The sequence below is a fragment of the Pseudomonas sp. CFBP13528 genome (assembly GCF_005233615.1).
Classification (GTDB): Bacteria; Pseudomonadota; Gammaproteobacteria; order Pseudomonadales; family Pseudomonadaceae; genus Aquipseudomonas; species Aquipseudomonas fluorescens_AM.
The window spans coordinates 169,344-224,159 of record NZ_QGAJ01000002.1 but is presented as its reverse complement, the minus strand read 5'-3'; the positions used below and the strand labels follow the sequence as shown (position 1 = coordinate 224,159).

59 protein-coding genes (2 of these 59 running past the window's edge) are annotated in these 54,816 nt (G+C 60.4%); 21 read left to right on the top strand and 38 right to left on the bottom strand.

Going from position 1 to position 54,816, the window contains the following annotated elements:
• On the bottom strand, positions 1-401 hold the 5' portion of the coding sequence (locus tag PspCFBP13528_RS04595) for a WbuC family cupin fold metalloprotein (protein ID WP_065951624.1). It extends 67 nt beyond the left edge of the window; 401 of the gene's 468 nt are visible here — the first part of the coding sequence; it begins with the start codon at positions 399-401; its stop codon lies beyond the left edge, outside the window.
• A 3-nt stretch (positions 402-404) separates the two neighbouring features.
• On the bottom strand, positions 405-962 hold the full coding sequence (locus tag PspCFBP13528_RS04590) for a hypoxanthine-guanine phosphoribosyltransferase (RefSeq protein WP_065885799.1): 558 nt from the start codon (positions 960-962) through the stop codon (positions 405-407).
• A 163-nt stretch (positions 963-1,125) separates the two neighbouring features.
• Here PspCFBP13528_RS04590 and upp point away from each other — a divergent pair, with 163 nt between their 5' ends.
• Positions 1,126-1,764 (top strand): uracil phosphoribosyltransferase, encoded by a 639-nt coding sequence (upp, locus tag PspCFBP13528_RS04585; RefSeq protein WP_003188608.1) that lies wholly within the window; start codon positions 1,126-1,128, stop codon positions 1,762-1,764.
• 2 nt (positions 1,765-1,766) lie between these two features.
• Entirely contained in the window at positions 1,767-3,041 is a 1,275-nt protein-coding gene (locus PspCFBP13528_RS04580; protein ID WP_065885798.1) for a uracil-xanthine permease family protein, read from the top strand.
• 126 nt (positions 3,042-3,167) lie between these two features.
• Here the strand turns inward: PspCFBP13528_RS04580 and hisC are convergent, their stop codons facing one another.
• The 10 genes from hisC to PspCFBP13528_RS04530 form a co-directional block, all read right to left on the bottom strand.
• Positions 3,168-4,220, bottom strand: coding sequence for a histidinol-phosphate transaminase (hisC, locus tag PspCFBP13528_RS04575; protein WP_065951623.1), 1,053 nt, complete (start codon positions 4,218-4,220; stop codon positions 3,168-3,170).
• 3 nt (positions 4,221-4,223) lie between these two features.
• On the bottom strand, positions 4,224-5,543 hold the full coding sequence (gene hisD / locus PspCFBP13528_RS04570) for a histidinol dehydrogenase (protein WP_065951622.1): 1,320 nt from the start codon (positions 5,541-5,543) through the stop codon (positions 4,224-4,226).
• Positions 5,544-5,670: 127 nt separating this feature from the next.
• Positions 5,671-6,306 carry an ATP phosphoribosyltransferase gene (gene hisG, locus PspCFBP13528_RS04565; protein WP_003188599.1) on the bottom strand — a complete coding sequence of 212 codons (636 nt, stop codon included), beginning with the start codon at positions 6,304-6,306 and terminating at the stop codon, positions 5,671-5,673.
• Positions 6,307-6,519: 213 nt separating this feature from the next.
• The gene (gene murA / locus PspCFBP13528_RS04560; protein ID WP_065951621.1) at positions 6,520-7,785 is read right to left on the bottom strand and encodes a UDP-N-acetylglucosamine 1-carboxyvinyltransferase; all 1,266 of its coding nucleotides are present in this window, start codon (positions 7,783-7,785) and stop codon (positions 6,520-6,522) included.
• 23 nt (positions 7,786-7,808) lie between these two features.
• Complete coding sequence (locus PspCFBP13528_RS04555) at positions 7,809-8,048, bottom strand: BolA family protein (protein WP_003188597.1); 240 nt, start codon at positions 8,046-8,048, stop codon at positions 7,809-7,811.
• 114 nt (positions 8,049-8,162) lie between these two features.
• Positions 8,163-8,468 carry an STAS domain-containing protein gene (locus PspCFBP13528_RS04550; RefSeq protein ID WP_065951620.1) on the bottom strand — a complete coding sequence of 102 codons (306 nt, stop codon included), beginning with the start codon at positions 8,466-8,468 and terminating at the stop codon, positions 8,163-8,165.
• Positions 8,465-9,112 carry an ABC transporter substrate-binding protein gene (locus PspCFBP13528_RS04545; protein WP_065885793.1) on the bottom strand — a complete coding sequence of 216 codons (648 nt, stop codon included), beginning with the start codon at positions 9,110-9,112 and terminating at the stop codon, positions 8,465-8,467. Before PspCFBP13528_RS04545 ends, PspCFBP13528_RS04550 begins: the two co-directional genes overlap by 4 nt.
• An 11-nt stretch (positions 9,113-9,123) precedes the next feature.
• Complete coding sequence (gene mlaD / locus PspCFBP13528_RS04540) at positions 9,124-9,591, bottom strand: outer membrane lipid asymmetry maintenance protein MlaD (protein ID WP_065885792.1); 468 nt, start codon at positions 9,589-9,591, stop codon at positions 9,124-9,126.
• A complete protein-coding gene (mlaE, locus tag PspCFBP13528_RS04535) occupies positions 9,591-10,388 on the bottom strand; it encodes a lipid asymmetry maintenance ABC transporter permease subunit MlaE (protein ID WP_057724578.1) in 798 nt (265 codons plus the stop codon). The genes mlaD and mlaE overlap by 1 nt, the downstream gene beginning before the upstream one ends.
• Complete coding sequence (locus PspCFBP13528_RS04530) at positions 10,388-11,197, bottom strand: ATP-binding cassette domain-containing protein (protein WP_057724577.1); 810 nt, start codon at positions 11,195-11,197, stop codon at positions 10,388-10,390. Before PspCFBP13528_RS04530 ends, mlaE begins: the two co-directional genes overlap by 1 nt.
• A gap of 310 nt (positions 11,198-11,507) precedes the next feature.
• On the opposite strand from PspCFBP13528_RS04530, the gene PspCFBP13528_RS04525 reads away from it, so the two are divergent.
• The 10 genes from PspCFBP13528_RS04525 to PspCFBP13528_RS04480 all read left to right on the top strand — a co-directional run bounded on the left by PspCFBP13528_RS04525 (position 11,508) and on the right by PspCFBP13528_RS04480 (position 18,515).
• A complete protein-coding gene (locus PspCFBP13528_RS04525; RefSeq protein ID WP_065951619.1) occupies positions 11,508-12,482 on the top strand; it encodes a KpsF/GutQ family sugar-phosphate isomerase in 975 nt (324 codons plus the stop codon).
• On the top strand, positions 12,483-13,007 hold the full coding sequence (locus PspCFBP13528_RS04520; protein ID WP_005784847.1) for an HAD family hydrolase: 525 nt from the start codon (positions 12,483-12,485) through the stop codon (positions 13,005-13,007).
• Between the two features lie 8 nt (positions 13,008-13,015).
• A complete protein-coding gene (gene lptC / locus PspCFBP13528_RS04515) occupies positions 13,016-13,588 on the top strand; it encodes an LPS export ABC transporter periplasmic protein LptC (RefSeq protein ID WP_065885790.1) in 573 nt (190 codons plus the stop codon).
• Positions 13,575-14,108, top strand: a complete 534-nt coding sequence (lptA, locus tag PspCFBP13528_RS04510; RefSeq protein ID WP_057701587.1) for a lipopolysaccharide transport periplasmic protein LptA — start codon at positions 13,575-13,577, stop codon at positions 14,106-14,108. Before lptC ends, lptA begins: the two co-directional genes overlap by 14 nt.
• Positions 14,108-14,833, top strand: a complete 726-nt coding sequence (gene lptB, locus PspCFBP13528_RS04505; RefSeq protein WP_003171806.1) for an LPS export ABC transporter ATP-binding protein — start codon at positions 14,108-14,110, stop codon at positions 14,831-14,833. The genes lptA and lptB overlap by 1 nt, the downstream gene beginning before the upstream one ends.
• Positions 14,834-15,017: 184 nt before the next feature.
• Positions 15,018-16,511 carry an RNA polymerase factor sigma-54 gene (locus PspCFBP13528_RS04500; RefSeq protein WP_057724573.1) on the top strand — a complete coding sequence of 498 codons (1,494 nt, stop codon included), beginning with the start codon at positions 15,018-15,020 and terminating at the stop codon, positions 16,509-16,511.
• Positions 16,512-16,586: 75 nt separating this feature from the next.
• Entirely contained in the window at positions 16,587-16,892 is a 306-nt protein-coding gene (gene raiA / locus PspCFBP13528_RS04495) for a ribosome-associated translation inhibitor RaiA (RefSeq protein ID WP_057724572.1), read from the top strand.
• Between the two features lie 9 nt (positions 16,893-16,901).
• Positions 16,902-17,366 carry a PTS IIA-like nitrogen regulatory protein PtsN gene (gene ptsN / locus PspCFBP13528_RS04490; protein ID WP_057724571.1) on the top strand — a complete coding sequence of 155 codons (465 nt, stop codon included), beginning with the start codon at positions 16,902-16,904 and terminating at the stop codon, positions 17,364-17,366.
• A gap of 2 nt (positions 17,367-17,368) precedes the next feature.
• Positions 17,369-18,226 carry an RNase adapter RapZ gene (gene rapZ / locus PspCFBP13528_RS04485; RefSeq protein ID WP_065951618.1) on the top strand — a complete coding sequence of 286 codons (858 nt, stop codon included), beginning with the start codon at positions 17,369-17,371 and terminating at the stop codon, positions 18,224-18,226.
• A 16-nt stretch (positions 18,227-18,242) separates the two neighbouring features.
• Complete coding sequence (locus tag PspCFBP13528_RS04480; RefSeq protein WP_065951617.1) at positions 18,243-18,515, top strand: HPr family phosphocarrier protein; 273 nt, start codon at positions 18,243-18,245, stop codon at positions 18,513-18,515.
• A gap of 37 nt (positions 18,516-18,552) precedes the next feature.
• Here PspCFBP13528_RS04480 and PspCFBP13528_RS04475 read toward each other — a convergent pair whose 3' ends face one another.
• From PspCFBP13528_RS04475 to pmbA, 6 genes are all read right to left on the bottom strand, one after another.
• Positions 18,553-19,446 carry a ZIP family metal transporter gene (locus PspCFBP13528_RS04475; RefSeq protein WP_101218238.1) on the bottom strand — a complete coding sequence of 298 codons (894 nt, stop codon included), beginning with the start codon at positions 19,444-19,446 and terminating at the stop codon, positions 18,553-18,555.
• Between the two features lie 32 nt (positions 19,447-19,478).
• On the bottom strand, positions 19,479-20,090 hold the full coding sequence (locus tag PspCFBP13528_RS04470; protein WP_101218237.1) for a superoxide dismutase: 612 nt from the start codon (positions 20,088-20,090) through the stop codon (positions 19,479-19,481).
• Position 20,091: 1 nt separating this feature from the next.
• Positions 20,092-20,520 (bottom strand): hypothetical protein, encoded by a 429-nt coding sequence (locus PspCFBP13528_RS04465; protein ID WP_065951614.1) that lies wholly within the window; start codon positions 20,518-20,520, stop codon positions 20,092-20,094.
• Positions 20,521-20,547: 27 nt separating this feature from the next.
• Positions 20,548-21,924, bottom strand: coding sequence for a class II fumarate hydratase (locus PspCFBP13528_RS04460; protein ID WP_101218236.1), 1,377 nt, complete (start codon positions 21,922-21,924; stop codon positions 20,548-20,550).
• Complete coding sequence (locus PspCFBP13528_RS04455) at positions 21,917-22,312, bottom strand: FagA protein (RefSeq protein WP_065951612.1); 396 nt, start codon at positions 22,310-22,312, stop codon at positions 21,917-21,919. The genes PspCFBP13528_RS04460 and PspCFBP13528_RS04455 overlap by 8 nt, the downstream gene beginning before the upstream one ends.
• 145 nt (positions 22,313-22,457) lie before the next feature.
• Positions 22,458-23,804, bottom strand: coding sequence for a metalloprotease PmbA (gene pmbA, locus PspCFBP13528_RS04450; protein WP_137199708.1), 1,347 nt, complete (start codon positions 23,802-23,804; stop codon positions 22,458-22,460).
• Positions 23,805-23,912: 108 nt separating this feature from the next.
• On the opposite strand from pmbA, the gene yjgA reads away from it, so the two are divergent.
• A complete protein-coding gene (gene yjgA / locus PspCFBP13528_RS04445; RefSeq protein WP_065885777.1) occupies positions 23,913-24,434 on the top strand; it encodes a ribosome biogenesis factor YjgA in 522 nt (173 codons plus the stop codon).
• A gap of 45 nt (positions 24,435-24,479) precedes the next feature.
• Here the strand turns inward: yjgA and tldD are convergent, their stop codons facing one another.
• From tldD to mreB, 8 genes are all read right to left on the bottom strand, one after another.
• Complete coding sequence (tldD, locus tag PspCFBP13528_RS04440) at positions 24,480-25,922, bottom strand: metalloprotease TldD (RefSeq protein ID WP_065892647.1); 1,443 nt, start codon at positions 25,920-25,922, stop codon at positions 24,480-24,482.
• Positions 25,923-25,938: 16 nt separating this feature from the next.
• The gene (locus tag PspCFBP13528_RS04435; protein WP_065951610.1) at positions 25,939-26,787 is read right to left on the bottom strand and encodes a carbon-nitrogen hydrolase family protein; all 849 of its coding nucleotides are present in this window, start codon (positions 26,785-26,787) and stop codon (positions 25,939-25,941) included.
• A gap of 48 nt (positions 26,788-26,835) precedes the next feature.
• Positions 26,836-30,651 carry a YhdP family protein gene (locus PspCFBP13528_RS04430; protein ID WP_137199707.1) on the bottom strand — a complete coding sequence of 1,272 codons (3,816 nt, stop codon included), beginning with the start codon at positions 30,649-30,651 and terminating at the stop codon, positions 26,836-26,838.
• A gap of 76 nt (positions 30,652-30,727) precedes the next feature.
• Complete coding sequence (rng, locus tag PspCFBP13528_RS04425; protein ID WP_065885774.1) at positions 30,728-32,185, bottom strand: ribonuclease G; 1,458 nt, start codon at positions 32,183-32,185, stop codon at positions 30,728-30,730.
• Positions 32,186-32,256: 71 nt separating this feature from the next.
• On the bottom strand, positions 32,257-32,853 hold the full coding sequence (locus PspCFBP13528_RS04420) for a Maf family protein (protein ID WP_137199706.1): 597 nt from the start codon (positions 32,851-32,853) through the stop codon (positions 32,257-32,259).
• A 50-nt stretch (positions 32,854-32,903) separates the two neighbouring features.
• Entirely contained in the window at positions 32,904-33,392 is a 489-nt protein-coding gene (gene mreD, locus PspCFBP13528_RS04415; RefSeq protein WP_043048570.1) for a rod shape-determining protein MreD, read from the bottom strand.
• Entirely contained in the window at positions 33,392-34,486 is a 1,095-nt protein-coding gene (gene mreC / locus PspCFBP13528_RS04410; protein WP_083217996.1) for a rod shape-determining protein MreC, read from the bottom strand. The genes mreD and mreC overlap by 1 nt, the downstream gene beginning before the upstream one ends.
• 139 nt (positions 34,487-34,625) lie before the next feature.
• Complete coding sequence (mreB, locus tag PspCFBP13528_RS04405; protein ID WP_002555108.1) at positions 34,626-35,663, bottom strand: rod shape-determining protein MreB; 1,038 nt, start codon at positions 35,661-35,663, stop codon at positions 34,626-34,628.
• Between the two features lie 210 nt (positions 35,664-35,873).
• Between mreB and gatC the strand changes: the two genes are divergently transcribed.
• The 6 genes from gatC to PspCFBP13528_RS04375 all read left to right on the top strand — a co-directional run bounded on the left by gatC (position 35,874) and on the right by PspCFBP13528_RS04375 (position 41,101).
• On the top strand, positions 35,874-36,161 hold the full coding sequence (gene gatC, locus PspCFBP13528_RS04400) for an Asp-tRNA(Asn)/Glu-tRNA(Gln) amidotransferase subunit GatC (protein ID WP_003188556.1): 288 nt from the start codon (positions 35,874-35,876) through the stop codon (positions 36,159-36,161).
• A gap of 16 nt (positions 36,162-36,177) precedes the next feature.
• Positions 36,178-37,629, top strand: a complete 1,452-nt coding sequence (gatA, locus tag PspCFBP13528_RS04395) for an Asp-tRNA(Asn)/Glu-tRNA(Gln) amidotransferase subunit GatA (RefSeq protein ID WP_137199705.1) — start codon at positions 36,178-36,180, stop codon at positions 37,627-37,629.
• A 10-nt stretch (positions 37,630-37,639) separates the two neighbouring features.
• Positions 37,640-39,085, top strand: coding sequence for an Asp-tRNA(Asn)/Glu-tRNA(Gln) amidotransferase subunit GatB (gene gatB, locus PspCFBP13528_RS04390; protein WP_065951605.1), 1,446 nt, complete (start codon positions 37,640-37,642; stop codon positions 39,083-39,085).
• Between the two features lie 158 nt (positions 39,086-39,243).
• Positions 39,244-39,615 (top strand): septal ring lytic transglycosylase RlpA family protein, encoded by a 372-nt coding sequence (locus tag PspCFBP13528_RS04385; protein ID WP_065951604.1) that lies wholly within the window; start codon positions 39,244-39,246, stop codon positions 39,613-39,615.
• 26 nt (positions 39,616-39,641) lie between these two features.
• On the top strand, positions 39,642-40,721 hold the full coding sequence (locus PspCFBP13528_RS04380) for a calcium/sodium antiporter (RefSeq protein WP_101218232.1): 1,080 nt from the start codon (positions 39,642-39,644) through the stop codon (positions 40,719-40,721).
• The gene (locus PspCFBP13528_RS04375) at positions 40,718-41,101 is read left to right on the top strand and encodes a carboxymuconolactone decarboxylase family protein (protein WP_137199704.1); all 384 of its coding nucleotides are present in this window, start codon (positions 40,718-40,720) and stop codon (positions 41,099-41,101) included. Before PspCFBP13528_RS04380 ends, PspCFBP13528_RS04375 begins: the two co-directional genes overlap by 4 nt.
• Positions 41,102-41,104: 3 nt before the next feature.
• Here the strand turns inward: PspCFBP13528_RS04375 and PspCFBP13528_RS04370 are convergent, their stop codons facing one another.
• The 5 genes from PspCFBP13528_RS04370 to kdgD form a co-directional block, all read right to left on the bottom strand.
• Positions 41,105-42,046: an AEC family transporter gene (locus PspCFBP13528_RS04370; RefSeq protein WP_065951601.1), complete on the bottom strand. Its 942-nt coding sequence runs from the start codon at positions 42,044-42,046 to the stop codon at positions 41,105-41,107.
• 172 nt (positions 42,047-42,218) lie between these two features.
• Positions 42,219-43,772 (bottom strand): galactarate dehydratase, encoded by a 1,554-nt coding sequence (gene garD / locus PspCFBP13528_RS04365; RefSeq protein ID WP_137199703.1) that lies wholly within the window; start codon positions 43,770-43,772, stop codon positions 42,219-42,221.
• A 10-nt stretch (positions 43,773-43,782) separates the two neighbouring features.
• Positions 43,783-45,147, bottom strand: a complete 1,365-nt coding sequence (locus PspCFBP13528_RS04360) for an MFS transporter (protein WP_101218229.1) — start codon at positions 45,145-45,147, stop codon at positions 43,783-43,785.
• 177 nt (positions 45,148-45,324) lie between these two features.
• Positions 45,325-46,770: an aldehyde dehydrogenase family protein gene (locus tag PspCFBP13528_RS04355; protein ID WP_065951598.1), complete on the bottom strand. Its 1,446-nt coding sequence runs from the start codon at positions 46,768-46,770 to the stop codon at positions 45,325-45,327.
• Between the two features lie 54 nt (positions 46,771-46,824).
• On the bottom strand, positions 46,825-47,736 hold the full coding sequence (gene kdgD, locus PspCFBP13528_RS04350) for a 5-dehydro-4-deoxyglucarate dehydratase (protein WP_065951597.1): 912 nt from the start codon (positions 47,734-47,736) through the stop codon (positions 46,825-46,827).
• Between the two features lie 235 nt (positions 47,737-47,971).
• On the opposite strand from kdgD, the gene PspCFBP13528_RS04345 reads away from it, so the two are divergent.
• Both PspCFBP13528_RS04345 and PspCFBP13528_RS04340 read left to right on the top strand, forming a co-directional pair.
• The gene (locus PspCFBP13528_RS04345) at positions 47,972-49,129 is read left to right on the top strand and encodes a phospholipase (protein WP_137199702.1); all 1,158 of its coding nucleotides are present in this window, start codon (positions 47,972-47,974) and stop codon (positions 49,127-49,129) included.
• Between the two features lie 163 nt (positions 49,130-49,292).
• Entirely contained in the window at positions 49,293-49,481 is a 189-nt protein-coding gene (locus PspCFBP13528_RS04340) for a hypothetical protein (RefSeq protein WP_137199701.1), read from the top strand.
• A gap of 11 nt (positions 49,482-49,492) precedes the next feature.
• On the opposite strand, the gene PspCFBP13528_RS04335 is transcribed toward PspCFBP13528_RS04340, so the two are convergent.
• The 7 genes from PspCFBP13528_RS04335 to rpsI all read right to left on the bottom strand — a co-directional run.
• On the bottom strand, positions 49,493-50,242 hold the full coding sequence (locus PspCFBP13528_RS04335) for a FadR/GntR family transcriptional regulator (RefSeq protein WP_065951594.1): 750 nt from the start codon (positions 50,240-50,242) through the stop codon (positions 49,493-49,495).
• Positions 50,243-50,400: 158 nt separating this feature from the next.
• Entirely contained in the window at positions 50,401-50,820 is a 420-nt protein-coding gene (locus tag PspCFBP13528_RS04330; RefSeq protein WP_065883679.1) for a ClpXP protease specificity-enhancing factor, read from the bottom strand.
• Positions 50,821-50,837: 17 nt separating this feature from the next.
• A complete protein-coding gene (locus tag PspCFBP13528_RS04325; protein WP_010213164.1) occupies positions 50,838-51,455 on the bottom strand; it encodes a glutathione S-transferase N-terminal domain-containing protein in 618 nt (205 codons plus the stop codon).
• Between the two features lie 147 nt (positions 51,456-51,602).
• A complete protein-coding gene (locus tag PspCFBP13528_RS04320) occupies positions 51,603-52,382 on the bottom strand; it encodes a cytochrome c1 (protein WP_065951593.1) in 780 nt (259 codons plus the stop codon).
• On the bottom strand, positions 52,382-53,593 hold the full coding sequence (locus PspCFBP13528_RS04315) for a cytochrome bc complex cytochrome b subunit (protein ID WP_003188526.1): 1,212 nt from the start codon (positions 53,591-53,593) through the stop codon (positions 52,382-52,384). The genes PspCFBP13528_RS04320 and PspCFBP13528_RS04315 overlap by 1 nt, the downstream gene beginning before the upstream one ends.
• The gene (petA, locus tag PspCFBP13528_RS04310; protein ID WP_034095877.1) at positions 53,593-54,186 is read right to left on the bottom strand and encodes a ubiquinol-cytochrome c reductase iron-sulfur subunit; all 594 of its coding nucleotides are present in this window, start codon (positions 54,184-54,186) and stop codon (positions 53,593-53,595) included. The genes PspCFBP13528_RS04315 and petA overlap by 1 nt, the downstream gene beginning before the upstream one ends.
• 266 nt (positions 54,187-54,452) lie before the next feature.
• On the bottom strand, positions 54,453-54,816 hold the 3' portion of the coding sequence (gene rpsI / locus PspCFBP13528_RS04305; RefSeq protein WP_002555064.1) for a 30S ribosomal protein S9. Its footprint extends 29 nt past the window's final position; 364 of the gene's 393 nt are visible here — the last part of the coding sequence; its start codon lies beyond the right edge, outside the window; the stop codon is at positions 54,453-54,455.

The following is a 54,816-nucleotide window of genomic DNA, read 5'->3' as shown; positions in this document are numbered from 1 at the left end:
CAGGCGGCCTGCTCACCCTCACCCACCGGCCGATAAGGTCCGGCCTTGCATTCGAACATCACCGTATCGGGCTCCAGCACTGCCAGGCCATGGAATACACCCGGCGGCAGGTCGACGCCGGCGCACTCACCACCCGCCTGCATGACGCGCTTGGCGATGACTTCGCCGGTTTCGCTGAATATCAGCAAACCCAGCCGGCCCTTGAGCACCAGCAAGGTTTCCGCCTTGTCCGCGCTCAGGTGCCGATGAGGCGGCACGTAGGTACTCGGTTGCAGGGCCACGGCGAGACGATGACACGGTTCTTCCATCTGGTGGAAGTTATGATGGTGCCGGCCACGGGGGCTGTCGCCCGCTTTCTCGGCCAACTCTGCAAATAAGGTCTGATCAAGAAAACGGGCCATCGATTACATTCCTTTAACGGCGTAGATGCCATTGGCGTTACGCCAGTAGCCCTTGTAGTCCATGCCATAACCGAAGATATAGCGGTCGATGCACGGCAACCCGACGAAATCGGCTTTCAGCTCGGGGCGCGCCTTGCGATCGTGGTCTTTGTCGATCAGCACGGCGGTGTGCACTTTACGCGCGCCGGCATGTTTGCAGAAGTCGATGATCGCGCCCAGGGTATGCCCTTCGTCGAGAATGTCATCAATGATCAGCACGTCACGGTCGATAAACGAAACTTCCGGCTTGGCCTTCCAGAACAGATCGCCGCCACTGGTTTCGTTGCGATAGCGGGTGGCATGCAGGTAAGACGCTTCCAACGGGAATTGCAGATGGGTGAGCAATTTGCCGGCGAAGATCAGGCCACCGTTCATCACGCAGAAAACTACTGGGTTGGTGTCGGCCATTTCGCGGGTGATGTGCGCGCCAACCTTGGCGATCGCTGCTTCGACTTGCGCTTCGGTGTACAGGCAGTCAGCCTCGTGCATGATTTGACGGATATGCTCGAGATCAGCGGACATGGCGCTCTCCAAGGGGTGCTGTGGCAAGAAAAGCGGGCGAAGGTACGCTTCTCGTGCGCTCCAATCAAGCCTTTATGGACTAACGTACTTGATGTCTATAGGACAACACCCTCGGATAGATTAATCTAGGCCGGTTTTTTTGCCCGCCGCCGGAGCCTTTCCCATGCCCACTCGCGAGATCCGCCACCCGCTGATCCGACACAAACTCGGCCTTATGCGCCGTGCCGACATCAGCACGAAGAATTTCCGTGAGCTTGCTCAGGAAGTCGGAGCGCTGCTCACTTACGAAGCCACCAAGGATTTGCCCCTGGAGACCTACGAGATCCCCGGTTGGGCCGGTCCCGTACAAGTGGAGAAAATCGCCGGTAAGAAAATTACCGTGGTGCCGATCCTGCGCGCCGGTATCGGCATGCTCGAAGGCGTGCTCAGCCTGATCCCGGGCGCCAAGGTCAGCGCCGTGGGCGTGGCCCGCAATGAAGAAACCCTGCAGGCCCACACCTACCTGGAAAAACTCGTCCCGGAAATCAACGAGCGCCTGGCCATGATCATCGACCCGATGCTTGCCACCGGCAGCTCCATGGTCGCCACCATCGACCTGCTGAAAAAAGCCGGCTGCCGCGACATCCGCGCCATGGTGCTGGTTGCCGCCCCCGAAGGTATCGCCGCCGTCGAGAAAGCGCACCCTGACGTGCAGATCTACACCGCCTCCATCGACGAACGCCTGAATGAACACGGCTACATCATCCCAGGCCTGGGCGATGCCGGTGACAAGATTTTCGGCACCAAGCAGAAGGACGCGTGAGCATGCAGGATGAATTCAACGACCCGCTTTGGCGCCAGATCCTGTCTGGCGCACAGATGCTCTTCGTAGCATTTGGCGCGCTGGTGTTGATGCCGCTGATCACAGGTCTTGATCCAAACGTCGCACTGTTCACCGCAGGCCTGGGCACGTTGTTGTTCCAGGTGGTGACAGGGCGGCAGGTGCCGGTGTTCCTGGCATCGAGCTTTGCGTTCATCACCCCGATCATTCTCGCCAAGGGCCAGTTCGGCCTCGCGGCGACCATGGGCGGGGTGATGGCGGCGGGTTTCGTCTATACCTTCCTGGGCCTTGCCGTGAAGGTCAAAGGCACCGGTTTCATCGACCGACTGCTGCCGCCGGTAGTGATAGGCCCGGTGATCATTTCCATCGGCCTGGCCATGGCGCCGATTGCCGCCAATATGGCCATGGGCAAGTCCGGCGACGGCGCCGAGTTGATCCACTACCAGACGGCCATGCTGATCTCGATGCCCGCACTGCTGACCACCTTGATCGTGGCGGTGTTCGGCAAGGGCATTTTCCGCCTGGTGCCGATCATCTCCGGCGTGCTGGTGGGTTTTGCCATGTCGTTCTACTTCGGCGTGGTCGACACGGCGAAGATCGCCGCCGCACCGTGGTTCGCCCTGCCCCACTTCACCGCGCCGGAGTTCAACTGGCAGGCGATCCTGTTTATCGTCCCGGTGGCCCTGGCACCTGCGATCGAACATATCGGTGGCGTGATTGCGGTAGGCAGCGTGACCGGTCGCGACTACCTGAAGAAGCCCGGCCTGCACCGCACCTTGCTGGGTGACGGGATTGCCACGACAGCCGCCGGCCTGTTTGGCGGCCCGCCCAATACCACCTACGCCGAAGTGACGGGCGCGGTGATGCTGACCAAGAACTACAACCCGAAAATCATGACCTGGGCTGCGGTGTTCGCGATCAGCCTGGCGTTCATCGGCAAGTTCGGCGCGCTGCTGCAAAGCATCCCGGTGCCGGTGATGGGCGGGATTCTGTGCCTGCTGTTCGGCTCGATTGCGGCGGTGGGGATGAATACGCTGATCCGCCACAGGATCGACCTGGGTGAAGCGCGCAATCTGGTGATTGTGTCGGTGACCCTGGTGTTCGGGATTGGCGGTGTACTGGTAGGCACCGGCACCGGCCCGGACGACTTCGGCCTCAAGGGCATCGCCCTGTGTGCGGTGGTGGCGATTGGTTTGAACCTGCTGCTGCCGGGCAACGATGGCTGGAAGAACAAGAAGCCTGACGAGCCGCTGCTCTAACTAACACCCTGGAACCCAATGTGGGAGGGGGCTTGCCCCCGATGGCAGTGTGGCAGTCAATACATCTGTTGACTGACACTCCGCTATCGGGGGCAAGCCCCCTCCCACATTGTATTGCGGCGTCTGTCAGAGCTCGCCCAGGCCATCAACCAGCGCCTGGTTCTGCTCCGGCGTGCCGATGCTGATCCGCAGGAACTGGGCAATCCGCTCCTGCTTGAAGTGCCGCACGATCACGCCTTGTTCACGCAACTTGGCCGCCAGGCCGGCAGCGTCATGTCGTGGGTGACGAGCGAAGATAAAGTTGGCGGCGGACGGCAGCACTTCGAAGCCTTTATCTTCCAGTTGTGCGACCACTTTGTTGCGGCTGTCGATCACCCATTGGCACGTCTTCTCGAAGTACTCACGGTCCTCGAACGCCGCCGCCGCGCCTACAATCGCTAACCGATCCAGCGGATAAGAGTTGAAGCTGTTCTTGACCCGCTCAAGCGCCTCGATGAGGTCCGGGTGACCCACGGCCAGGCCCACCCGCAAACCGGCCAGTGAGCGCGATTTGGACAGGGTCTGTGTTACCAGCAGGTTGGGGTAACGGTCCACCAGGCTGATGGCCGTCTCGCCGCCGAAGTCAATATAGGCTTCATCGACCACCACCACCGAGTCCGGGCTGGCCTTGAGGATCTGCTCCACGGCGTCCAGCGCCAGCACGCAGCCGGTCGGCGCGTTCGGGTTGGGGAAAATGATCCCGCCGTTGGGCCGCGCATAGTCGGCCGCGCGAATCTGGAACTGCTCATCCAATGGCACCGCGTCGAACGTGATGCCATACAGGCCGCAATACACCGGATAGAAGCTGTAGCTGATATCCGGGAACAGCAGCGGCAGCTCGTGCTGGAACAAGCCGTGAAAGATGTGCGCCAGGACTTCGTCGGAACCGTTGCCGAGGAACACCTTGCCCGCATCGATCCCGTAATGGCTGGCTACGGCCTGCTTGAGCAGGTCGCTGTTAGGGTCCGGGTACAGACGCAAGTTGTCGTTCAACTCGGCCTGCATCGCCGCCAGTGCCTTGGGCGATGGGCCGTAGGGGTTTTCGTTGGTGTTGAGCTTGACCAGCTTGGTCAGCTTCGGCTGTTCGCCGGGCACGTAAGGCACGAGATCCTTGACGAAAGGGCTCCAGAATTTACTCATGCCTCATTTCCCCTCTTCAAGAATGCGGTATTCAGCGCTGCGCGCGTGGGCGCTCAGTGACTCGCCACGGGCCAGCACCGACGCGGTCTTGCCCAATTCGGACGCGCCCTGGGGCGAACAGAAGATGATCGACGACCGCTTCTGGAAGTCATACACCCCCAGCGGCGACGAAAAGCGCGCGGTGCCGGAGGTCGGCAATACGTGGTTCGGGCCTGCGCAGTAGTCGCCCAGGGCTTCACTGGTGTGGCGCCCCATGAAGATCGCCCCGGCGTGACGAATCAACGGCAGCCAGGCTTGTGGGTCTGCGACGGACAGCTCAAGGTGTTCCGGCGCGATACGGTTGGCCACGTCGATGGCTTGCTCCATGTCGCTCACCAGAATCAGTGCGCCACGCCCGTTGATCGATTTTTCGATGATCTCGGCGCGCTCCATGGTCGGTAACAGCTTGTCGATGCTGGCGGCAACCTGGTCGAGGAAGTCGGCGTCCGGGCTGACCAGGATCGCCTGGGCGTCTTCGTCGTGCTCGGCCTGGGAGAACAGGTCCATGGCGATCCAGTCCGGGTCGGTCTGGCCGTCACACACCACGAGGATTTCCGAAGGCCCGGCGATCATGTCGATACCGACCTGGCCGAATACATGGCGCTTGGCGGTGGCGACGTAGATATTGCCCGGCCCCACCACCTTGTCGACCTTTGGCACGCTTTCAGTGCCATAGGCCAGGGCAGCCACTGCCTGGGCGCCGCCGATGGTGAACACCCGGTCGACACCGGCGATGCAGGCGGCGGCCAATACCAGTTCGTTGAGTTCGCCACGCGGGGTCGGCACCACCATGACCACTTCGGTCACGCCCGCCACTTTGGCCGGGATCGCGTTCATCAACACCGACGACGGGTACGAGGCTTTGCCGCCCGGCACATACAGGCCGGCGCGGTCCAGCGGCGTGACCTTCTGGCCCAGCACGGTGCCGTCGGCCTCGGTGTAGCTCCAGGAATCCTGCTTCTGTTTTTCGTGATAGCTGCGCACCCGCGCCGCCGCCACTTCCAGCGCTTCACGCTGGGGCGCGGTGATACGCGTCAGCGCCAGTTCCAGGCGTTCACGGGGCAGGATCAAGTCAGCCATGGACTTGACGTCCAGGCCGTCAAACTGACGGGTGAAATCCACCAGTGCCGCATCGCCGCGCTCGCGCACGGCTTTGATGATGTCGAGCACCCGCTGGTTGACCGAGTCGTCGGACACGCTTTCCCAGCTCAGCAGATGATCCAGATGATGGGCGAAATCCGGGTCGGCAGCGTTGAGTCGGGCAATTGCAGTGGACGTGGTCATAGCGAGGGCCTCAATGGATTGGCAAAAAACTCAGGCGCCCTAAACTACCGTTCGCTCCGCTTGGGCACCTGAGAATTCTGGCTATGAGGCGGATAGACGGGCGCAGCTTTTCAGCTACGCAGGTGAGTCAACCGCGGTGTCGAGACTCCACTGCCTTGCGCAGGGTGTCGATCAACGCCTGGATACGGGCGTGCTGCATCTTCATCGATGCTTTGTTGACGATCAGGCGCGAGCTGATGTCGGCAATGAAATCCTGGGGTTCGAGACCGTTGGCACGCAGGGTGTTGCCGGTGTCGACCACGTCAATGATCTTGTCGGCCAGGCCGATCAGCGGCGCCAGCTCCATCGAGCCGTAGAGCTTGATGATATCGACTTGACGACCTTGTTCGGCGTAGTAGCGTTTGGCGACATTGACGAACTTGGTCGCCACTCGCAAGCGGCCCTTGGGTTCGACGTCGCCGACACGGCCGGCGGTCATCAGCTTGCACAGCGCGATACGCAGGTCCAATGGCTCGTAGAGGCCCTGGCCACCGTATTCCATCAGCACGTCCTTGCCGGCGACACCCAGGTCGGCGGCGCCATGTTCAACATAGGTCGGCACGTCGGTAGCCCGCACGATCAGCAGGCGCACATCGTCCTGGGTCGTGGGGATGATCAGCTTGCGGCTCTTGTCCGGATTCTCGGTCGGCACGATGCCCGCTTCAGCCAGCAGCGGCAACGTGTCGTCAAGGATGCGGCCCTTGGACAGTGCGATGGTCAACATGGGAAATGTCAGTCCTTCATCAGGCTATTGCTGTCCGGTCGCAAACGGCGCCAGACACAGATCGAGGCCGTTACAGCCTCGATTTGAAACAAACCAGTGTGTGTAGGAGCGAGCTTGCTCGCGAAGAACGTCAACGATAACGCGTTCACTCAGAGTCAACGCGGTGTACATGAGTTTTTCGCGAGCAAGCTCGCTCCTACAATGCAGCGGGGACTAGCCCGGTACGCGGCGGATTTTAGCGCCGAGCATCTGCAGTTTTTCTTCGATGCACTCGTAGCCGCGGTCTATGTGGTAGATGCGGTCGATCAGGGTGTCGCCGTCAGCGCACAGTGCCGAAATCACCAGGCTGGCCGAGGCACGCAGGTCGGTGGCCATCACTGGCGCGCCCTTGAGCTTGTCGATGCCGGTGACGATGGCGGTGTTGCCCTCGACCTGGATCTTGGCGCCCATGCGGTGCAGTTCGTACACATGCATGAAGCGGTTTTCGAAGATGGTCTCGATCACGGCACCGGTGCCTTCAGCGATCGCGTTCAAGGAAATGAACTGCGCCTGCATGTCGGTCGGGAATGCCGGGTAAGGGGCTGTACGCACATTGACGGCTTTTGGCCGCTTGCCGTGCATGTTCAGCTCGATCCAGTCTTCACCGGTGGTGATTTCAGCGCCGGCTTCCTTGAGTTTTTCCAGGACGGCTTCAAGGATGGTCGGATCGGTGTCCTTGACCTTCACGCGGCCACCGGTGACGGCAGCGGCAACCAGGTACGTGCCGGTCTCGATGCGGTCGGGCATGACTTTGTAGGTGGCGGTGTGCAGACGCTCTACACCGTCAATAGTGATGGTGTCGGTGCCAGCGCCGGAAACCTTCGCGCCCATGGCGTTGAGGAAGTTGGCCAGGTCGACCACTTCCGGCTCGCGCGCGGCGTTTTGCAGGACGCTGCGGCCATTGGCCAGGGCAGCGGCCATCATGATGTTCTCGGTACCGGTCACGCTGACGGTATCAAAGAAGAAGTTCGCGCCACGCAGCCCGCCTTCCGGCGCCTTGGCCTTGATGTAGCCGCCTTCGACGTCGATGATCGCGCCCATGGCTTCCAGGCCACGGATGTGCAGGTCAACCGGACGCGAGCCAATGGCGCAACCGCCAGGCAGGGCCACTTCAGCTTCACCGAAACGAGCGACCATCGGGCCGAGTACCAGAATCGACGCACGCATGGTTTTCACCAGCTCGTACGGGGCGATCAGGGTCTTGATGGTGCGAGGGTCGATTTCGACGGACAATTTCTCGTCGATCACAGGCTCGATGCCCATGCGGCCGAACAGCTCGATCATGGTGGTGATGTCGTGCAGGTGCGGCAGGTTGGCCACAGTCACAGGGCCGTCGCACAGCAGGGTCGCCGCCAGGATCGGCAAGGCGGAGTTTTTTGCCCCGGAAATGCGGATCTCGCCATCGAGGCGGGCACCGCCGGTAATAATCAATTTATCCATAAGAATCTCGACGCCTTGGGGGCTCAGGTGCGCTCGGCCCAGGCCGCGCGGCTGAAAAATTTCATAGTGACCGCATGGATGCTGCCATCGGTGATCCATGGGTTCAAATGGGCATAGATCTGCTGCTGACGCTTGACCGGGCTCAATGCCGCCAGTTCATCGCTAATCACGTTCAGCTGGAAATTGCAGCCTTCGCCTTCAACTTCAACAGTCGTTTCCGGCAGCTTTCCTTCAAGGAAGCTCTTAACTTCTAGGGCCTGCATGCTCAACCTCTATCGGCGCCCAGTGCGCACGGGTCGCACATCATACAAAAAAGCCCCGCGCCTGCGAACCCCGCATAGCAGGACTCTGACGGGGGGCTTTGCGATAAATGTGTATTAAGGGTGTGCCAACAGTTCGGTCAGACCGGAAACCTCGGCAATCTCGCGCATGTCTTCAGGCAACGCACGGATACTGAGTGGCTTTTTTGCCGCTTCGGCATCACGCATAAAGCACAGCAGCAACGACAGACCGACGCTGCTGGACTTGGTCACCGCCGAGCAATCGACCACCAGCGCGGGCGCGCTGCTGGCGTTGATCAGAGCCTGGCCCTGCTTGCGCAGGTCAGGCCCGGTGCGGTAATCGAGCACGCCGCTGAGCAACAGCTCGCCGGCGTTGCCGATACGAACAGCCGACTCGGTCATTGCGCTGGCTTCCCGGCTTCCTTATCGGAAGTTTCCTTGGCCTTGGCGACTTCACCGGCCCAACCATCGATGGTCTTGTCCAGGTTGTTGCCGTTGCGCTGCATCGCGTCGGCGAACTGATCACGGAACAGTTTGCCGATATTGATGCCATTGATGATCACGTTGCGCAGTTTCCACTCGCCGTTGACCTTCTCCAGCGTGTACTGCACAGGGTACACGGCGCCATTGTTGCCCTTGACGCTCATGTTGACGCTGGTGCGGTCACCCGACTCATCACCGGCCGGAGCCACGGTAATGCCCTGGTTGTTGTATTCAAGCAAGGCGTTGCCGTAGAACTGGAACAGCCCGCGCTTGAAGTTTTCCTGGAAACGCTGCATCTGCGCAGGCGTGGCCTTGCGCGAATACTTGACGGTCATGATGCTGCGAGAGATGCCTTCGGCATCCACCACCGGACCGACAATGCTGTTGAGCGCGTTGTAGAACAGGCTCGGGTCCTGCTTGTACTTTTCCTTGTTGGCCGACAGGTCAGCCAGCATTTTGTTGGTGGTGTCCTGCACCAGTTCGTGGGCAGAACCGGCTGCGTTGGCCATCAACGGCAGCGCTGCAAGCAGCACCAGAAGGCCGCGTCGCAAGGTAGAGATCATGAACAGATTCCTCATTTGGCGTCTTTATTGACGGTGTTGAGCAGGAATTTACCGATCAAGTCTTCAAGTACCAACGACGACTGTGTGTCGTGGATTGTCGAACCATCCTTGAGCAGGGCTGTTTCCCCGCCAACGCTGAGACCGATGTACTTCTCGCCCAGCAGACCTGCAGTGAGGATGGATGCGGTGGAGTCCGTCGGCAGATTATCGACCTTCTTGTCCACTTGCATCGTCACTCGCCCGGTGAAGCTGTCGCGATCCAGATCGATTGCCGTGACCTTGCCGACGGTTACGCCAGCCATGGTCACTTTAGCTCTGACCGTCAAACCGGCGATATTGTCGAAGTACGCATAAAGTTTATAAGTGTCGGCGGTGGGGCTGGCCGACAGGCCACTGACCCGCAGGGCCAGCAACAGTAAAGCCAGGATGCCAGCCAGCAAGAAAAGGCCGACACCGATTTCCACAGTGCGGTTTTGCATCAGAAATCTCCAAACATCAAGGCAGTCAAAATGAAGTCAAGGCCCAGTACCGCCAGCGAGGCGTACACAACGGTCTTGGTGGTGGCGCGACTGATCCCTTCTGAAGTGGGTTCACAGTCATAGCCTTGGAATACGGCGATCCAGGTCACTACAAAGGCGAAGACGATGCTCTTTATGATGCCGTTGAGCACGTCGCCCGTGAAGGTCACGCTGTTTTGCATGTTGGCCCAGTAGGAACCGTCATAGACGCCCAACCAGTCCACCGCCACCCACGAACCGCCCCAGATCCCGACCACGCTGAAGATCATCGCCAGCAGCGGCAGGGAAATGAAGCCGGCCCACAGGCGCGGGGCAACAATGTACTTGAGCGGGTCCACGCCGATCATTTCCAGGCTGGACAGCTGCTCGGTGGACTTCATGTTGCCGATTTCGGCGGTCAGCGCCGAACCGGCACGCCCGGCGAACAACAACGCGGTGACCACCGGCCCCAGTTCACGCAACAGAGTCAGGGCGACCATCTGCCCTACCGCCTGCTCGGAACCGTAGCTGGACAGAATGTTGAAGCCTTGCAGCGCCAGCACCATGCCGATGAACACCCCGGAGACCACGATGATCACCAGGGACATCACACCAACCGCATGCAGTTGCTTGAGCAGCAAGCCGAAGCCGCCACCGATGCCGCCGCGGCCGAGCAAGGCGTGGAACAGGAAAATAGTCGAACGCCCGAGGACTTCGACGATGTCGATGCCCGAGCGACCGAAAAGGCGAACCTTCTCGATAATAGATGTTTTGCGCATCAGCGCTTCCCCAGAAGATCTGCGCGGTAGTCCGCTGCCGGAAAGTGAAAAGGCACCGGGCCATCGGGATCGCCGGTCATGAATTGGCGAATGCGCGGGTTATCGGCGTTCATCAGTTCTTCCGGCGTGCCCTGCCCCAGCACCTGGCCATCCCCCACGACATAGAGGTAGTCGGCGATGCTCGCGGTTTCGGCCAGGTCGTGGGACACCACGATGCTGGTGATGCCCAGTGCGTCGTTGAGCAGGCGGATCAGGCGCACCAGCACGCCCATGGCGATCGGGTCCTGGCCCACGAAAGGCTCGTCATACATGAGGATCTGCGGGTCCAGTGCGATGGCGCGCGCCAGGGCGACGCGGCGCTTCATACCGCCGGACAATTCGTCAGGCATCAGGTCGATAGCCCCGCGAAGCCCTACGGCCTGCAGTTTGAGCAGCACAATGTCACGAATCATCTCATCGGACAGCTGGGTATGCACCCGCAGCGGGAACGCCACGTTTTCGAACACATCGAGGTCGGTGAACAGCGCGCCGCTCTGGAACAGAACCCCCATGTGCTTGCGCGCATCGAACAGATCGCTGCGCGACAATGTCGGCAGGTTCTGGCCGTTGACCCATACTTCGCCGGCACTGGGGCGCAATTGCATGCCCATCAGGCGCAGCAAGGTGGTCTTGCCGCAACCGGAAGGCCCCATGATGCCCGTGACTTTTCCGCGAGGAATGCGAATATCGACGTTATTGAAGATGCTGCGCGTACCGCGCTTGAAGGAAAGGCCCTTCAGCTCGACCGCGTAGGCGTTATCGGCACTCATCTAATCTCCTTGGGATGCAGCCTTTCACTCAGACACCATGTATGCGACTTTCGTTTACCGCGGATGCGCAAATGTTTGCGCCATGGGTTGGGCGGACCGAACTGGCCGCGAACTATATCACTGCTGGTACAGCGCCCCCAAGGCCGGAACAGTGCTTGTTCAGATTCAGGACAGCGAAAAAAACGCAGCGGGTTGTGATATTGCGACTAATCCGCAAGACCTTCGGAATAAAGCCTGACGAACTTGCGTGAGGGAATTGATCATTACCGCTATAATCGCCGACTTTTCGTCAGGCTATACGATTTCAGACATGAGCCAATCCAGCGACCTTATTCAGTCCGCACAACGCACCATCCGCCTCGAGCTGGAAGCCGTAGAAGGTTTGCTGGCCCATATCGACGCAGATTTCGTACGCGCCTGCGAGATGATTCTGGCCAGCAAGGGCCGCGTTGTCGTGGTTGGCATGGGCAAATCCGGCCACATCGGCAACAAGATCGCCGCCACCCTGGCAAGCACCGGGACCACCGCTTTTTTCGTGCATCCGGCCGAAGCCAGCCACGGCGACATGGGCATGATCACCAAGGATGACGTGATTCTGGCGCTGTCCAATTCCGGCACCACCAACGAAATCGTGACCCTGTTGCCGTTGATCAAGCGCCTGGGCATCCAGATGATCAGCCTCACCGGCAACCCGGAATCGACCCTGGCCAAGGCCGCCGACGTCAACCTCAACGTGCACGTGGCCCACGAGGCCTGCCCCTTGAACCTGGCACCGACTTCCTCCACCACCGCCGCACTGGTCATGGGCGATGCCCTGGCGGTGGCGCTGCTGGAGGCCCGTGGGTTTACCGCAGAAGACTTCGCATTTTCCCATCCAGGCGGTGCCCTCGGCCGTCGCTTGCTGCTGAAAGTTGAAAATGTCATGCATTCGGGCGCCGAACTTCCAAGCGTTCCACGCGGTACCCTGCTCAGGGACGCGCTGATGGAAATGACCCGCAAGGGCCTGGGCATGACGGCAATCCTGGAGATCGACGGACGCCTGGCCGGGATATTCACCGACGGTGATCTGCGCCGCACCCTGGACCGCACCATTGATATTCACACCGCGACCATCGACGCGGTGATGACACCTCACGGCAAGACCGCCCGCGCTGAAATGCTCGCGGCTGAAGCGCTGAAAATCATGGAAGACCATCGGATCGGTGCGTTGATCGTCGTCGATAACGATGATCGTCCGATCGGAGCCCTTAACCTTGGCGACTTGCTGCGCGCAGGAGTGATGTAAATGACCAGCGATCTGTTGCAACGCGGTAAAAACATCAAGCTGGCAATTTTCGACGTTGACGGCGTGCTGACCGACGGCCGCCTGTACTTCCTCGAAGACGGCAGCGAATTCAAGACATTCAATACGCTCGACGGCCAGGGCATCAAGATGTTGATGGCCGCAGGCGTGCAAACCGCGATTATCAGTGGTCGAAAGACACCCGTTGTGGAACGCCGCGCACAAAACCTGGGGATTGCTCACCTGTATCAGGGCCGCGAGGATAAACTGGTGGTGCTGGACGAGCTTCTTGGCCAACTCAACCTAAGCTATGAACAGGTCGCCTATCTGGGTGACGACCTGCCCGACCTGCCGGTGATCCGCCGCGTAGGCCTGGGCATGGCCGTCGCCAATGCCGCAGCGTTTGTGCGTGAACATGCCCATGGCATTACCACGGCCCGTGGCGGCGAGGGTGCCGCCCGCGAGTTCTGCGAATTGATCCTGCGTGCCCAGGGCAGTCTTGAAGCGGCCCACGCCGCCTACCTATAGAGCCTTATATGCTGAGCAAAAAGATTCGCAACTTCCTGTTATTCGGGGTCATCGCCGCGCTGTTCCTCGCGGTGGGCTACTGGAATATCAGCCCGGAGCGCTTTCTCGACAAACCTGTCGTGCAGGTTGATGAAAGCATCATCGATAACTTCGCCACCAACACCCACACCGTGCAGTTCCTGCCCGATGGCAAGGTGCAGTACGTGCTGGCCTCCGACAAGGTCGAGCGTTTGAAGGCCTCGGAAGTCAGCCTGCTGACCAATCCGGACCTGAACCTCTACCGTGGCACCGAACTGCCGTGGCATGTCACCAGCCTGCGTGGCGAGGTCAATCCGGACGGCACCCAGATCGAACTGATCGACTCGGTGCGCGTCGCACGTACAGACGCGCAGAAGCGTGACACCATCATTACCAGCAGTCGCATGACGGTATTCCCACAACAGCAATATGCGCAGACCGAGCAAGACGTTAGAATCGACGGCGCTGGCGGTGTATCGACTGGCAAGGGAATGAAAGCGTATTTGAAAGAAAGCAGGATACACCTGCTATCGAACGTAAGAGGACAGTATGAGGCTCGTTAAAACCCTCCCTATTTTGCTCGGTCTGGGCGCAGCACTGGGAAGCGTGAGCGCCTGGGCTCTGCCGAACGATAGCCAGCAACCGATCCACATCTCGGCTGACGATGCGCAGCTGGATGACAAACAAGGCGTCGCGACCTACACCGGTGGCGTCATCATCACCCAGGGCTCGATGAAGATCACCGGCAACACGGTGACCCTGACCCGCACCCAGGCCGGCGATATCGATGTCGTGACCTCGGTGGGCAACCTGGCTTACTTCGAACAGAAGCAAAAGGCAGAAGACCCAGGCCCGATGAAAGGCTATGGCAAGACCATTCAATACCATGCCCAGCAAAATCGCATCGTATTGATTGACCAGGCCAAGGTACTCAGCGCCGACGGTAACTCTACCGAAGGCGAGAAAATCGTCTACAACACCAAGACCCAGGTCGCCCAGGCCGGTCGCGCCAACGGCAACAAGGTCACCGCGCCGCGCCCACGTATCGACATGGTCATCCAGCCGAAGAAGAAGGCCGAGTAATGGCAACCCTGAAAGCCCAGCATCTGGCCAAGGCCTATAAAAGCCGCCAGGTGGTACGCGATGTGAGCCTGTCGATCGACAGCGGCCAGATCGTCGGCTTGCTCGGCCCCAACGGCGCCGGCAAGACCACCTGCTTCTATATGATCGTCGGGCTGGTCCAGGCGGACCAGGGACGCGTATTGATCGACGACCTGGACGTCAGCCACCAGCCCATGCACGGCCGTGCGCGCGCAGGTATCGGCTATCTTCCGCAGGAGGCGTCGATCTTCCGCAAACTGTCGGTAGCCGACAACATCATGGCGATCCTCGAGACCCGCAAGGAACTCGACCGCGACGGCCGCCGCAAGGAGCTGGAAAGCCTGCTGCAGGAATTCCACATCAACCACATTCGCGACAACCTCGGCATGAGCCTGTCCGGTGGTGAGCGTCGTCGTGTGGAGATCGCCCGCGCCCTGGCCACCGCGCCGAAATTCATCCTGTTGGACGAACCGTTTGCCGGTGTCGATCCGATCTCGGTGGGCGATATCAAGCAGATCATCCATCACCTCAAGGCCAAGGGCATTGGTGTGTTGATCACCGACCACAACGTGCGTGAAACCCTGGATATCTGCGAAACCGCTTACATCGTCAACGATGGGCAACTGATCGCCGAAGGTGATTCCGCGACGATCCTGGCCAACGAACTGGTGAAAGAAGTTTATCTGGGTCACGAGTTCCGCCTGTAGACACGGTGATATCGGGCCATTGGTGAGAGTGCGAGCGAGTCAATGAAAACCTCGGTTTTTTTATTGTTACCGCGCTCTAGGCAAAGGCCCTGATTTCAGGCATATAATTTGCTTATGTTTGGCGCTCGCGCGCCCTGTCGTGGATGGCGCATTGCGCCGGCGAATAAGGTGTTAAGCCCCTGCCATGAAACCATCGCTAGTCCTGAGAATGGGCCAGCAGCTGACGATGACACCGCAGCTGCAACAGGCCATCCGCCTGCTCCAATTGTCGACCCTGGACCTGCAACAGGAAATCCAGGAGGCCCTGGAGTCCAATCCGATGCTCGAACGCCAGGAAGAAGGCGACGACTTCGACAACACAGACCCTTTGGCCGACAACATCGAGCAAAAGCCCAATCCCGACGTACAGGAACCGTCCTATCAGGAAACCGCCCCGACGGTGGACAACCTCGAGGACGGCGAATGGAACGAACGCATTCCCAACGAACTTCCCGTGGATACCGCCTGGGAAGACGTCTACCAGACCAGCGCCAGCAGCCTGCCCAGCAATGATGATGACGAATGGGACTTTACCACCCGTACGTCCGTCGGCGAGAGCCTGCAGAGTCACCTGCTGTGGCAACTGAACCTGGCGCCGATGTCCGACACCGATCGACTGATCGCCGTCACCCTGATCGATTGCATCAATAACCAGGGTTACCTGGACGAGACGCTGGAAGAAATTCTTGAGGCGTTCGACCCGGAGCTGGATATCGAGCTGGACGAGATCGAAGCCGTCCTGCACCGCATCCAGCAATTCGAGCCCGCCGGGATTGGCGCCCGTACGCTCAGCGAGTGCCTGTTGCTGCAGCTGCGCCAACTGCCGGCCAAGACACCCTGGCTCGCTGAAGCCAAGCGCCTGGTCAGCGATTACATCGACCTGCTGGGCAGCCGCGATTACAGCCAGCTGATGCGTCGCATGAAGCTCAAGGAAGACGAACTGCGCCAGGTCATCGAACTGGTCCAGAGCCTCAACCCTCGCCCGGGCTCGCAGATCGAGTCCAGCGAAGCCGAGTATGTCGTGCCTGATGTGATCGTGCGCAAGGACAACGAGCGCTGGCTGGTGGAATTGAACCAGGAGTCGGTGCCACGCCTGCGGGTAAACCCGCAATACGCCGGTTTCGTGCGCCGCGCCGATACCAGCGCCGACAACACCTTCATGCGCAACCAGTTGCAGGAAGCGCGCTGGTTCATCAAGAGCCTGCAAAGCCGCAACGAAACCCTGATGAAAGTCGCCACCCAGATCGTCGAGCACCAGCGCGGCTTTCTGGAATATGGTGACGAAGCCATGAAACCGCTGGTACTGCATGACATCGCCGAGGCGGTCGGCATGCACGAATCGACGATTTCGCGGGTGACCACGCAAAAATTCATGCATACCCCACGGGGTATTTATGAGCTGAAATACTTTTTCTCCAGCCACGTAAGCACCTCCGAAGGCGGCGAATGCTCGTCCACGGCGATCCGCGCGATCATCAAAAAACTGGTTGCCGCGGAAAATCAGAAAAAGCCGTTGAGTGACAGCAAGATCGCTGGTTTACTGGAGGCACAAGGCATTCAGGTCGCCCGTCGAACCGTCGCCAAGTATCGCGAGTCCCTTGGGATCGCGCCTTCCAGCGAGCGTAAGCGTTTGATGTGACGGGCGGGGCACAGCGTTCCAGTGGCGGGTATTCCTACCCGCCGCTTTATGCACTGGCAACGAAGGAGAAGCTGTATGCAAGTCAACATCAGTGGACACCATGTAGAAGTCACCCCTCCAATGCGCGAATACGTCGAACAGAAGCTGAAGAAGCTTGAAGGACATTTCGACAAGATCACCAACGTGCAGGTCATCATGAAGGTCGATAAGCTTCAGCAGAAAATCGAAGCGACCCTGCAGATACCCGGTGGCGAAGTGGTTGCTAATGCCGAGCATGAAGACATGTATGCATCGATCGACTTGCTCACCGACAAGCTTGACCGCCAACTCAAAAAGCATAAGGAAAAGAATCTGCACCTGATGCAAGGTACAGGTCGTTAACCCTCCCCCATGATCCAACTTCAAACTATCCTGACCCCCGGCCGTTCCCTCGTGAACGTGCCGGGCGGCAGCAAGAAGAAAGCCCTCGAACAAATTGCCAACCTGATCAGCAGCCAAGTGCCTGAACTGGAAATGCAAGATGTCTTCGAGGCGTTGATCGCCCGTGAAAAACTCGGCTCGACCGGTTTTGGCAACGGCATCGCCATCCCCCACTGCCGCCTCAAAGGCTGCGAAACACCGGTCAGTGCTTTGCTGCACCTGGATCACCCTATCGATTTCGATGCCATCGACGGCGCCCCGGTCGACCTGCTGTTCGTTCTGCTGGTCCCACAAGCAGCCACCGATGCACACCTGGAACTGCTCCGGCAGATTGCTAGCATGCTCGACCGCAAGGAAGTGCGCGATAAATTGCGCAGCGCCAGCAGTAACGAAGCGCTGTATCAGGTCGTCCTGGATGAGCAAAACGGGCAGTAATCATGCGTTTGATCATCGTCAGCGGCCGTTCCGGCTCGGGTAAGAGCACTGCTCTTAACGTTCTTGAAGACAGCGGCTTCTATTGCATCGACAACCTGCCCGCCGGCTTGCTGCCGGAATTGGCGGAACGCGCCCTGATCCACACCGAACTGGCGCAACCGTTGGTCGCCGTGTCGATCGACGCCCGCAATCTGCCCAGCCACCTCTCACGGTTCCCCGAACTGCTCGAGGAGGTGCGCGCCAAACATATTCATTGCGACGTGCTGTACCTGGACGCCGACGAAGAAACCCTGCTCAAGCGGTTCTCCGAAACCCGTCGCCGCCACCCGCTCAGCAGCGCCAACCGTTCCCTGGCCGAAGCCATCGAGGACGAGACCAAACTGCTGGGGCCGATCATCGATCTGGCCGACCTCAAGATCAACACCACCAACCTGAACCTGTACCAACTGCGCGATGCGATCAAGCTGCGATTGCTGAACCAGCCGGAGCCTGGCACGGCATTTCTGGTCGAGTCGTTTGGCTTCAAGCGCGGCATGCCGGTGGATGCCGACCTGGTGTTCGACGTGCGCTGCCTGCCCAACCCGTATTGGAAACCGGAGTTGCGCGATCAGTCCGGGCTTGACCAGCCCGTGATCGACTACCTGGCGGCACAACCGGATGTGGAAGAGATGTTCCAGGATATCTCCACCTACCTGCTCAAATGGCTGCCGCGCTTTGCTGCAAGCAACCGCGCCTATGTCACCATTGCCATCGGCTGCACCGGCGGCCACCACCGCTCTGTCTACCTGACGGAGCGACTGGGCCAGGTGCTGCAACAAACCCTCAAGAACGTCCAGGTTCGCCACCGCGACCTTAGCTGAAAGGAACACCATAGCGATGCCGGCTCGGGAAATTGAAATCATCAACAAGCTGGGCTTGCATGCCCGCGCATCAGCCAAGTTTGTCGGTGTCGCCGGGCAGTTCCCCTGCCAGATCCGCGCCGGGCGTACCCCTGACTCGATGGTCGACGGCAAGAGCATCATGGCGATGATGATGCTCGCCGCAGGCAAGGGCACTAAAATCCATCTGAAAACCGAGGGTGAACAAGAGCAGGAAGCGATGGACGCGTTAGTCGCGTTGATCAACAACTACTTCGACGAGGGTGAATAACGCCTTCCTCTTGCAGGAGCGAACGGGCTCGCTCCTGCTATCCCAGTGCCGTATCCATCACCATCATCAAGCAAAACCCGATGCACAATCCCAGGCTGGCGAGTTTGTCGTGACCGTTGCGGCGCGACTCAGGGATCACCTCATGGGTCACCACCAGCAGCATCGCACCCGCAGCGAGTGCCAACCCCAAGGGCAACAGCACTTCGGCAAGGCTCACCAACCACGCGCATAACACTGCAAAGACCGGCTCGACCAAACCCGAGGCAGCGCCAATCAGAAACGCCTTGATCCTCGACATCCCCGCCCCAGCCAATACCAGCGCAATCACCAGGCCTTCCGGTACGTCCTGCAGGGCAATGCCCATGGCGAGACTGTCGGCATCCGCCATGCCGCCGCCGGCAGAAACACCCACGGCCATGCCTTCCGGGATGTTGTGGGCAATGATCGCGAACACAAAAAGCCAGATACGCGGCGGGATAACCGGCTTATCCGGCGTGCCCACCAGCATTTCCGGGCTGGCGCCTGAAACCTGGCGGTCCACGAGATACAACCCGAATGCACCGAGCATGATGCCGAAGCTGATCAAACCACCCGCGCCCCAGGGTGTGAGCCCCAGCTTTTCTGCGGCAGCGATACCCGGCACCACCAGCGAAAAGGCGGTCGCCGCCAACATGACCCCCGCGCCAAAACCCAGCAGGGTATCGCTCAACGCCGCCGGCATACGGCGAATCACCAGCACGGGCACCGCGCCCAGCGCAGTACCGAGGGCACAGATCGCCCCGCCCTGCAGCGCTCGCAAGATGCGCGGTTCCAGGTCGAGCCAGGCCAGGCCATGAGCCACCAGTAATGCCGTACCGGCTAACAGAAGCAGGGAGCCAAGCGCATAGCGAAATAATCGCACGCTGCTAATCGCCAGTGTTTCAGTGCCCATGGTCGGCCTTAGGTCGTGTGTTGGAGTGAGTGTCAGGCCAATGCAGCCTGGTAGCGTGTGGCAACCTCGGGCCAGTTGATGACGCTATAGAATGCATTGATGTACTCCGGTCGTCGGTTTTGATACAGCAGGTAGTAGGCATGCTCCCAGACGTCCAGGCCGAGAATCGGCGTATTGCCGCTCATCAACGGGCTGTCCTGGTTACCGCTGCTTTCCACCACCAAGGTCTTTTGCGGGGTCACACTCAACCAGGCCCAGCCGCTGCCGAAGCGGGTCAACGCCGCCTTGGTAAACGCTTGCTTGAAGCTGTCGAAGCCCCCCAACTGCTCGTCGATGGCCCGGCCCAGAACACCTTCGGGTTTTCCACCACCTGTAGGCGACATGACCGCCCAGAACAGCGAGTGGTTGGCATGGCCGCCTCCTTGGTTGACCACGGCAGCGCGTAATTTCTCCGGCAAGTTTTCAACGCTGGAAACCAGCTTCTCCACCGGCCAGCCCGCGAACTCAGTGCCCTCGACCGCAGCATTGAGATTATTGATATAAGTCTGGTGGTGCTTGGTGTAGTGAATCTCCATGGTTTGCGCATCGATATGGGGCTCAAGCGCGTCAAAGGCGTAAGGCAACGGCGGCAGGGTGTAGGTCATATCAATGTGCTCCATATTGAGAAGGGGTCGGTTGCGTCGCAGCACTGCCCAGCAAGCGATGGGTGCGCGGGTATTCGCCGTGATCGCTGATGAAATTCAACAGTTCGACATAGGTTTTGCTGCTCTGGCGCAACGCTGCCTCACGCAACGGCGGACTGAGCCGTGGGTCCTGCATGGTCTGCAGCAGCCGCTGGTGAATGGCGCAAAGGTATTCCGCGCTTTCTTCAGGCTGGTTGAGACGCAGGTGCAGGTCGGCCAGGTTGTGATGGGAGATGACGCAAGCCGCCACGGCTTCGTCGGCATCCGCCCAGCGCTCAAACAACACTTGGGCCAGGGCCAGGGCTTGCAGGTAGGCCTCGCGGGCGTCAACCAGCTCGCCTGCCATAAAGCAGCGATTGGCCCGTTCGATCGTGCGTTTCCAGTGCTCCATGGTGAACCTCCAAAGCGGGGTCGATGATCACACGCCGCCAGCCGTGAGCTTTTCCGGGTCCAGCAGGACTTCCAGTTGGCTGCGAGGCAAGTCGGTGTGTTCGAGGGCGACATCGATGACCGGACGGCCCTGCTGATAAGCCTGTTTGGCGATTTCGGCGGCCTTTTGGTAACCAATGATCGGATTGAGGGCGGTGACCAGAATCGGGTTGCGCGACAATGCTTCCTTGAGCTTCGCTTCGTTGACCTTGAAGCTGGCGATGGCCTTGTCCGCCAGCAAACGGCTGGCGTTGGCCAGCAGCTCCAGGCTGCTGAGCAGATTCTGGGCGATGATCGGCAGCATGACGTTCAGTTCGAAGTTGCCCGATTGGCCGGCCACGGTAATCACCGTATCGTTGCCGATGACTTGCGCGGCCACCATGGCCGTGGCCTCGGGAATTACCGGGTTGACCTTGCCCGGCATGATCGAAGAACCCGGTTGCAGCCCTTCCAGCTCGATTTCACCCAGGCCGGCCAACGGACCGGAGTTCATCCAGCGCAGGTCATTGGCGATTTTCATCAGCGACACCGCAGTGGCTTTCAGCTGGCCGGAGACGGCGACGGCGGTGTCCTGGGAGCCAATCAACGCAAACAGGTTCTTGCCCGGCGTGAACTTCACCTTGGTCAGGTGGCTCAGGTGCCCGCTGAAGCGTGCGGCAAACTCAGGATGGGCGTTGATGCCGGTGCCCACCGCCGTGCCACCCTGGGCCAGCGCCTGCAGTGCCGGCAACAGGTCCTGCAAGTGGCCGATATTGGCCTTGAGTTGCTGCGCCCAGCCATTGAGCACCTGGCTCATGCGCACCGGCATGGCATCCATCAAGTGGGTACGCCCGGTCTTGATGAACGGGTGGACCGCTTCGGCTTTTTGCTCGATCACCTGCACCAGGTGCAACAAGGCCGGCAGTGTCTGCTCGTGCAGCACCAGCGCGGCGCTGACATGAATAGTGGTAGGAATGATGTCGTTGCTGCTTTGCCCGCAGTTGACGTGGTCGTTGGGGTTTACCACCTCGCCCAGCAACCGACTGGCCAGGGTTGCAATCACCTCGTTGGCGTTCATGTTGGAACTGGTACCGGAGCCGGTCTGGAAAATATCCACCGGGAAGTGCTGCATGTAGTCGCCTTCCAACAAGCCCTGGGCGGCATCGACAATGGCCTTGCCCTGCCCTTCACTGATTTGCTTGAGGTCGACGTTGGCCCTGGCTGCGGCGGCTTTGGCCAGAATCAGCGCGCGAACGAATGGCGCCGGCATGCGCTGATGGCTGATCGGAAAGTTGTTCACCGCGCGCTGGGTTTGTGCACCGTACAAGGCCTCGGCGGGGACTTGCAGTTCGCCCATGCTGTCGCGTTCGATACGGGTGTTACTCATCATTTGATCCTTGCACCAGGTCGGAGAAAGAGAGGGATGGCAGCAATTGGCAGGTCGCCAATTGCCAGGCAAAGGCCTGCCAGCGTTTGAGCCGGCAGGCGCAGTGGGAGAGTTTTTCCAGATCGCGCAGCGGGCGCCAGGCCTGGTCCAGACACAGGGCACGCCAATGCCATGGCAGCGCGATATCGTTGGCGGTGTCGATGAGCAGGCGAAATGAGGTTTCGGCGATTGTCCACGGGTGAGTCGCGGTGCAACACGCCAGGTAACGCCCCTCATTGAGGTAATGTTCGATCAGGCGAGGTTCATTGGGGTCGAGCCCGCAGCGGATCTGACGACTCATCCACCGCCAACTTTCCAGGTACGGGTCCTCATGCAAGACAGAACTCATGATCCACACTCATCCAGTAATGATATTCATTATTAAATGATATTGAGAATCAAAACAAGAACGGCAGATCGATCCTGTCTCACACCGCCACAAAAAAAGGCGCGCCATCATCACTATGGCGCGCCTTTTGGTGGAACATCGCAGGTCAGCTGCCGGCGACAGTCATCCGTTCAATCAACACGGAGCCGGTGCGGATATTACTGCGCAGTTCAAGATCGTTACCCACGGCAACGATCTGCTTGAACATATCGCGCATGTTGCCGGCGATGGTCACTTCCTGGACGGCGAACTGAATCTCGCCGTTTTCCACCCAGAATCCCGCCGCGCCGCGGGAATAGTCCCCCGTCACCATGTTCAGGCCGTGGCCCATCAATTCGGTGACCAGCAGGCCGCGCCCCATGCGTCGCAACAGCGCCGCCTGGTCTTCATCGCCGTGGGTCACGAACAGGTTATGAACGCCGCCGGAGTTGGCGGTGCTGGGCAGGCCAAGCTTGCGCCCCGCGTAGGTGCCCAATACATAAGACACCAACTCGCCTTTCTCGACGAACGGCTTGGCGTAAGTGGACAGGCCATCGCCGTCGAACGAAGCGCTGCCCATGGCGCGCATGAGGTGCGGACGCTCATCGATGGTCAGCCATTCAGGGAACAGCTGCTGGCCGATCGCGCCTTCCAGGAAGGACGATTTGCGATAGAGGTTGCCACCGGAAATCGCCCCGAGGAAACTGCTGAACAAACCACCGGCCAGTTCGGCGGAAAACAGCACCGGCACTTCGCAAGTAGGTACCGGGCGCGCGCCCAGACGACTGGCTGCACGCTGCGCGGCGCGCTGGCCGATGCTTACCGGGTCTGCCAGCAACTCACCCTGACGATTCACGTCGTACCAGTAATCACGCTGCATCTGGCCGTTGGCTTCAGCGATCATCACGCAGCTCAGGCTGTGACGGGTGGACGCATAGCCCCCGATAAAACCATGGCTGTTGCCGTAGACACGGCAACCCTGATGGGTACTCAGCGTAGTGCCATCGGCGTTCTTGATGCGAGCGTCGGCGTCGAACGCTGCCGCTTCGCAGGTCAGCGCCTGTTCGATGGCTTGCTCAGGCGTGATGTCCCAGGCGTGAAACAGATCGAAATCCTGCAGATCCTTGGCCATCAGCGCCTTATCGGCCAAGCCTGAGCTTTCATCCTCAGAAGTGTGTTTGGCGATGGCCAAAGCAGCGGCGACGGTCTCGCGAATCGCCTCCGGGCCACTGGCCGACGTACTGGCCGAACCTTTGCGCTGGCCCATGTACAAGGTAATGCCGAACCCCTGGTCGCGGTTGAATTCGACGGTCTCCACTTCCCGCTGACGCACCGACGTCGACAGCCCCTGTTCCAGCGACACCGCTACTTCACAGGCGCTGGCCCCCTGGCGCTTGGCCTCGGCAAGGATCTGCTCGACTTGTTCCTGCAGTGCCGGTAACGCTTGCGGACCGACGCTTTGGGCTGCACTCATGGTTTTCTCCACTCAAATTCTGCTCTCGGTTAAGGCCATCGAGCGACCGGGCCGGACAAGCGGCCCCCGACTGGTTATCATGGCGGCGTTTCTTTGCGGACTGCCACCATGGTTGATTCTTACGACGACTCCCTCGATGGGGAGAAAAGCAAAACCCAGGTCAAACGCGAGCTGCATGCTCTGGTTGACCTTGGCGAGCGCCTTACAACGCTCAAAAAAGACTTGATTGCCAAACTGCCACTGACCGACGAAATGCGCCGGGCCTTGGCCGATGCGCCTAAGCACACCGCGAATATCGCGCGCAAACGGCACATCATGTTCATCGGCAAGCTGATGCGCGATCAGGACACTGACGCCATTCTGGCCTTGCTCGATCAAACCGATGCCTCCACTCGCCAGTACAACGAACGCTTCCATAACCTGGAGCGCTGGCGTGATCGCCTGATCTCGGGCGATGACGCCGTGCTGGAAAAATTCGTATTGGACTATCCGGAAGCGGACCGCCAGCAATTGCGCTCCCTGATCCGTCAGGCCCAACACGAACAGGCGCATAACAAGGCGCCGGCCACCAGCCGTAAAATCTTCAAATACATCCGTGAGCTGGACGAGACTCAACGCGGTCTGCGCTGATCCTCTTCCCCGGGTGGCGACCTTCGCCACCCGAAGCTCCCGCGTTTACGACCCCGTGCCACCCACGGTGATCGCATCGATTTTCAAGGTTGGCTGGCCTACGCCCACCGGCACCGACTGCCCATCCTTCCCGCACGTGCCCACGCCGCTGTCCAGCGACAGGTCGTTACCGACCATCGACACCTTGCTCATGGCCTCCGGCCCATTACCGATCAACGTCGCGCCCTTGACCGGAGCGGTAATCTTGCCGTCTTCGATCAAGTACGCCTCGCTGGTGGAGAACACGAACTTGCCGCTGGTGATATCCACCTGCCCGCCACCGAGGTTGGCGCAGTAGATGCCGCGCTTGACCGAAGCAATGATTTCCGCCGGATCGCTTTCACCACCGAGCATGTAGGTGTTGGTCATGCGTGGCATCGGCAGGTGGGCATAGGATTCGCGGCGACCGTTGCCGGTGCGCGCCACACCCATCAGGCGGGCGTTGAGCTTGTCCTGCATATAGCCCTTGAGCACGCCGTTTTCGATCAGGGTGGTGCACTCCGTTGGCGTCCCTTCGTCATCCACACTCAACGAACCACGCCGACCGGCCAAGGTGCCGTCATCGACAATGGTGCACAGCTTGGATGCGACCATCTCGCCCATGCGCCCGCTGTAGGCGGAACTGCCCTTGCGGTTGAAGTCGCCTTCCAGCCCATGGCCCACCGCTTCATGCAACAACACACCGGACCAACCCGAGCCCAGCACCACCGGCAAGGTACCGGCCGGCGCCGGAATCGCTTCCAGGTTGACCAGTGCCTGGCGCAACGCTTCACGGGCATAGCCCATGGCGCGGTCTTCGGCGAGGAAATAACGGTAGTCGGTACGCCCGCCGCCGCCATGGCCACCGCGTTCGCGGCGACCGTTCTGCTCGACGATCACACTCACGTTGAAACGCACCAGTGGCCGCACATCGGCCGCCAGCCCGCCGTCGGTGGAGGCGACAAGGATGCGTTCCCACACACCGGCCATGCTCACGGTGACCTGCTGGATACGCGGGTCCAGGGCACGAGTAGCCGCGTCAACACGCTTGAGCAGCTCGACCTTCTCCGCGCGGCTGATCACTTCCAACGGATTATCCGGCGCGTACAGCTGAGCCACGTCCTGGGTACTGAACGCCTGCACCGTGCCGTTCTGGCCCGCGCGGGAAATCGAGCGCGCCGCACGCGCCGCCAGGCCCAGGGCCTCCAGGGTAATGGCGTTGCTGTAGGCAAAACCGGTTTTCTCGCCCGATTGCGCGCGCACCCCTACGCCTTGGTCAAGGTTGAAACTGCCTTCCTTGACGATGCCGTCTTCCAGCGCCCAGGACTCGGAAATCTGCCCCTGGAAATACAGGTCGGCCGCGTCGATCCCGGGCCCGGCCAGATCGCCCAGCACGGTTTGCAGATTTTCGATGGTCACGCCACCGGGTGCCAGGAGATGTTCACTGACTGAGGACAACAACTCGCTCATAGGTTTGGCCTTAAATTCATCGTTCTGAAGCAGGTCGCTGTGCGCCCTGCGAGAAAAAGCGCCGATGGTTGACCACCGGCATGCGCGCCCGTATCGACGCCTGTTCACTGCTGTCGCGTTCGGCCACCAGCACCGCTTCGCCTTGATCCTGCCGGGCCAGCACGCGCCCCCAGGGATCGATAATCGCCGCGTGCCCATGAGTTTCCCGTGGCCCCGGGTGCACACCGCCCTGGGCGGCCGCCAGCAGGTAACACTGGGTTTCGATGGCCCGAGCGCGAATCAGCACATCCCAATGCGCAGCCCCGGTCACCGCTGTAAACGCCGAGGGCGCACTGATCAACTCAGCCCCCGCCGCACGCAGCTCGCTGTACAACTCGGGGAAGCGCAGGTCGTAACACACCGTCAGCCCCAAGCGCCCCACGGGCGTATCTGCCACGACCACATTGCTTCCGAAAGCATAGTCGTCGGATTCGCGATAGCGACCTCGGGCGTCCGCTACATCCACATCGAACAAGTGCAGCTTGTCGTAACGAGCGACGATTTCACCTCGGTCGTCGATCAGCAGCGAGCAGGCGTTGGGCTTGGCGTCCGGTTGATCCCTGGGTGGCAACGGTATTGTGCCCGCCACTATCCATAAGGTGAGGTCGCGAGCGGTCTGTTTCAACCAGGGCAGGATCGGGCCTTCACCCAGTGCCTCGGCGCGACCGATATCGGCCATGTCACGGCGGCCCATGGCGGCGAAGTTCTCCGGCAGCACCGCAAGCCTGGCGCCATCCGCCGCCGCGCGTTCCAGCAGGCGGCGTGCCTGGGCTAGGTTGGCCAGCACGTCACTCTGGCTGACCATTTGAGTTACCGCAAAGGACATGGGCCGACACTCCGTAAAGGGCATGCGGCCATGCTACTCCACAGCCTCTCAGTTTGGCTTTTCAAATGGCTTGTCGAAGGTGATTTTCGGGTCTTTCCATGGGCCTTGCACGGTGTACTGCACGCTGGCGAAGCGCGATACCCGGTCGCCGATCAACTTGTCGATCAGGAACAACGCACCGCCAATGGCCGGCGCGCCGACGATCAATGCGGCGATGGGCAGGTTGTTGGTGACCGGCAGGGTCACCAGCAACTTGGCATCGACGCGATCCGCCACCAGGTCCAGGGTGCCATTGAGCTCCAGGTTGGTAGACGGCCCGGTCATGGTGATGGGCTCACGGGTCACGAACACACCATCACTGGCCGCCAGCAAGCCCTTGACCCGGTCATAGCTCAAGCCCTTGCCGAGCAAGTCGGAGAAGTCCAGGCGCAAACGGCGGCCAATGGAATTGAAGTTAAGCAGGCCGAACACCCGCAGCGCCTGGGCGCCACCCTCCACTTCCACGAACTGGCCTTTGCGGAACGCCGCGTCCAGGCTACCGGAGAACCGCTTGGGCCCGACCCAGGCCGGCGAACCCGGCCAGCGACCATCCACGTCCAGATGAAAGTCCTCGCTGGTCACCGTGGGCGCAAACCCCCAACCTTTGAGCACGTCGGCAATGTTCTTGCCGTCCAGTCGCCCTTTGTACCAACTGCTGCTGGCCCCCGGCGCGCCTTCCCAACCACCGGCCCCGTTGAGTTGCATGCCTTTGAGGCCCAGGTTCAGGTTGTTGAAGGCCAGGCCCTTGGCGGTCGGCCGGATTTTCAGCGACCACGCGCCCACCAGGTCCGGGCCCTGGAACAGTTGGTCGATGGCGATATCCAGCGCGGGAATATCCTTGGGGTCGACATCGGCCAACGGGTCCGGCGCGTTCTCGTCAGCCTGCACAGTAGGGTCCACGGCGGGCAGCTTCACGTACTGCAGGTTGACGGCAATGGGCGCGCCCTTGGCATCCGGCAGACTCACCGTGCCCTTGGCTTGCTGGCTGTCGAACTGCAGGCCCCAGGCCACAGGCTTGCGATCCAGCTGCAGTTTGACCTGGTCGAACCGGGTACCGAAACCGGTCAGCTTGCCCACCTTGAAGTCGGCGCCACTGAGCAGTTGCTTGGCACTGCCGCCCGGATCGTTACCCGCGTAACGGTTCGCGAGTTTTTTCCACGGGTCGATATCCAGCTCGGAGAGCACCCCGCGAACACGCAGCCCCTTGGCGCCGGGCAATATCGCATCGCCATTGCCGAGAAACAATTCGCCGCGGCCATCATTGAAGTTATCCGGCGGCGCCGCGAAGGTGAAATTCGCCAGCTCTGCGTAATCAAACCAGTACCGCCGCTCAGCACCCTGCAAGGTCATGCGGAACGTACTGTCACGGCCCTGGCTCGCCGGCATGCCGAACGGCGCCGGCAAATCCACCGCAACGCCCTTGAGATTGGAGTCGACCATCAACTGACTGTCCGCGCCGTCCAGGATGACTTGCAACTGGTACGGGATATCGCCGGTCACAGGCAGCGGCTGGCTGATGTTCAACCAGTCCGTGAGCCGTTTGACCGTGACCTGCCCCTTGGCGGTGACGCGGGTGCTGACAGCGCCGGGCTTGCCTTCGGCAAAAATCTGCGCGGTGATCGGACGGTCAAACGCCTGCGCCGAAATATTCTGGCCGCTCAAGCCTTTGGCGCTGTCGAAACGGAAGTCGCCCTTGAGCTGGGTCAGGTCCAGGGTGGGCTCCGCCAGTTGCAGGCGCGCCTTGTCGGTCTTGAAGTCGACCACGATTTTGGGTTCGGTGCCCTTGGCCAGGGGCACGTCCAGGTCCAGGCTGCCTTGCAGGTTGCCCTCGCCCTTCCAGCCCGCGAAGGTGGAGGCGGTGCCGATAGGGGCTTCCTGAAGGATTTTCAGACCATCGCCCAAACCACCGGAGAATCCGCCGGTGAGCAGCAGGTGGCTGTCTTGGCCGGCCGGCGCGTGTGGGATATTGACGTAGACGTCCTTGACCTGGGTATCGAGCAACTGTCCCTTGCTGGCCAGGATGCGCACACCGCTCTCCTCGACGAACACCTCACCCTTGACCTTGCTCACATGGGGCCAGCCCGGCTGGAACGCCAGCTCGGCATCATGCACCTTGAAGAACAGGCTGATATTGCGTGAAGCCGGCAGCGCGTTGTGGCTCAGCGAGCCCTGGTACTGGAAGAAACCTTCGTCTACCGCGCCTTTGAGGATCGCCGTGCGCAACCACTCATCCAGCGCGGGGCTCAACACGGCGGGCAGATACTTGGGGGTGAAACGACCATCGCCATCGACCATGCCGACCCGCAGGTCCATGTAGTCCTCCTGGCTATGGTCGAAATGCAGGCGAATCAGGAAGTCCGCAGCGACCTTGCCTTCCTCCCCCAGCACCTTGATATACGGTGCGATGAGGGTGAAGCCCTGTTTGTCCAGCGTCCAGGTCAGGCGCGCATTGGCCTGGATGTACTGCCATGGCTTGGCGAAGATCGGCGACAGATGCAGGGAAAAGTCCTTGCTGTCCATGCGCAACTCGCCATGGCCAAGGTCGCCGCTGATGCTGCCGGACACATTGCGCGCGGCTGGCGCGCCAAAGTAAGCGTCAAAACCGACCCGCTCAAGGTTGGCGGCAAAACTGACTTTCTGATCGGTGCTGTCCTGTGGGCGGAAGTCCACGAGCACATTGCGCAACAGGCCGGTGGCTTTGAGGTGCTCGACGGCCTGGGCGAAACCTTCCGGCAGCGGTGCCAGGGCATTGAGCAATGGCGTGATGGGGGTCAGGTCGAGCCGGTCGGCTTGAAGTTTCCATACTTCCTGATCTTTCTCGGTCGCCAGGCTCTGCTGCAGTTGCAGGCGTGATTCCCAGCGGGTTTCGCCGATATTCATCGCCAGCGAATCAAACAGCACCTTGAGGCCGCCGTCGCTGCGTTGCACATAAGCGGTCAGGGCCAGGTTCTCGATGTGTACCGGCTTACGCTCGGCGTAGCTGCCCTTGACTTGCGGTGAATCGAGGCGCACCACGGCGCTTTGTACGGTGCCGTTGGCCCAGTTGAGCCAGAACTCACCGCCAGCCTTGAACTGGGTGAGCTTCCATTGTTGGGTCAGCCGGGACGGAATCCACTTGGCCCAGTCGCTTTGAGGCAGGCTCAGGTAGGCCTCGACCTGGGCGTCTTTCCATTGGCTGGCGCGCATACGGCTGCGCAGGGTAAAGGCGAGCGGTTGGCCGTCGGGTAGTGTCAGGCGTGCGTCCACACGTTGCCGGGTCGTACCGGTGTGCAGGTTCAGGCCGACATAAGTCACGGTCACCGGCGCCCGGTCGAACGGTTGCAGCGTCACCTGGCTGTCCAGCACCGATACGCGCTTGACCATTTGCATGCGGGTGAGCAGTTGCTCCGGGTCCAGTGGCTGGTCGTCCTGTATCGGCAAGCCTTGCAGCGCCCAGCGACCGTCCTTGTCTTCCTTGACGCTCAACTGCAAGCCGCTGACTTGCAGATGGGCGATGCGCACTTCGCGGGCCATCAGGCTGGCCCAAAGATCGGGCACCACCTCGACCTGGTCCAGGCGCAACGCACTGCTGCCCTCGCCGACCATCACGTCATGGGCCAGCAATATTGGCGCAAAACCGCTCCAGCGGCCTTCGAGGCTGCCAATATGAACAGGCATCTGTACCGCCACCTGCGCCTTGGCTTCGACTTCAGCGCGGTATTCGGCCACCAGCGGGGTCAATTCACGCCCCAGGCTCACGTATACCGCCGCCACGACCAGCAGCAACGCACACAGGCCCAGTCCCCAACGGGTCAAAGCGGCAAAAAAGCGTATCAGACGCTCCATGTCAGGCGACCCTCAAAGCAGTAGTCGGACCACAGATCAGCGCCTGTCGGTCTCGAAAAGAGAAAACGAAAGGGGATCAGAGCAGCACCACGTCGTATTGTTCCTGGGAGTACATGGTTTCAACCTGAAAACGAATGGTGCGCCCGATGAAGCCCTCCAGTTCAGCGACGTTACCCGACTCTTCATCCAGCAGGCGATCCACCACTTTCTGGTTGGCGAGCACTCTATAACCTTCGGCCTGGTAGGCGCGCGCCTCGCGCAGGATTTCGCGGAAAATCTCGTAGCAAACCGTTTCCGGGGTCTTCAATTTACCGCGGCCCTGGCAACTGCTGCAGGGTTCGCACAGCACTTGCTCAAGGCTTTCGCGGGTGCGCTTGCGGGTCATCTGCACCAGGCCCAGCTCGGTGATGCCAATGATGTTGGTCTTGGCGTGGTCGCGCTCCAGCTGCTTTTCGAGCGTGCGCAGGACCTGGCGCTGGTGCTCGCCATCTTCCATGTCGATGAAGTCGATGATGATGATGCCGCCCAGGTTGCGCAGGCGCAGTTGGCGCGCAATCGCGGTGGCCGCTTCGAGGTTGGTCTTGAAGATGGTTTCTTCGAGGTTGCGGTGACCCACGAACGCGCCGGTGTTGACGTCGATGGTGGTCATGGCTTCCGCCGGGTCCACCACCAGATAGCCGCCGGATTTGAGCGGGACCTTGCGCTCCAGGGCTTTCTGGATTTCATCTTCGACGCCATACAGGTCAAAGATCGGCCGCTCGCCCGGGTAGTGCTCGAGGCGGTCGGCAATTTCCGGCATCAGCTCGGCGACAAATTGCGTGGTGCGCTGGAAGGTTTCCCGCGAGTCGATGCGAATTTTCTCGATCTTCGGGCTGACCAGATCGCGCAAGGTACGCAACGCCAGGCCGAGGTCTTCATAGATAACGCTTGGCGCGCCAATGGTCTGGATCTGCGCCGCGATCTGGTCCCACAGGCGCCGCAGGTAGCGGATATCCATCAGGATTTCATCGGCGCCCGCCCCCTCGGCGGCGGTACGCAAGATAAAACCACCGGCTTCCTTGATGCCTTCGGCGGCCACGCAGTCGCTGACCACCTTCTTCAGGCGCTCGCGCTCGGCTTCATCTTCGATCTTGAGGGAAATACCGACGTGGGCGGTACGCGGCATATACACCAGGTACCGCGAAGGAATCGACAATTGGGTGGTCAGCCGGGCGCCCTTGGACCCGATGGGGTCCTTGGTGACCTGCACCACCAGGCTCTGCCCTTCGTGCACCAGGGCGCTGATGCTTTCCACCGCCGGGCCTTCGCGCAGGGAGATTTCCGAAGCATGGATAAACGCGGCGCGGTCCAGGCCGATGTCGACGAAGGCCGCCTGCATGCCTGGCAATACGCGCACCACCTTGCCTTTATAGATATTGCCGACGATCCCGCGCTTCTGGGTACGCTCCACATGCACTTCTTGCAGAACACCGTTCTCTACCACCGCCACGCGCGATTCCATCGGCGTGATATTGATCAGAATCTCTTCACTCATGGCTGGGTCTCGTTCAGGCGTTTTCACAATAGTGACCGATCGCTTATGGCTTGGCGCGAAAGTAAAGGCGCTCAGCGCGCGGTAAGGTTTTGCCAACAGGGTATGCCGAATTGGCCCAGCAGTTGCGCGGTTTCGCACACCGGCAGGCCGACCACGGCGGAATAGCTGCCATTGAGTCCGGTGACGAACACCGAGCCAAGCCCCTGGATAGCATAGCCGCCGGCCTTGTCCTGGGGTTCGCCGCTGTGCCAGTAGGCCGTCGCCTCTTGGGCACAAATGTCGCGAAAAATTACACGGCTGCTGACACACCGGGTTTCACAGCGTTGGCCGTCGGTCAGGGCAATGGCCGTGAGGACTTCATGCTCACGCCCTGCCAGGGCCATCAACATCGCCAGCGCATCGGCCTGGTCCACCGGTTTGCCAAGAATCTTGCCATCGACGACAACCGCCGTATCGGCACCCAATACGCAGATGCCTGGGGTTTGCTCGAGCACAGCCAAACCCGCCGCGGCCTTGCTTCGCGCCAGGCGCTCGACATAAGCCACAGGGGTTTCGTGTGTGAGAGGCGTTTCATCGATGGCGGCGCTGACCACGGTGAAAGGCACACCGATCTGGGTCAACAATTCACGTCGCCGCGGGGAGCCCGAGGCCAGATAAAGCACATTCATTGCAGACTCTCCCTGTAGGGTTCGATAACCAGGCAGAGCCTCGCAATCCATCAATTGATTTTATAGCGACGACGTAACCCACGCAGGCCGAAACTGATCCAGGGCCACAGCAATGCGCTGACCAGAGCCGGCAACACCAGTGCCAGGGTGGGTTGGCGATTGCCGGTCAAGGCACTGAGCCAGAGTTGAACAAGCTGCGCCAGGCCGAAGATCACCAGGATCACCAGGCACTGCTGCCACATCGGGAACATGCGCAAGCGCTGCTGCAACGACAGCACCAGGAAGGTAATCAGGGTCAGGATCAGTGCATTCTGGCCCAGCAAGGTGCCATAGAGCACGTCCTCTGCCAAACCCAGGCACATCGCCGTGACCATGCCTACTTTGTGCGGCAGGTTCAACGACCAGAACGCCAACAGCAGCGCCAGCCACAGCGGGCGCAGGATTTCCATGAATTGCGGCAGCGGTGAAACGCTGAGCAGCAAGCCGATGGCAAAGGTCAGCCAGACAATCCAGCCATTGCGCGAATGAGTGCTGGCCATTATTCCTCCCTCTGCCGCGTCGTGGCCGGGGCGGTTGTCGCGGGCCTCGCGGCAGGCGCGGTGGTCGCCGAAGGTTTCGCCGGGCGGGCGCTGTGTGCTGCGGGCTTGGCCGGTGTGGCGACAGGCGCTGCGGTTGCGGGTACGGCCGCAGGCGCGGGTGGCCCCACGAACGCCGGTTTCGGCACGGTGGCGGGAATCACGGGGGCGGTGCCGTTCTGCTTGTCTTCCGCCTCCTGAGCCTGCGCCGCGTCATTGGCGCGCTCTTCCGGCGTGCGGTTGTCGCTGAACACCAATAGCAGGTAGCGGCTGCGGTTCAACGCGGCAGTCGGGACGGCACGCACAATGGCAAACGGCTGGCCGGAGTCATGGATGACCTCCTTGACCGTCGCCACCGGGTAGCCGGCCGGGAAGCGCTGACCCAGGCCGGAGCTGACCAGCAGGTCGCCCTCCTTGATGTCAGCGGTATCGGCCACGTGCCGCAACTCCAGGCGTTCCGGATTACCGGTGCCGCTGGCAATCGCGCGCAAGCCGTTGCGATTGACCTGCACGGGGATGCTGTGGGTGGTGTCCGTCAACAGCAGGACCCGCGAAGTGTAGGGCATCAGCTCGACCACCTGGCCCATCAGGCCACGGGCATCGAGCACCGGCTGGCCGAGCACCACGCCGTCGCGCTCGCCCTTGTTGATGATGATGCGATGGGTAAAGGGATTGGGGTCCATGCCGATCAACTCGGCCACTTCGACCTTTTCGTTGACCAGCGCGGAAGAATTGAGCAACTCGCGCAGCCGAACGTTCTGCTCGGTGAGGGCTGCCAGCTTTTGCATGCGGCCCTGCAACAGCAGGTTTTCGGTCTTGAGTTTTTCGTTCTCGGCGACCAGTTCGGTGCGGCTGCCGAATTGGCTGGCCACGCCCTGGTAGAGACGTTGCGGCAGGTCGGTGATCCAGTAAGTCTGCATCAACACCAGCGACATCTGGCTACGCACAGGCTTGAGCAACGAAAAGCGCGCATCGACCACCATCAGCGCGACCGAAAGCACGGTCAGCACCAACAAGCGCACGCCCAATGAGGGGCCTTTGGCAAAGAGCGGTTTAATAGGCCGCTCCTCCCAGGCAAATGTTCTCTTTATTCATACGGCATCAAACCGGCCTGGATGCAGATTGAAGAAGATAAACGCCAACAGGCAGCACTGCAAAGTGCTGCCTGCCGACCCAGCATGAACCGTCCAGGCGATCTTATTCGCTGGAGAGCAGGTCCATGGTGTGTTTATCCATCATTTCCAGTGCACGACCGCCGCCACGGGCAACGCAGGTCAGCGGGTCTTCGGCGACGATCACCGGCAGGCCGGTTTCCTGGGCCAGCAACTTGTCGAGGTCGCGCAGCAAGGCGCCACCGCCGGTCAATACCAGGCCACGCTCGGCAATATCGGAAGCCAGTTCCGGTGGCGACTGCTCCAGGGCGCTCTTCACCGCCTGGACGATGGTGGCCAGGGACTCTTGCAGCGCTTCCAGCACTTCATTGGAGTTCAGCGTGAAGGCACGTGGCACACCTTCGGCCAGGTTGCGACCGCGAACATCGACTTCGCGAACTTCGCCGCCCGGGTAGGCGGTACCGATTTCCTGCTTGATGCGCTCGGCGGTTGATTCGCCGATCAGGCTGCCGTAGTTACGACGCACATACGTGATGATCGCTTCGTCGAAGCGGTCGCCGCCAACGCGTACGGATTCGGCATACACCACACCGTTCAGGGAAATCAGGGCGATCTCGGTGGTACCGCCACCGATATCCACCACCATCGAACCACGGGCCTCTTCAACCGGCAGGCCGGCGCCGATTGCGGCGGCCATCGGTTCTTCGATCAGGAACACTTCGCGGGCACCGGCACCAAGGGCCGATTCACGGATGGCACGACGCTCCACCTGGGTGGACTTGCACGGGACGCAGATCAGCACACGAGGGCTGGGCTGCAGAAAACTGTTTTCGTGAACCTTGTTGATGAAGTACTGCAGCATCTTCTCGCAGACACTGAAGTCGGCGATCACGCCGTCTTTCATCGGACGAATGGCAGCAATATTGCCGGGTGTACGGCCGAGCATGCGCTTGGCCTCGGTGCCAACGGCAACGACACTTTTCTGATTACCATGGGTCCGAATGGCCACAACCGATGGCTCATTCAGAACGATACCGCGCTCGCGCACGTAAATAAGGGTGTTGGCAGTGCCCAGGTCAATGGAAAGATCGCTGGAAAACATGCCACGCAGTTTCTTGAACATGGGAAAGGGACCCTAGGCAACGCGTGGGTAAAAAAGTGCGGCAAACTCTAACAACGACAGGGATTTTGGGCAAGGCGCCAATGTGCTAAATTGGCCGACTTTCTGTGCACCAACCCCCACAATCGCGGCCTTATGACCGTAGAAATGCGGTAGTGTTCCGACAATCTAACACACGGACGCCCTCCGTTCTGTTTTCCACTGGAGAATCCCATGGCGCTTGAACGCTCCGACGTGGAAAAAATCGCGCATCTGGCCTCGCTTGGCCTCAATGACGCCGATCTTCCACAGACCACCGCAGCCCTGAACAGCATTCTCGGGCTGGTTGACCAAATGCAGGCCGTCAATACCGACGGCATCGAGCCCCTGGCTCACCCGCTGGAAGCCAGTCAGCGCCTGCGCGCAGACGTCGTGACCGAGCGCAATAACCGCGAGGCCTACCAGTCCATCGCGCCAGCGGTCGAAAACGGCCTGTACCTGGTTCCGAAAGTCATCGACTAAAGGGAAAGAGCCTTTCATGCATCACATGACTCTGGCCGAGATCGCCCGCGGTCTCGCCGACAAAACGTTTTCTTCCGAAGAACTGACCAAGACCCTGCTGGCGCGCATTGCCGAGCTGGACCCCAAGGTCAACAGCTTCATCAGCCTCACCCAGGAGCTGGCCCTGAGCCAGGCCAGGGCCGCCGACGAGCGGCGCGCCAACGGTGAAGACGGCGCACTGCTGGGCGCCCCGATCGCCCACAAGGACCTGTTCTGCACCCAGAGCATTCGCACCAGTTGCGGCTCGAAGATGCTCGACAACTTCAAGGCGCCCTACGACGCTACCGTGGTCGCCAAGCTGGCCGCCGCCGGGGCCGTGACCCTGGGCAAGACCAACATGGACGAGTTCGCCATGGGTTCGGCCAACGAGTCGAGCTACTACGGCGCAGTGAAAAACCCGTGGAACCTGGCTCACGTACCCGGCGGTTCCTCCGGTGGTTCGGCTGCGGCCGTGGCCGCACGCTTCCTGCCCGCCGCGACGGCAACCGACACCGGTGGTTCGATCCGCCAGCCGGCAGCCTTCACCAACCTCACCGGCCTGAAGCCGACCTACGGTCGCGTTTCCCGCTGGGGCATGATCGCCTACGCTTCGAGTCTCGATCAGGGTGGTCCTCTGGCACGTACTGCCGAAGACTGCGCAATATTGTTACAAGGCATGGCAGGCTTCGATAAACAGGACTCCACCAGCATCGATGAGCCGGTGCCGGACTACAGCGCCAGCCTGAATGACTCGATCAAGGGTCTGCGCATCGGCGTGCCAAAAGAGTATTTCAGCGCCGGCCTCGACCCGCGAATCGCCGATCTGGTGCACAACAGCATCAAAGAGCTGGAGAAGCTTGGCGCGGTGATCAAGGAAATCAGCCTGCCGAACAACCAGCACGCGATTCCCGCCTACTACGTGATCGCGCCGGCAGAGGCGTCTTCGAACCTGTCGCGTTTCGACGGTGTGCGCTTTGGCTATCGCTGCGAAAACCCGAAAGACCTCACCGATCTGTACAAACGCTCCCGTGGCGAAGGCTTCGGCGCCGAAGTGCAACGCCGGATCATGGTCGGTGCCTATGCGCTGTCCGCCGGCTACTACGACGCGTACTACCTCAAGGCGCAGAAGATCCGTCGCCTGATCAAGAACGACTTCATGGCTGCCTTTGAAGAAGTCGACGTGATCCTCGGCCCGACCACGCCGAACCCGGCGTGGAAGATCGGCGCCAAGACCGGCGACCCGATCGCCGAGTACCTGGAAGACCTCTACACCATCACCGCCAACCTCGCGGGCTTGCCGGGCTTGTCCATGCCCGCCGGTTTCGTCGATGGCCTGCCGGTCGGCGTGCAATTGCTCGCCCCGTATTTCCAGGAAGGCCGCCTGCTCAATGTGGCGCACCAGTACCAGTTGCACACCGACTGGCACACTCGCACCCCTACCGGCTTCTGAGGAGAACACTATGCAATGGGAAGTTGTGATCGGGCTGGAGATTCATACCCAGCTCGCCACCCAATCGAAGATTTTCTCCGGCAGCGCCACCACGTTCGGCGCAGGGCCCAACACCCAGGCCAGCCTCGTAGACCTGGGCATGCCCGGCGTGCTGCCGGTGCTGAACCAGGAAGCGGTGCGCATGGCGGTGATGTTCGGCCTGGCGATTGACGCCGAGATCGGCCAGCACAACGTGTTCGCGCGCAAGAACTACTTTTACCCGGACCTGCCCAAGGGCTACCAGATCAGCCAGATGGAGCTGCCGATCGTCGGCAAGGGCCACCTGGACATTCCCCTGGAAGACGGCACCATCAAGCGTGTCGGCGTCACCCGTGCGCACCTTGAAGAAGACGCCGGCAAGAGTCTGCATGAAGAATTTCCCGGCGCCACCGGTATCGACCTGAACCGTGCCGGCACGCCGTTGCTGGAAATCGTCTCCGAACCGGACATGCGCAGCGCCAAGGAAGCCGTGGCCTACGTCAAGACGATCCACGCGCTGGTGCGCTACCTGGGCATCTGCGACGGCAACATGGCCGAAGGCTCGCTGCGCTGCGACTGCAACGTGTCGATCCGTCCCAAGGGCCAGACCGAATACGGCACCCGTTGCGAGATCAAGAACGTCAACTCGTTCCGCTTCATCGAGAAGGCGATCAACAGCGAAGTGCGTCGCCAGATCGAGCTGATCGAGGACGGCGGCAAGGTCATCCAGCAAACGCGCCTGTACGATCCGAACAAAGACGAAACCCGCGCCATGCGCAGCAAAGAGGAAGCCAACGACTACCGTTACTTCCCCGACCCGGACCTGTTGCCGGTGGTGCTGGAAGATTCGTTCCTCAACGATATCCGCGCCACCCTGCCGGAGCTGCCGCAGCAAAAACGCGAGCGCTTCCAGGCGCAGTTCGGCCTGTCGGTCTACGACGCCAGCGTGCTGGCCTCCAGCCGCGAGCAAGCCAACTACTTCGAGAAAGTCGTGGGCATTGCCGGCGACGCCAAGCTGGCGGCCAACTGGGTCATGGTCGAACTGGGCAGCCTGTTGAACAAGCAAGGCCTGGAAATCGACGAAGCGCCGGTCAGCGCCGAGCAACTGGGCGGCATGCTGCTGCGCATCAAGGACAACACCATCTCCGGCAAGATCGCCAAGACCGTGTTCGAAGCGATGGCCGCCGGTGAAGGCAGCGCCGATGAAATCATCGACAAGCGTGGCCTCAAGCAAGTGACCGACAGCGGCGCAATTTCGGCCGTGCTCGATGAAATGCTCGCGGCGAATGCCGAACAGGTCGAACAATATCGTGCGGCGGACGACGCCAAGCGCGGCAAGATGTTCGGCTTCTTCGTCGGCCAGGCGATGAAAGCATCCAAAGGCAAGGCCAACCCGCAACAAGTCAACGAACTGCTCAAAAGCAAGCTCGAAGGCTGATGGTAGAAAACGGTCCGAGTAGGCTTTGATGCTCGGCTCGGACCAATGTGGGAGGGGGCTTGCCCCCGATGAGGGTGTGTCAGTCGGCACATGCATTGACTGCTGCACCGCTATCGGGGGCAAGCCCCCTCCCACATTTGTGATTGGGGACATTTGAAATGAAGCGTCTACTCGGCCTGCTGGCCCTGTCTTCCCTGCTGAGCGGTTGCGCCAGCGGCCTCATCGACCCCAAAGGCTATGACGAAACCGGCACCGCCTCCTACTACGGCGCCAAGCACCATGGCCAACGAACTGCCAGCGGCGAAGCCTTCAACCAGAACGCCATGACCGCCGCCCATCGGCGCCTGCCCTTCGGCACCCAGGTCAAGGTGACCAATCTCGCCAACAACCGCTCTGTGGTGGTACGTATCAATGATCGCGGCCCGCATAGCCGCGGCCGCCTGATCGACCTTTCACGCAAGGCCGCCGAGCAACTGCGTATGCTGGGCAGCGGCACCGCACGGGTGCGCGTGCAAGCCCTGAACAACTGATCGAGGCCGCCTTGAGTATTTTCGGATTGAACGCCCTCTCGCCCTGGAGCCTGCTCCAACTGGTCAGCGGCTTGCTGCTGCTTATCGTCGGCGCTGAAATCCTGGTGCGGGCTGCGGTGCGCCTGGCTGCCAGCCTCAAGGTGCGCCCCTTGATCATCGGCCTGAGCATCGTCGCCTTCGGCAGCAGCGCGCCACAGATGGCCGTCAGCCTGCAAGCCACCCTGGCCGGCAACACCGATATCGCCGTAGGCAGCGTGATCGGCAGCAGCATCTTCAATATCCTCGTCACCCTGGGCTTGTCGGCGTTGATCATTCCGTTACGGGTGTCGCGACAACTGGTGCGCCTGGATATCCCGGTGATGATCGTCGCCGGCCTGCTGGTGCTCATCCTCGCCGCCAATGAGGCACTGACGCCGCTTGACGGCCTGGTGCTGCTGGTTGCGCTGGTGGCCTACCTCGGCGTACTGCACTACCAGACGCGCCACTCACGGCGTCCGCGATCGCTGGCCACCGTGACCAGGGCGCCCTGGCTGAGCAGCGTGCTGTTAATGCTTGGCGGGTTGCTCGTGCTGGTGCTGGCCGGGCACTTGCTGCTGGGGGCGGCCGTGGAGGTGGCGAGCGACCTGGGCTTGTCGGAGCGCATTATCGGCCTGACATTGATCGGCGTCGGCACCTCGCTGCCCTGCCTGGCCACGTCGCTGATCGCCGCCTTGCGTGGCGAGCGGGAGATTGCCGTGGGCAATGTGATCGGCAGCAACCTGTTCAACCTGCTGGGCGTGCTGGGTTTTACCGCCCTGGTGGCGCCGTCGCCGCTGTCGGTGTCGCCCAACGCCCTGGACTTCGACCTGCCGGTCATGCTCGGCGCCATCACCCTGTGCCTGCCGGTGTTCTATACCGGCTACCGCGTCACCCGCGCCGAAGGGCTGGTGTTGCTGGGGCTGTACCTCGCGTATGGCCTGCATGTAATGGCATTTACTACCGGCATGCCCCTGGCGACCAAGCTTGAACAATTGATGCTGTTTTACGTCCTGCCGGCGTTAGTGGTGGTGCTGTTGTTCACGTCGCTGCGCGCCTGGCACCGTCAACACAAGAGGGAATCGCAATGAGCGCTCAGAAAAAGCCAGGGGTTGAAGTGCGTCACCAGGTCATGGGCGATGTATTCGTCGACCGCGCCCTGGGTAATGCCACCGAGTTCAGCCAGCCGCTGCAGGACTTCGTCAATGAACACGCCTGGGGCAGTGTGTGGAATCGCGAGGGCTTGCCGCTCAAGACGCGCAGCCTGATTACCCTCGCCGCCCTGACCGCGCTCAAATGCCCGCAGGAACTCAAGGGCCATGTGCGCGGCGCGTTGAACAATGGCTGTACGGTTGAAGAGATTCGCGAAGCACTGCTGCATTGCGCGGTGTATGCCGGCGTACCGGCGGCAATCGATGCGTTTCGTGCGGCGCAGGAAGTGATTGAGGCGTACCAGGCGGATCAGCGGTAACGGTCAGATCCAGCCGCCCGCCTGCAACACAAAGATGCCGATGTTCGTGGTCACCGCCGCCATCAGGGTGGTGATCACGATAATCGCCGCCGCCAGTTCATGATTCCCCTCGGCCGCCCTGGCCATCACGAAGCTCGCCGCCGCCGTCGGCGCGCCGAAGTACAGAAACAGAATCCCCAGCTCCGGCCCACGGAAACCCAGCAGCCACGCGCCCAGTGTGGCGATCACCGGCAACCACACCATCTTCATCAGGCTCGCGCTCAAGGCCATGTTGCCGCTCTTGCGCAGCGCCGCGAGGGACAAGGTGCCGCCTATGCAGATCAGCGCCAGGGGCAGTGTCGTGTCCGCGAGGTAGCCCAGGGATTTTTCCAGCCAGCCGGGCAGGCCGATCTGGAAGTACGCAAACGGCGCGGCAACGATCACGCTGATGATCAGCGGGTTGGCCACCACACTCTTGAAGATACTCCACGGGTCGGACTTGATCACCGGGCTGTATACCGCCAGCACAATGGTCGACAGGGTGTTGTAGAACAGGATCACCAACGCCGCGAGAATCGCACCGAGGGAAATCCCATAGTCGCCGTACATGCTGGCAGCCAGCGCCAGGCCGATCACGCCGTTATTGCCGCGAAACGCGCCCTGGGTGTAGATGCCCCGGTCTTCGCGCTTGCAGCGAAAAATCGCCCAGCCCCACGCCATGGCAAAGCTCACCAACGTGGCCACGGCGAAGTAAATCAGCAAACCCGGCTTGAGCGCCGAATGCAGGTCGGCATGCAGGATGCCCAGGAACAGCAGCGCCGGCATGGTGACGTTGAACACCAGGGATGAGGCGGTGTGGATAAAGTTGTCGTTGATCCAGTTGATGCGCTTGAGCAGCACACCCAGAAACAGCATGGCGAACACCGGCGCGGTGATGGTCAGGGTGGTGAGGAAGATTGCCAGCATGCCGGGGAGAACCTTGGGGCGTCATTAGATGGCTAATGATAAGCCATGGAGGCCGTGTCGTCTGGTCTACCGCTATCGGGGGCAAGCCCCCTCCCACACTTGACCGAGTTCTAACGTTGAAATGCGGTCGAATGTGGGAGGGGGCTTGCCCCCGATTGCAGGCAACTCAGTCTCAGGTAATCGGCGCCGGGTTGAACAGCGTTATGTCGTTATGCAGCTTGTGCCGCTCCGCCCACGTCTGCTTCTTGCCGCTGGCCACGTCCAGGTAGAAATGAAACAGCTCCCAGCCCAGTTCCTCGATACTCGCGCGCCCGGTGGCGATGCGCCCGGCGTCGATATCGATCAGATCCGGCCAGCGCTGCGCCAACTCAGTACGCGTCGAGACCTTTACCACTGGCGCCATCGCCAACCCATAAGGCGTGCCGCGCCCGGTGGTGAAGACATGCAGGTTCATCCCCGCCGCCAGTTGCAAGGTGCCGCATACGAAGTCACTGGCCGGGGTTGCGCAAAAAATCAGGCCCTTGGTTTTGAAGCGCTCGCCTGGGCCGAGCACGCCGTTGATCGCGCTGCTGCCGGACTTGACGATGGAGCCCAAGGACTTCTCGACGATATTCGACAGCCCGCCCTTCTTGTTACCCGGCGTGGTATTGGCGCTGCGATCCGCCTCGCCTTTGGCCAGGTAACGGTCGTACCAGTCCATTTCCCTGACCAGCTCCTGGGCCACTTCCTGGCTTTGCGCCCGTGAAGTCAGCAGGTAAATGGCGTCGCGCACTTCCGTCACTTCGGAAAACATCACCGTCGCGCCAGCGCGCAGCAACAAATCGGATGCATAACCCAGCGCCGGATTGGCGGTGATACCGGAAAACGCGTCACTGCCGCCGCATTGCATGCCCAGGATCAGCTCGGACGCGGGTACCGTTTCACGGCGGCGCTGGTCGAGTTTTTTCAAGCGGACTTCGGCCAGCGCCATGATCTGCTCGATCATTTCGGTAAAGCCGTGGCTGGAATCCTGCAACCGGTACAGCCAGGGCTCGCTCAGGTCCACGGAGCTGTCGTTGTCGTGCATCACTTGCCCGGCCTGCAATTTCTCGCAGCCCAGGCTGATCACCAGGGCTTCGCCGCCCAGGTTCGGGTTGCGCGCCAGGTTGCGCACGGTACGGATCGGGATGTAGGCATCCGTGGCCGTGATCGCCACGCCGCAGCCGTAGCTATGCGTCAGCGCCACCACATCATCGACGTGCGGGTACTTGGGCAGCAATTCATCCTTGATGCGCTTGACCGCATGATCCAGCACGCCGGTCACGCACTGCACCGTAGTGGTGATACCCAGGATATTGCGCGTGCCCACGGTGCCGTCAGCGTTGCGATAGCCCTCGAAGGTGAACCCCTCCAGCGGCGCCTGCGTTTCGGGTACGTCGGTGGACAGCGGGAGGCTGTCCAGCGGCGGCGCAGTGGGCATGCGCAACTGGTCTTCCTGCACCCAGCTGCCACGCGGGATCGGTGCCAGGGCATAGCCGATCGTCTGGCCGTAGCGAATGATCCGGCCGCCTTCGGGGATATCTTCCAGGGTCACTTTGTGGCTTTGAGGGATGAAATCCACAGTGACCAGGCCGTCCGGGAATTCGGTCCCGGCCGGTACGCCCTGGTCGTTCACCACGATCACCACATTGTCGCGCTCGTGCAAACGAATCGAGCGCGGCGAGTCGGCATGTTCAATCAACTGCATCACACGAACCTCAGGAATGCGCTTGGGAAAGGTGGGTCAGCTCAGGGCCTTTGCTTGGCGGTTCCTTGAGCACCACACGCTTGATCGGGCCAACGATCACCAGGTAGCTGAACACCGCCACCAGCGCGTTGGCGCCGACGAACACCAGGGCCCATTTGAATGAGCCGGTGGTGCTGATGATGTAGCCGATGACAATCGGGGTGGTGATGGAGGCCAGGTTACCGAAGGTATTGAACAAGCCACCACTGAGGCCGGCGATTTGTTTCGGTGAGGTGTCGGACACAACCGCCCAGCCCAGTGCGCCAACGCCCTTGCCGAAGAAGGCCAGCGCCATGAAGCCCACCACCATCCATTCAACGTCGACGTAGTTACACGCAATGATACTGCTGGACACCAGCAGGCCCGCAATGATCGGCGCCTTGCGGGCGAAGGTCAGGGAATGGCCCTTGCGCAGCAGATAATCGGAAATCACCCCGCCCAGCACGCCGCCGATAAAGCCGCAGATCGCCGGCAGCGAGGCAATGAAACCGGCCTTGAGGATGGTCATGCCACGGTCCTGCACCAGGTACACAGGGAACCAGGTCAGGAAGAAGTACGTGATGCCGTTGATGCAGTATTGACCCAGGTACACGCCAAGCATCATGCGGTTGGTCAGCAACTGGCGGATGTAATCCCACTTCGGTCCATCGGTTTTCTTACCCTTGCCCTTGTCCTGGTCCATATCCACCATGGCGCCATTGGCGGCAATGTGATTGAGCTCCGCTTCGTTGATCATCGGGTGCTGGCGCGGGCTGTGGATAACTTTCAGCCAGATCAGGGAGAACACGATGCCAATCACGCCCATCACGATAAACACGTGCTGCCAGCCGAAGCGATAAACGATCCAGCCCATCAGCGGCGCGAACAACACCGTGGCGAAGTACTGCGCCGAGTTGAAGATCGCCGACGCCGTACCGCGCTCGGCCGTAGGGAACCAGGCCGCCACAATCCGTGCGTTACCGGGGAAGGATGGCGCTTCGGCCAGGCCCACCATAAAGCGCAGCATGAACAGTGCAACCACGGCGGTCGAGACACCGAACTCACCGACGTAGCCTTGCAGCACGGTGAACAGTGACCAGGTAAAGATGCTCAGGGCATAGACTTTTTTCGAGCCGAACCGGTCGAGCAGCCAACCACCAGGGATTTGCCCGGCTACGTAGGCCCAACCGAATGCAGAGAAGATGTAGCCGAGGGTGACCGCGTCGATGCCGAGGTCTTTTTGCAGGCTGGAACCGGCGATGGCGATAGTTGCACGGTCGGCGTAGTTGATCGTGGTCACCAGAAACAGCATGAGCAGGATCAAATAGCGGACGTGAGTCGGCTTGGTCGCTTGCATGTAGAAGTACTCCCACTAATTATTTTTTTTGCGGGTAATGGTTATGTCTTACTGGGTGCCACCCCTGTAGGAGCGAGCTCGCTCGCGAAAAACTCACAGGCACCGCGGGCATCCTGAATGCCCGCGTAATCGTTGACGTTCTTCGCGAGCAAGCTCGCTCCTCCAGTGAAACGGGGGCTACGACCCGATATAGCTAGTCTTTACTACGGTGTAGAACTCTTGTGCATAGCGACCCTGCTCACGCGAACCGTAGGACGAACCCTTACGGCCACCGAACGGAACGTGGTAGTCCACCCCGGCGGTCGGCAAGTTGACCATGACCATCCCGGCCTGGGAATGGCGCTTGAAGTGGTTGGCATACTTCAGGGAAGTGGTGGCGATACCCGCCGAGAGACCGAACTCGGTGTCGTTGGCCATGGCCAGCGCCGCCTCGTAGTCGGCTACACGCACCACGTTGGCCACCGGACCGAAAATCTCTTCACGGCTGATGCGCATGGCCGCTTCGCTGTCGGCAAACAGCGTCGGCGCCAGGTAGTAGCCCTCGGTGTCGCAGGTCACCAGAGCGCCGCCGCTGACCAGCCGTGCGCCTTCGTTCTGGCCGATGTCGATGTACTTCATGTCCTGGTCCAACTGAGCCTGGGAAACCACCGGGCCAATGTCGGTGCCGCTGTTGAGTGCATGGCCGACCTTGATCGACTTCATGCGCTCGGCCATGGCTGCGACGAACTGGTCATGGATGCCGGCAGTGACGATCAGGCGGCTGGACGCGGTGCAGCGCTGGCCGGTCGAGTAAAACGCGCTCTGCACCGACAGCTCGACGGCCTGCTTGAGGTCGGCATCGTCGAGAATGATCTGCGGGTTCTTGCCGCCCATTTCCAACTGCACCTTGGCCTGGCGCGATACGCAGTTGACGGCGATCTGACGGCCCACACCGACGGAACCGGTGAAGCTGATGCCATCGACTTTAGGGCTGTTGACCAGCACATCGCCCACCACGCGACCGCTGCCCATCACCAGGTTGAACACACCGGCCGGGAAACCGGCGCGGGAAATGATGTCGGCCAGGGCCCAGGCACAACCGGGTACCAACTCGGCCGGCTTGATCACCACGCAGTTGCCATAGGCCAGGGCCGGGGCGATTTTCCAGGCCGGGATGGCGATCGGGAAGTTCCACGGTGTGATCAAGCCGACCACGCCGAGGGCTTCACGGGTGACTTCAACGTTGACGCCTGGGCGCACCGACGGCACGTAGTCGCCAGACAGGCGCAAGCACTCACCGGCGAAGAATTTGAAGATGTTACCGGCGCGCGTGACCTCGCCGATGGCTTCGGGCAGGGTCTTGCCCTCTTCCCGGGCCAGCAGCGTGCCAAGCTCTTCGCGACGGGCAAGGATTTCGCTGCCGACTTTATCCAGCGCGTCGTGGCGCGCCTGAATACCGGACGTGGACCACGCCGGAAATGCCGCGCGGGCAGCTTCGATAGCGGCGTTGACTTGGGCGACGTCAGCCTTGGCGTATTCGCCGATCACATCGGAAAGATCCGACGGGTTGATATTGGTGCAGTAGTCGGCGCCGGTTACCCATTCACCGTTGATGTAGTTGTCAAAACGCTTGGCTTGAGACACGAATCTTCTCCTGACGCAAAAGGCCGCTGATTGCTCAGCGGCCTTGTTGATAAGTTATTGCGCGCCTTGCTTGTCGATCAGCGCAGCCAGGGCTTCGTATTCTTCCGGCAGCAGATCGGTCAGCGGAGTGCGCACCGGGCCGGCATCATAGCCGGCGATTTTCGCACCGGCCTTGACGATGCTCACGGCATAACCGGCCTTGCGGTTACGGATGTCCAGGTAAGGCAGGAAGAAATCGTCAATGATCCTGGAAACGGTGGCCTGATCATCCTTGGCAATCGCGTGGTAGAAATCCATCGCGGTTTTCGGAATGAAGTTGAACACCGCCGAGGAATACACCGGCACGCCCAGGGCCTTGTAGGCAGCGGCGTAAACCTCTGCAGTCGGCAGGCCGCCGAGGTAGCTGAAACGATCGCCGAGACGACGGCGGATCGACACCATCAACTCGATGTCACCCAGGCCATCCTTGTAGCCGATCAGGTTCGGGCAGCGCTCGGCCAGGCGTTCCAGCAGCGGCGCGGTCAGACGGCAGACATTGCGGTTGTACACCACCACGCCGATCTTGACCGATTTGCACACCGCCTCAACGTGGGCGGCAACGCCGTCCTGGCTGGCTTCAGTCAAGTAGTGCGGCAGCAGCAGCAGGCCTTTGGCGCCCAGGCGCTCGGCTTCTTGAGCGTACTCGATGGCCTGGCGGGTCGCGCCCCCGACACCGGCCAGAATCGGCACACTGGTGGCGCAGGTATCAACAGCGGTCTTCACCACTTGGGAATATTCGCTGGCGGCCAGGGAGAAAAACTCACCGGTGCCGCCTGCGGCGAACAGCGCTGTGGCGCCATACGGGGCCAGCCATTCCAGGCGCTTGATATAGCCCGCCTGGTGAAAATCACCCTGGGCAGTGAAATCGGTCACCGGGAAAGACAGCAGACCGTGGGAGAGGATGGACTTCAGTTCTTGTGGATTCATTATTCGAACACCCTGGGCGAAGACTTTCTGAGGAAAGCGTTGTTGTTGGTTTAAATGATGTCGTACGTCATCGTACAACTATAAAAAGATTCGTCAACTGCAATTCTCAGCAGTCATCTCAAGCTCGCCTCTGCAAAAGGTTTCTTGACGTAAGAAATTTCCGACCTATGATCTTTTTAACTGTATGGATATACAGTTTTAAGCCAGAATCTTACGACATAAGCAAGGAGCTAACATGTCAGGACTTGAATACGCTGCACCCACAAAGAAGCCCCCGACCCTGCGCTTCGAAGGCGCTGAACATACCGCCATAGGCGACGACACACTGTTGCGTTTTGCCAGGGATGCCGCATCCATCCCTGCCCGAGAGGTACAACTGCATTTGCCCAACGGGCTGGCGCTGACCTATGGCCAAGTGATTGCCCTGGGTGGCGATTTCTACGCAATTCCCGGCCAACCGATCAGCGATGGCGCCTCCCCTCCCGACCGCGTGCAACGCTTCATCGCAGCCTTTGATTCACTGGCAGTCCTGCCTGCTTCGCGGGAAGAAGCAGGCAAGATCCTGGCGGTGATGCAAAAAGAGATCAACGCGGTGAATCAGGCGATCAAAGAAGGAAAGCAACCCCATGAAGCCTATGACGCCTTGGGTGATACGTTGTCCGAGGAGTGGAACCGTATCACCGGTGGCGGCAGCGCCGTTTCTGCGCTGATCCCACTGGGGCGCTACCTGAAACTGGCGGCGGACAATGCCGACCATTTTGGCGAATGGGCATTGTCCGCCTACCTGGCCGGTCATACCGCGGCCCTGCAACAGGCCGTGGTCGCTCATCAAACCGGCACCGACCAGGCATTGGAATTGGCGTACGCCATGAACGGCTTTGCCGACCACTTCCTCACCGATCTGTTTTCGGCCGGCCACCTGCGCGTCCCACGCAAGCAACTGGCGGCGGTGGTCACGCCTGGAGAGCTGGGGTCGCTGATTAGCCGCTTCATGCATGACGAAGACAGCAAATTCGGGCTCAAGGTGCGCAATGCCTTGGGGGATCAGTGGCACGCGTATGGGGATAAACGCTATTTCGACGCCATTGATGCGGACAATCGGGCGCAGGTCAAACGTGCGGTGCAGGCTTCGGCGGATGAAATTTTCGAGACGTTCATCAGCGGTGTAGCGCCCTCCCCGGCCAGCTTCAAGGCGCCGTTGTCTGTTCCGGATCTGAACGCTGTGCAGAACCCGGCCAATAACTTCTCGCCGTTGTTCAAGATGGAAGGGGACAAGGTACTGCGCCGTAAGGATGTGAATGACCTGAACGACAAGCGGTGGACGAATGATTGGTGGGGATGGAGTACGTATTGGCTGTTGAAGGATTACAAGCCGAACAATCCCCTTCCCTGACTTGAGTAGAACCAGGGGGGCGCTTGATACCACTCGTCAGAACTGTGAATTCTGACAGTATCAACGCTTACCCGGCCGCAATACCGTGGCCAGGCCGGCTCGCGCTTTCATGAACGGCGTGTAGGCACTAACCAAATTCGTTCCTGCTCAATGAGGCTTAATCATGGCGACTAAAATCCCGGTTAAATTCAAAGGCACCAAGAAAAATAGCACTACGGACATCAGCATTGAGGAGCTGCCAAACAAAGGCGATTTTCTCGATATGGACGGGCAGGTTTGGGAAGTAACAAAAAAGACGTTCTTCTACGATGCCAATGGCAGCGTTACCGGAGTTGAGTTCGATCTAGCCTGAACACCCTGGTTTCACCCCCGCTGCGCCTCAGCCTCCTCATGGGCATGGCGCAGCCTCTCCCGACTGTTGGTCAAATGCAAGCGCATCGCCGCACGCGCCGCGTCCGAGTCCTGACGCGCGATCGCCTCATAAATCTCTTCATGCTCACGACTCAAGCGCCCCATGTAATGCTGCTGGTCGTCATGGGCCAGGCGCGCCGAATTCAGGCGGGTACGCGGAATGATGCTGGTGCCCAGGTGGGTCATGATGTCGGTGAAGTAACGGTTACCGGTGGACAGCGCAATTTCCAGGTGGAATGCAAAGTCTGACGCCACCGCATCACCGGCATGGGCCGCGCTTTCATTCAGCGCATCGAGGGCGGCACGCATGGCTGCCAGTTGCTCGTCACTGCGGCGCAAGGCAGCTAGGCCTGCGGACTCCACTTCCAGGCTGATGCGCAATTCGAGAATCGCCAACACATCGCGCAGCGTCACCACGGTGGCCGGGTCGATGCGAAAACCACTCGGGCTCGGCGTGTCCAATACGAACGTACCGATACCGTGACGCGTCTCCACCTGCCCCGCTGCCTGCAAGCGCGAAATCGCCTCGCGCACCACGGTACGGCTGACGCCATGGGCCTCCATGATCGCCGATTCGGTGGGCAGCTTGTCGCCACGCTTGAGCTGACCGTCGCGGATTTGTTCGGACAACACCGTGACCAATTCCTGGGCAAGGCTGCGACGCTTGCGGGGAAGACGGGGGACGGCGTTGGCGTTTTCCATGATGAGTCATCTTTCTCGGTGAACTGAAGACGCATCATAGCCCAAGGCGGTTGTACGATCACCGTTCCTGTCGCGACTTTCATGCCTGTGCGGCAGGCAAAAAAAAGCCCCGGCAACCGCCGAGGCATTTTTCAGGCTGGCCCGAAGGCGGCAGCCGCTTACTTCACCACTTTCAAGCTCGGCCGGCCAGTAGGGCGCGGCGGCTCGTTATCCGGTGGGGGTACATCATCGCCGCCTTGTCCTTCGATCGTTTCGTCGTCCTCGAAAGGCGACTCCAGATCGAACACCATGCCCTGGCCGTTCTCACGGGCATAAATCCCGAGGATGGCGCCGATCGGCACGAACAGCGTATGCGGCACACCGCCGAAGCGCCCTTCGAAACTGACCGCTTCATTGTCCATGTGCAGGTGGCGCACGGCACTGGGCGATACGTTCAATACAATCTGTCCGTCACTGGCAAAACCCTGCGGAACCTGCACCGCAGGAAATTCGGAGTTGACCAGCATGTGCGGGGTGCAATCGTTGTCCACAATCCACTCATAGAGCGCGCGGACCAAATAAGGTCGACTGGAGTTCATCAGCGGCTCCTTAAGCCTTAGCGCATATCGCGTTCGACACCAGACAGACTCGCCTGGAAAGCCTCACGCGCAAATTGGCGCTCCATGTAATCAAGCAACGGCTTGGCCGGCCGTGGCAGTTCAATGCCCAGAATCGGCAAGCGCCAGAGTATGGGTAATAGGCAGCAATCGACCAAACTTTGTTCCTCACTGAGGAAAAAAGGTTTGTCGGCGAACAGCGGCGAAACGCCGGTCAGGCTCTCGCGCAACTCCTTACGCGCCTGTACGCGCGCGGCCTCTTTACTGCGGGTATCCAGAATCACATCCACCAGCCCGCACCAGTCACGCTGGATCCGATGGATCAGCAGGCGGCTGTTGGCACGCGCCACCGGGTACACCGGCAGCAAAGGCGGATGCGGGTAACGCTCATCCAGGTATTCCATCACCACGGTTGACTCCCACAACGCCAGGTCACGATCGACCAGGGTGGGCAAGCTGCCGTAAGGGTTCACTTCGATCAGCTTCGGCGGCTGACGGCCCGCCTCCACACTGATGATCTCGGCGCTGACACCCTTCTCTGCGAGCACGATGCGTACTCGGTGGGAATAGTGGTCGGCGGGGTCGGAGTAACAGGCCAACCGGTTGGTCACGCCCATGGCGGTCCTCCTCGCTTGTTGAAATTATCGAAAGCTCAAAAACGAGCGCGCCCAGAGAGCATCTCTGTAACGTCCGGTAAAACCGGCGCTACGTGTTCAGAGATGCCGCTGGGCGCGCAAGATTAACAGCAATTGCTTACGGTTGGATCAATGCACATCCTTCCAGTACTCGCGTTTGAGCAGATAGGCGAATACGAAGAAGAAAGCCAGGTACAGCAAGACGTACGTACCGATGCGCTGGTGCTGCAGTTTGACCGGGTTGGCCGAATAGGCCAGGAAGGTCACCAGGTTCTTGACCTTCTCGTCGAACTGCTCGTCGTTCAGCGTACCGGTCTTGGGCACGATGGTCAGTTGATCGCACGCCTCATGGGTCAGCGGCGTGCCGGTCAACGGATCATATTGCTTCTTGCCGTCTTCAACGACCTGAACCTGCTTGCATCCTACCACCTGGCGACCCTGCAGGCCGACCAGAACGTTAGGCATGCCGACGTTCGGGAACACTTTGTTGTTCACGCCCCAGGGGCGGGCCGGGTCTTCGTAGAAGGATTTGAGGTAGCCGTAGAGCCAGTCGGTGCCCCGCACCCGCGCCACCAGGGTCAGGTCGGGCGGAGCTGCACCGAACCAGGCCTTGGCGTCCGCCGGCTTCATGCCGATGTTCATGTGGTCGCCGATCTTGGCCCCGGTGAACACCAGTTTTTCCAGCATCAACTCATGGGGGATGCCCAGGTCGTCGGCCACCCGCTCGTAGCGCTGGAACTTGGCGCTGTGGCAGCCCATGCAGTAGTTGGCGAACGTGCGTGCACCATCCTGCAAAGCGGCTTTATCGGAGACGTCGATGTCGACCTTTTCCAGTTGCGCGCCATGCTCGGCGGCCAAAGACAGGAGCGGCAGGGCCGCAAACACTAATGCAACGAATAATTTTTTCATCAGCCAGTCACCCTTTCCGGAACCGGTTTGGTCTTCTCGAGCCGGGTGTAGAACGGCATCAGAATGAAGTAGGCGAAGTACAGGAAGGTGCAGACCTGCGACAGCAACGTGCGCTCAGGGGTCGGCGCCAGTACGCCCAGCACGCCCAGGATCACGAACGAAATGCAGAACACCCACAGCCAGATCTTGCTCAGCCAGCCTTTGTAGCGCATGGACTTGACCGGGCTTCGGTCGAGCCACGGCAGCACGAACAGCACCGCAATCGCCGCGCCCATGGCGATGACGCCCATGAGCTTGTCGGGGATCGCACGCAAAATGGCGTAGAACGGCGTGAAGTACCAGACCGGGGCAATATGCTCGGGCGTTTTAAAAGCGTTGGCCTGTTCGAAGTTGGGCTTTTCCAGGAAATAACCGCCCATCTCCGGGAAAAAGAACACGATCGAGCAGAACACGAACAGGAACACGACGACGCCGACAATGTCTTTCACGGTGTAGTAAGGGTGGAATGGAATGCCGTCCAGCGGGATGCCGTTCTCGTCCTTATGCTTCTTGATATCCACGCCATCCGGGTTGTTCGAGCCGACTTCATGCAGCGCCAGGATGTGCAATACCACCAGGCCCAGGATCACGATCGGCAAGGCCACGACGTGTAAGGCAAAGAAGCGGTTCAGGGTGATACCCGAAATCAGGTAGTCACCACGGATCCATTGGGTCAGGTCGTTGCCGATGACCGGGATGGCACCGAACAGCGAGATGATCACCTGGGCGCCCCAGTACGACATCTGGCCCCATGGCAACAGGTAGCCCATGAAGGCTTCGGCCATCAGCGCCAGGTAGATCAGCATGCCGAACACCCACACCAGCTCGCGGGGTTTCTGGTACGAACCATAGAGCAGGCCACGGAACATGTGCAGGTAGACGACGATGAAGAACGCCGATGCGCCGGTGGAGTGCAGCAGGCGCAGGATCGAGCCGTACTCGACGTCGCGCATGATGTATTCAACGGAGGCGAACGCCTCTTCCGCCGAAGGCGTATAGCTCATCGTCAACCAGACACCGGTGACGATCTGGTTGACCAGCACCAGCAGTGCCAGGGAGCCGAAGAAGTAGAAGAAGTTGAAGTTTTTTGGCGCGTAATATTTGCTGAGATGGTCTTCCCACATTTTGGTGGCGGGGAAGCGCGCATCCACCCAATCCATGAACTTGCTCATCACGCGTTCTCCTTATCGAGGCCAATGACAATAAGGTCGTCAGTTTCGTAGGTGTGCGGAGGAACCGGCAGGTTCAAGGGTGCAGGCTGGGACTTGTAGACACGGCCGGCGAGGTCGTAATGGGAACCATGGCAGGGGCAGAAGTAACCACCCACCCAGTCCTTGCCCAAGTCGACGGGCGCGACTTCCGGGCGAAACGTAGGCGAGCAACCCAGGTGGGTACACAGACCCACCAGCAGCAGGATCTCCGGCTTGATCGAACGTGCTTCGTTCTTGGCGTAGGCGGGTTGGTCGGATTTCTCGGATTTGGGGTCAGACAACTGGCCTTCAATCTTCTTGAGATTTCCCAGGATTTCCTCGGTACGACGAACAATGAAAACCGGCTGGCCGCGCCATTCAGCAATCATCTGCTGCCCTGGCTCGATCTTGCTGACATTCACCTTCACCGGTGCACCTGCGGCTTTCGCCTTGGCACTGGGAAACCATGACCCCACGAACGGGACCGCAGCCCCCACCGCTCCTGCAGCACCCACCACGGATGTGGCTGCTACCAAGAAGCGACGCCGGCCTGCATTCACGCCGTCATTGCTCATTCAGTCCTCTCCCATCAGCTTTTTGGCCTGTTAAATCAGGCGTCTACTAAGTATTGAATCTTTACTTATAAAAATTTTGACGGATGGTAATGAAAAGCCCCACGTATGACAAGGGAATTGCCCGGACCACTACCCCCAGGCCTTGTAGTATAGGGGGTCTACGGATGTGGCAAGTTGTCACGGCGAAAAATCTGCATAAATCCCAGGCAATAAAAAACGCCCAGCTCCGTGAGGAGGCTGGGCGTTTTTGTGGAACGTAAAGCGAATTAACGCTTCGAGTACTGCGGACGCTTACGCGCTTTACGCAGACCGACTTTCTTACGTTCAACTTCACGGGCATCGCGAGTCACGAAGCCAGCTTTGCGCAGAGCGCCACGCAGGGTTTCGTCGTACTGCATCAGAGCGCGAGTGATACCGTGGCGGATTGCGCCAGCTTGACCACTTACACCGCCACCGATAACGGTGACGTAGATGTCGAACTTTTCAACGGTCTCGGTCAATTCCAGCGGCTGACGAACTACCATGCGGGCAGTTTCGCGGCCGAAGAAGTTGTCCAGGGAGCGGTTGTTGATCGAGATGTTACCAGTGCCCGGACGCAGGAAAACGCGTGCGGTTGCGGTTTTGCGACGG

What these genes read in the sequence shown, in the direction of transcription:
- hisG (WP_003188599.1), bottom strand. Translation starts at nt 6,306, where the DNA reads ATGTTGACCATCGCACTGTCCAAGGGCCGCATCCTTGACGACACGTTG.
- PspCFBP13528_RS04375 (WP_137199704.1), top strand. Translation starts at nt 40,718, where the DNA reads ATGAGCGCTCAGAAAAAGCCAGGGGTTGAAGTGCGTCACCAGGTCATG.
- PspCFBP13528_RS04420 (WP_137199706.1), bottom strand. Translation starts at nt 32,853, where the DNA reads ATGAATGTGCTTTATCTGGCCTCGGGCTCCCCGCGGCGACGTGAATTG.
- kdgD (WP_065951597.1), bottom strand. Translation starts at nt 47,736, where the DNA reads ATGAATCCACAAGAACTGAAGTCCATCCTCTCCCACGGTCTGCTGTCT.
- mlaD (WP_065885792.1), bottom strand. Translation starts at nt 9,591, where the DNA reads ATGCAAAACCGCACTGTGGAAATCGGTGTCGGCCTTTTCTTGCTGGCT.
- PspCFBP13528_RS04470 (WP_101218237.1), bottom strand. Translation starts at nt 20,090, where the DNA reads ATGACCTACACCCTGCCGCCGTTGCCTTACGCCTTTGACGCGCTTGAG.
- PspCFBP13528_RS04360 (WP_101218229.1), bottom strand. Translation starts at nt 45,147, where the DNA reads ATGCAAGCGACCAAGCCGACTCACGTCCGCTATTTGATCCTGCTCATG.
- PspCFBP13528_RS04480 (WP_065951617.1), top strand. Translation starts at nt 18,243, where the DNA reads ATGCCGGCTCGGGAAATTGAAATCATCAACAAGCTGGGCTTGCATGCC.
- PspCFBP13528_RS04340 (WP_137199701.1), top strand. Translation starts at nt 49,293, where the DNA reads ATGGCGACTAAAATCCCGGTTAAATTCAAAGGCACCAAGAAAAATAGC.
- murA (WP_065951621.1), bottom strand. Translation starts at nt 7,785, where the DNA reads ATGGATAAATTGATTATTACCGGCGGTGCCCGCCTCGATGGCGAGATC.
- mlaE (WP_057724578.1), bottom strand. Translation starts at nt 10,388, where the DNA reads ATGCGCAAAACATCTATTATCGAGAAGGTTCGCCTTTTCGGTCGCTCG.
- PspCFBP13528_RS04475 (WP_101218238.1), bottom strand. Translation starts at nt 19,446, where the DNA reads ATGGGCACTGAAACACTGGCGATTAGCAGCGTGCGATTATTTCGCTAT.
- PspCFBP13528_RS04545 (WP_065885793.1), bottom strand. Translation starts at nt 9,112, where the DNA reads ATGATCTCTACCTTGCGACGCGGCCTTCTGGTGCTGCTTGCAGCGCTG.
- PspCFBP13528_RS04530 (WP_057724577.1), bottom strand. Translation starts at nt 11,197, where the DNA reads ATGAGTGCCGATAACGCCTACGCGGTCGAGCTGAAGGGCCTTTCCTTC.
- garD (WP_137199703.1), bottom strand. Translation starts at nt 43,772, where the DNA reads ATGCAGTTGATTGAACATGCCGACTCGCCGCGCTCGATTCGTTTGCAC.
- ptsN (WP_057724571.1), top strand. Translation starts at nt 16,902, where the DNA reads ATGATCCAACTTCAAACTATCCTGACCCCCGGCCGTTCCCTCGTGAAC.
- yjgA (WP_065885777.1), top strand. Translation starts at nt 23,913, where the DNA reads ATGGTTGATTCTTACGACGACTCCCTCGATGGGGAGAAAAGCAAAACC.
- PspCFBP13528_RS04335 (WP_065951594.1), bottom strand. Translation starts at nt 50,242, where the DNA reads ATGGAAAACGCCAACGCCGTCCCCCGTCTTCCCCGCAAGCGTCGCAGC.
- upp (WP_003188608.1), top strand. Translation starts at nt 1,126, where the DNA reads ATGCCCACTCGCGAGATCCGCCACCCGCTGATCCGACACAAACTCGGC.
- mreD (WP_043048570.1), bottom strand. Translation starts at nt 33,392, where the DNA reads ATGGCCAGCACTCATTCGCGCAATGGCTGGATTGTCTGGCTGACCTTT.
- petA (WP_034095877.1), bottom strand. Translation starts at nt 54,186, where the DNA reads ATGAGCAATGACGGCGTGAATGCAGGCCGGCGTCGCTTCTTGGTAGCA.
- PspCFBP13528_RS04555 (WP_003188597.1), bottom strand. Translation starts at nt 8,048, where the DNA reads ATGCAGGCCCTAGAAGTTAAGAGCTTCCTTGAAGGAAAGCTGCCGGAA.
- rapZ (WP_065951618.1), top strand. Translation starts at nt 17,369, where the DNA reads ATGCGTTTGATCATCGTCAGCGGCCGTTCCGGCTCGGGTAAGAGCACT.
- PspCFBP13528_RS04465 (WP_065951614.1), bottom strand. Translation starts at nt 20,520, where the DNA reads ATGGAGCACTGGAAACGCACGATCGAACGGGCCAATCGCTGCTTTATG.
- PspCFBP13528_RS04460 (WP_101218236.1), bottom strand. Translation starts at nt 21,924, where the DNA reads ATGAGTAACACCCGTATCGAACGCGACAGCATGGGCGAACTGCAAGTC.
- PspCFBP13528_RS04315 (WP_003188526.1), bottom strand. Translation starts at nt 53,593, where the DNA reads ATGAGCAAGTTCATGGATTGGGTGGATGCGCGCTTCCCCGCCACCAAA.
- PspCFBP13528_RS04320 (WP_065951593.1), bottom strand. Translation starts at nt 52,382, where the DNA reads ATGAAAAAATTATTCGTTGCATTAGTGTTTGCGGCCCTGCCGCTCCTG.
- PspCFBP13528_RS04520 (WP_005784847.1), top strand. Translation starts at nt 12,483, where the DNA reads ATGACCAGCGATCTGTTGCAACGCGGTAAAAACATCAAGCTGGCAATT.
- PspCFBP13528_RS04435 (WP_065951610.1), bottom strand. Translation starts at nt 26,787, where the DNA reads ATGTCCTTTGCGGTAACTCAAATGGTCAGCCAGAGTGACGTGCTGGCC.
- pmbA (WP_137199708.1), bottom strand. Translation starts at nt 23,804, where the DNA reads ATGAGTGCAGCCCAAAGCGTCGGTCCGCAAGCGTTACCGGCACTGCAG.
- hisC (WP_065951623.1), bottom strand. Translation starts at nt 4,220, where the DNA reads ATGAGTAAATTCTGGAGCCCTTTCGTCAAGGATCTCGTGCCTTACGTG.
- gatC (WP_003188556.1), top strand. Translation starts at nt 35,874, where the DNA reads ATGGCGCTTGAACGCTCCGACGTGGAAAAAATCGCGCATCTGGCCTCG.
- PspCFBP13528_RS04500 (WP_057724573.1), top strand. Translation starts at nt 15,018, where the DNA reads ATGAAACCATCGCTAGTCCTGAGAATGGGCCAGCAGCTGACGATGACA.
- PspCFBP13528_RS04330 (WP_065883679.1), bottom strand. Translation starts at nt 50,820, where the DNA reads ATGAACTCCAGTCGACCTTATTTGGTCCGCGCGCTCTATGAGTGGATT.
- mreB (WP_002555108.1), bottom strand. Translation starts at nt 35,663, where the DNA reads ATGTTCAAGAAACTGCGTGGCATGTTTTCCAGCGATCTTTCCATTGAC.
- rng (WP_065885774.1), bottom strand. Translation starts at nt 32,185, where the DNA reads ATGAGTGAAGAGATTCTGATCAATATCACGCCGATGGAATCGCGCGTG.
- gatB (WP_065951605.1), top strand. Translation starts at nt 37,640, where the DNA reads ATGCAATGGGAAGTTGTGATCGGGCTGGAGATTCATACCCAGCTCGCC.
- hisD (WP_065951622.1), bottom strand. Translation starts at nt 5,543, where the DNA reads ATGACCACGTCCACTGCAATTGCCCGACTCAACGCTGCCGACCCGGAT.
- PspCFBP13528_RS04580 (WP_065885798.1), top strand. Translation starts at nt 1,767, where the DNA reads ATGCAGGATGAATTCAACGACCCGCTTTGGCGCCAGATCCTGTCTGGC.
- PspCFBP13528_RS04325 (WP_010213164.1), bottom strand. Translation starts at nt 51,455, where the DNA reads ATGGGCGTGACCAACCGGTTGGCCTGTTACTCCGACCCCGCCGACCAC.
- lptB (WP_003171806.1), top strand. Translation starts at nt 14,108, where the DNA reads ATGGCAACCCTGAAAGCCCAGCATCTGGCCAAGGCCTATAAAAGCCGC.
- PspCFBP13528_RS04590 (WP_065885799.1), bottom strand. Translation starts at nt 962, where the DNA reads ATGTCCGCTGATCTCGAGCATATCCGTCAAATCATGCACGAGGCTGAC.
- PspCFBP13528_RS04385 (WP_065951604.1), top strand. Translation starts at nt 39,244, where the DNA reads ATGAAGCGTCTACTCGGCCTGCTGGCCCTGTCTTCCCTGCTGAGCGGT.
- PspCFBP13528_RS04345 (WP_137199702.1), top strand. Translation starts at nt 47,972, where the DNA reads ATGTCAGGACTTGAATACGCTGCACCCACAAAGAAGCCCCCGACCCTG.
- lptA (WP_057701587.1), top strand. Translation starts at nt 13,575, where the DNA reads ATGAGGCTCGTTAAAACCCTCCCTATTTTGCTCGGTCTGGGCGCAGCA.
- PspCFBP13528_RS04370 (WP_065951601.1), bottom strand. Translation starts at nt 42,046, where the DNA reads ATGCTGGCAATCTTCCTCACCACCCTGACCATCACCGCGCCGGTGTTC.
- PspCFBP13528_RS04525 (WP_065951619.1), top strand. Translation starts at nt 11,508, where the DNA reads ATGAGCCAATCCAGCGACCTTATTCAGTCCGCACAACGCACCATCCGC.
- raiA (WP_057724572.1), top strand. Translation starts at nt 16,587, where the DNA reads ATGCAAGTCAACATCAGTGGACACCATGTAGAAGTCACCCCTCCAATG.
- lptC (WP_065885790.1), top strand. Translation starts at nt 13,016, where the DNA reads ATGCTGAGCAAAAAGATTCGCAACTTCCTGTTATTCGGGGTCATCGCC.
- PspCFBP13528_RS04430 (WP_137199707.1), bottom strand. Translation starts at nt 30,651, where the DNA reads ATGGAGCGTCTGATACGCTTTTTTGCCGCTTTGACCCGTTGGGGACTG.
- PspCFBP13528_RS04550 (WP_065951620.1), bottom strand. Translation starts at nt 8,468, where the DNA reads ATGACCGAGTCGGCTGTTCGTATCGGCAACGCCGGCGAGCTGTTGCTC.
- tldD (WP_065892647.1), bottom strand. Translation starts at nt 25,922, where the DNA reads ATGAGCGAGTTGTTGTCCTCAGTCAGTGAACATCTCCTGGCACCCGGT.
- gatA (WP_137199705.1), top strand. Translation starts at nt 36,178, where the DNA reads ATGCATCACATGACTCTGGCCGAGATCGCCCGCGGTCTCGCCGACAAA.
- PspCFBP13528_RS04455 (WP_065951612.1), bottom strand. Translation starts at nt 22,312, where the DNA reads ATGAGTTCTGTCTTGCATGAGGACCCGTACCTGGAAAGTTGGCGGTGG.